Here is a 57,671-nt window from a genome sequence, read left to right as displayed (position 1 = left end):
AACGCATGGCCGTCAGGCCGCCCTGTAAATCGAAGACGGTATGGCAGATATGCTTTGCTGAGTAGGTGAGTCCGGCCTCTTTCATCGCACGTTTATAGCCGGCGACCCGCTCACGGGCATCCTGCTTGTATTTCTGACCTGCCGCACAGACGATCTGCTCGTGGCCCTGTTCGATCAGGTAACGCGTTGCGGCATAGCCACCGTACTCGTTATCAAGCCACATATTGCGATCTTCCAGCTTTTCAAAGTGCTGGTTAATCAGATAAATCGGCAGTTCTTTACTGAGCGCCAGCAGGTCTTCTTCATGCAACCCTTCGGTGAGCAGAATCAAACCATCGACCTTACGGGCTCTGAGATAGTTGATAACCTCACGTTCCTGATCAATATCGCCGTGGCCGGCACCAATAATGACGTGACGATTATGACGACGCAGCTCTTCTTCGACCCCGGACATCACCGGGCCATAAAAGGGACCATCGAGCCATGAAACCACCATCCCCAAGGTGTTGGACCGGTTCCCGGCTAACGACTGGGCGGCGGAGTTGGGTGTATACCCCAGCTCCTCCATGGCGGCTTTTACCCGGGCTTTGGTTTCTGCTCGAACGCGATCACTGCCGTTCATCACACGGGAAACGGTGGCCAGAGAGACTCCGGCCAGTTCTGAGACTTCTTTGATGGTAGGCATGAGGTAGCAGAATTCCTGATAGATGCGCTAGCGTTCAGGAATTCTGCGCTGGGGGTCAGGCCTTGTCAAATGGCACAAAGATATCGATACGTGCCAGCTCACCACTTCGCTCCGTCAGGTGTTGAATCACTGACCCTTCCAGTGTCGGCGCCTCCAGCACCTCATGGCGACCATTGCTCCACAACACCTCGATAGTGACCGCATTACTCTGCTTGGACTGGTGATAAACAAACGGGACCTGAGCCAACGTCATCGCCATGGTGCCGGCGGGTAACGCCAGTGTCTGCCAGCCGGAGCCGACCGACAGATACGTAAACTCAGACTCACCTGCGTTAAACTCGGAAGGCTTTAATAGCGCCGGATCGACAGTCAACGCACCTTGCCGCCACTGCAACCCCAACTCACCCAGGCGGGTAATCAGCTCTTCTTTAACCTGTCCTGTCATCCCAGGTTGCCGTGCTATGCCGGTCTCCGGTGTATGGCTGTACGGATCCGTTGGGAACGCCCCATATTGTGCAGGTGTTTTATTAAACCCGATACCGGCTCGGATATCGTAATAGCACTCGGCCAGTGCGTCAGCGACCGAAGCGCCCTGTGCACGTGCCTGCCACCAGTTCTCCTGTGCAGCCAGTAACAGCTTCGACACCATGTGCCAATAGGTGCTGCCTAGACCTTCATAGGCAAAGAACGACCCGGAACGACCGGTGAAGGAGCGATGATTAAAGGTTGTCTCATAAGCCTGTTCGATGTGTCGGTTCTGCTCCTCAGTAAACTCAAGGCTGTTTAAATCCGCCTGTAAGTCCTTAGCGTTGCGATAGTGCACATTAAAGTGATACTCACCGTCCGCACTCTGATACAGCACGTGTTCTGCCAGTAACCGGGATTTCACATCACGCATCTGCTGGAGAGCCGTGTCCGGAATGTGATTCTTTTCGGTAAATGCCGGAAGCTGCCGGTTCGGGTAAAGCAGATAGGTGTGTTGATCTTCCCGATAAAGATCGCTCTTACGGAGAGCCTCCAGCACAGACAATGCCTGCTCGGGCGACAAGCGATTGGCCGATAACATGGCAACCTGTCCTTCCAGCATCAGTGGCAGATGTTCAATTTCCGCCGTGCCTGCACCCAGATGCAGTACGTTGTAACCATGGAACAACGCATCGGGACGCTGGTTCGCATCCAATGTTTGTCCGATGACCGGAATCACGTCATCCAGAAAGCCCAACAGTTCCTTGACGGAAATTTCAACCGCCGTATCTGCCAGCCCTGTCTGATACAGACCCTCTCGATAGCGATCCGCTGAAATTACCAACGCCTGCAGGTCGTTATAACGCGACTGAGAAGTGACACCGCTCATCGAACGGAACTGCTGATGCACACTGAACAGCCAATCCTTAACCGAAACATTGATTGACACCGCCCCTTTCTGGGTCGACAGCAAGTCTCGCATAAACAGCAGATGCCGGTGCAGATAGGCCACGGTCACAACCGACATCCCCCAGCCTGCCAACGCATTATTGGCATCGTTCCATTCCGGACGCTGCGTGTTCATCCACAGGCCGCCTTCAGGGACGAAGTTGCTCAGTTTGGCCAGCCACAAGGTCAGCAGTTTCTCGATCAGGTTGCTGTGAACCACCGCGCCTTCACTGTCGAGCAGCAACTTACCATCACTGCCCATGGTGGCCACACGTGCTTCGATTTCCTGATTCAGCGCCTCGTCAAAGCGAATGCTGTCGTATGGGTCACGTTCAAGATCGACAAATTTTTTGATGCGATAGGGAACATTCGCGTAACTGAACCGTGGTTCAACCATCGCGGCCTGGAACCAGTCCGGATCAATCTGCGCCTGAAGCTCAAGCAACTTAGACAGATAAATAATCTGGTGATCGCTCCAGTAGCCGATGTTAGCCCAAGCATTGCCAGGCTCCGGTTCTTCCCACTCAATGCCCTGACGGGTCACCCGATAAGGGTTATAACCATCTGCGGTGGTCGCATTTAAAAAGGCTGAGATCATGGCTGGTAGAAACTTAGGATAGCTGTAGGCCAGCGGTTCCCAGTTCTGGAAAATATCCCGCCAGTTCCCCTGATAGTCTTTGATCAGTTCGCCATGCTCGTTTTTCAGGTTGATTGAAAACTTGTTCCAGGGTCGAGACGGGTCGCCATGGCGGCGACTGAAACTGATGGGCAGGTACTCGCGAACCAAGCGTCGCAGATCGACCGAATCACACGCCGCTAATGCCGGTTCCAGCTCCACCAACGACAGGGTTTCCGGAAGTGTCGACCACCAACTGTAATCTTTGAGGGCGTGTTGCCGCGTGATAACAAAATCCATCAGATCCTGTTTGTCGATCTGATAACCGTCTTCAAAAAAGCCACCTCGCATCATGTTAAACAAGGCATTGGCCTGATGGTGCACGCAAGTCGCTTCTTCTGCACCAGTTTGCAAACCGTCGACTTTTGCCAGATGCGCTCGCAGAGTTTCAGAACCGATCTGAATGTCGGCGTCGATTTGCTGACCGATATCCTGGCGGTGAACCAGATGCTTCAATAAAGCAATGTCAGACGCATTCTGATCCACTTCCAATACCTGCATCCATTCAATGGACTCGCCGGGGTTAACTGAAATGTCGGCCGTCAGGAAATAAGCCCCACGTTGCCCTCGCATCCGCGCATCGGTGGTTAACGCCTGTTCCTGAACAAAATGTTCTGGCGCCGACGAATCCATCGTCACCGTCGGTTTGAACGCATCGCCTTTGACATGATGCCAAACGGTGTTGGCCAGCAGACTCTCAGATGGCTCTGCCAGATCCGTCAGTCGCGAACTGAGGTAATAGGCCGCAACGTTCTGATCATGACAATCGGACGACTTATAAGCATCCAATAACACGCTGTTATTGGTCTGCAGGTCGGAATCGATATTGGCCGGCAGCAAGTTCTGCAATCCGTCCAGAATCGACAAGGCACGAACCTGATCACTCTGGTTAGTCAGTGTTACAGTTCGCACCAAGCCATAGCGGTCACTGAAGGACCAGCCGTAATCAAACTGCAGACCATTTTTCTGTTCGCTGAAATAAAGCTGGTCACCCAGTGCTGACTTATACAGTGTTCGGTGCCCCGGCTTATTCAATAAGGACCCGGTTGCAAAGGGTTGCCAAAGTTCACCTTGCTCGCGGATCAGCGTCATTGGCCCGGTGCAATGGGCCATGTCGCTGATCTTGTCCTCGGTATAATACGGAAACAAAGCATGCTGTGCATTGCGACGGCCGGCGGTCAGGCCACCATTGCTGGAAATAAACAACCAGTGATCGTAAGCGCTGACCACCGACATGAAGAAGTTCGACATTTGGTTATAGTTGTCGATTCGGTAAAAACGCTGACCACGGAACGAACAGAACTCTCCGGTCGCTTCGGCTGTCTTTGGCAAGGAGGTCACCTTCGTTAATTGCACAGACATTGAGATTTCCTTGAACAGTTAAATTTTATAAAGGGCAATGCGGATAGCCTTGGCCAGATTTTTGGCCCCCTCTTCAGGTGTCATGCTCGTATCCGCAACAAACTCGTTGACCGCGTCATACACACTTTTCTGCACGCCTTCGGGTGCGGCCATGCCCGCGGCCAGACTTGGTTGTAATGTGTTTGTGGTGTGAGATGAACGAAACTCACGCATCGCTCGCACGGCGCACCGGTCAAAACCATAAGGACTGATATCCAGCCTAGCCGGTATTGAGCCTTCGCGCAGATTCAGATCGGTCAAAACGGTTTCTGTAAACAACAGTTTGGCCATAATGTCTGAGTTCAGTTCATCGGTATCCCTGAACATCACCACACTGTTCAGGTTATACAAAAACTTAGCCGACGCTTCCGGAAACGGGGCGCAGACAAGCTGCTCGGGCAAGTTGCCGTTCGTATCGACGAACATGGGTTTAATCCAGTCTCCGGCAAAAAGGACCTGGCCTTCGCCGTTGGCTAATGCTTTGGCAGCCGACTCCCAATCGGGATATTGATGTTCGTTCAGAAGCGGCCGTAAACGAGCCATCATCCGGAACACATCGACCATGTCGTCACTTTTCAGTTGGCGATAATCAAAATCTTTAAAGGTAGATTGATAAAACGCAGAGCCTTTCAACCCCAAGAGTATCGACTCTAGAATCAGTGTGTATTGAGCCGGGTCATCTACCGTAATCAGATGTCGTTGCCCACTCGCACCGCCATCCATAAAATCAAAAAACGCTTTCCAGGTTTTTGGTGCCGGCATCGTTTTATTGCCGACATTCAAGGCGTTGCCATTCATCCACATCCAGTTGCTGCGATGAATCTGGGTCGGCACAGCAAACAGATTATCCTGAAAAGAAATGTCTTCACGAATGGTTTGTGGCAATCGTGAGGACCATTGATGCTGCCTAGCGGCATCATCAAGATTATTAATAAACCCCAGAGCAGCCCAACGACGAATGGTCGCCCCTGGAATCTGAGCGGCGTTAGGTAAATTAGAGGTCACCGCCTGTTGACGGATTTCATCGACCATCTGTAAATCGGTGCCCTGATACGCCAGGACATTCCATTGATCATTCGTTCGTAAACCGATCGTACTTTGTAAGACGTTCCGGTTTTCTTCATCGGTGGCCATGACTAGGTTCATGGCCTGTGTTGTCGCTGATGAAGCAAACACGAGCACCACGGCGGCGCTTATCAGTTTTGTTTTTATCGTGTTCATCATGGGTACCACACTAGATTACTGCATATTGATAAGAGTGCTCTGGAACTCCAGAGCACTCTTGTTCTTATGTGTTAATCAAACTTAACGTTATCGAGAAGATATTCAGCACCGACACCTGCGCCCCATGTCGGGAACACCATCACCACGTCAATAGCGGTGATATCCAAACCTTGATCAGCAAGATCTGCGATCGGGAAGGTGTAGTGTTGCCAAGTATCTAATGCAGGCACTTCTCCTTCTAAGCTGGTTTGAAGATTAATCTCAACAGCTTCCGCACCGTTATTACTTTCAACTTTAAGCTTCCAGTTGGTAACCCCATTGTCTGGGTGTGAGAGCATCTTCATATCAAACTCAAGGTCCGTATTAGAGCTTGCATCATGGGGTGCTCCTGCAACTGCTCCATGTGACCCGCGTGATGAGAACCCGGCGACTGTGGAGGTATGAGTTTCAAATCGAACGACATTGCCATAAAGAGCGTCACCGGAATCAACTTCAACAGGCTGATAGCCGTCTGCACAGCAATCCCAAGCTGTCCATGCCGGATTGATTCCATCTTCGTAGACCGTCAATGGACCTGTTGTCGGATCGACTTCTGGCCAAACCGGAGCATCTGGATAAAACTTAGTAAACTTCACATTGTCTATCAGGAACTGAGCACCCTGGCCATTACCCCAGGCAGGAGCAACCATAACGATATCAATGGCATGAACATCTAATGTATGCCCCTCGGTTGCAAGAACCTCATCCATACGGAAAGTGTAGTGCTGCCATGTGTTGAGTTCTGGTGAAACACCTTCTTCACTTGTGTTTAGATTTACTTCTACAAATGATGACTCACCGCCGCTTTCTAACTTCAAGATCCATGCTGTATCGGTAACTTCCGGGAGCGCTGTCATTTTCAGATCAAACTCAAGAGTATGGTCCGCACTGGCGTTGTGAGCGACGCCGGCCTCTCGACCATTAAAACCAACAATGGTTCCGCCCCATTCCGGATGATTGGAAATATCAAATTGCAATACGTTTCCGTATTCAGGATCGACGTCGGCAACCAATGCTGGCGTTGTTCCACCACAACAATCCCAAGCAGCCCATTCCTCATCAATCGCCTCTTCAAATAAAACCAAAGAGTCTTCAACAAGTTCTGGAGGTTCATGACCTTCGCTCACTTCAAAGCTATCCGGTTCGCCTTTTGACCCGCAAGCGACCCCTGTTGCATCGTCTTTGCATTGGTAAACACGGACATAGTCGATCTGCATTTCGGCTTCGGTCAGGTCTGGATCAACACCGCCTTCATTCACATTAGCAGCCCAGTCACCACCTATTGCCAAGTTCATGATCAGGTGGAAGGGCTGGTTATAGGGTGCATCCGCTTCACCTTCGACCCAATCTCCATTTTCCTGCTGATAATGGTTGTACCAGCCATCTTGAGTTTGTGTTGCAAAGTGTTCGCCGTCGATAAACCAGCGAATCTCACCCTTTTCCCACTCAATGGTATAAACATGAAAATCATCGGCCGGGTTAATATTGATATCGCCGAAGTCATGTTCAACACCGCTGTAAACATTATTTGGCCAAGTTGCTCCATAATGCAGCGTGCCATGGACGCGATTTTCCGGCACTGTCTCACCATCAATAACACGATCGGCTTTCAGGTTTACCGCTTCCATGATGTCGATCTCACCAGAAGCCGCCCATCCACCATAGGCCCAATCGGTTGGCAGCATCCAAATCGCTGGCCAGGTGCCTTGACCTTCTGGCAATTTTGCTCGAATTTCAAAACGACCGTACTGCCAGTCATTTCTGAAATTGAAACCCTCGCCTTGTGCGTAATCAAGCGGACTGATTGATCTTAACCGGGCTGAACTGAAATCCTGACTCTTAAGTTCATTAGGATCATAATCAGCGCTGTCCGGGTTATGAACAGGTCCTTCAATCGATTCGCGAATAGCTTTTAAGTGAAGCTTCCCTTCTTCGACAAAGGCATTATCCGGCTCATCAACATAGCATTGATGCTCGTTATTACCGCCGCCCCAACAGTTCACCTCAAAGGCCCATTTACTGTCGTCAATGACGTCAGCATCAAACTCGTCGGACCAAACTAACTCCCAACCTTTTTCATCATAAAAGTCGCCATCTGAACCCGGCCCTGTTGGATCGTCATCCGGATTACAGCCGGTGACGACAAGCGCTGCCAGCGAGATGGCAAACAGCGATGTTTTTTTTGTATTTGTATTAATCATCACGTTCTTCCTGGTTTATAACAAGTTAAATTGTAAGCGCTTACATTTTAAGGCGAAAAAAGCGGGTCCGAAGACCCTTAAGGTGACTCCCCCTGATGAAGGACAGTACGGCTTTAAAAACTACGCAGGCTTACGACTCTTTAGTCCCGACCTTTAGGACTCATACAGATAGCAGCGAACAAAATGATCCTCTGCTAACTGCGTGACCGGTGGCATGGCTTCACGACACTGGTCAGTGGCCTTGAGACATCGGCTGGCAAACGGACAACCCTGGCTGTCCGGCTTCCAAACCGGAATGTCTGCTTTTTTGGCCATTTTCTCTTTTGATCGGCGAATGCCCGCTTCCGGAACCGCACTGATCAATAACTGGGTATAGGGGTGCTGTGGGTTCTGTGTTACCGAATCGCTGTTGCCCCACTCCACCATGTGCCCGACATACATCACCGCGGTACGTTCCGCAAAGTATCGCGCAGTGGCAATATCGTGCGTGATGTACATAAACCCGATGCCATCTTTTTTCATGTCTTCCATCAGGTTCAGAATGCCCAACCGAATCGACACGTCGAGCATCGAAATCGGCTCGTCGGCTAAAATGAACTTGGCACCCACGGCCAATGCCCGGGCAATGGCCACACGTTGACGTTGACCGCCGGAGAGTTCGTGCGGATATTTGTCCGCCGTCTGCCGTGCCGGGGACAGCCCGACGCGCTCAATGATTTCAATGACGCGCTGCTCCAACTCGTCACCGGACACGTGCGGATGGTGCAGTTTAATCGGGCGAGCCAAATGGTGGCGGATAGTATGCACCGGGTTCAACGAACCAAAGGGATCCTGAAAAATCATCTGCACTTCTTTAGCGAAGTCCAGTTGCTTCATCTGATTTTTCTTCTCGTTGATGTCGACGTCCTGCAGCCAGATTTTTCCGGCCGACGGTTCAAACAGTCGGCATAGCGCTCGGGCACAGGTGCTTTTTCCACTGCCCGACTCACCAACAATAGCCAGCGCCTGACCGGCTTTTAGGATAAAACTGACATCGTTGACCGCACGCATGTGCTGACGATTGAAAATCGCACTATCCAAAGCGAAGTCGATGGTCAAACCTTCAACATAAATGCTGGGCTTAGCCGAGCCGGTTTCAACGGGTTGGAGTTGTTCGCTCATGCCGATACCTCTTCAGCTTCTACAACATGACAAGCCACCTGACGTAAGGGCGCTTGTTGGACAGTAATGAGTTCGGGATCTCGCGACAGGCAGATGTCCATGCATTCGGAGCATCGAGCCTGAAAGTAACAGCCTTCCGGTGTTTCCAATAAGTTCAATGGGGAACCGGGAATGCCTTCCAGTCGAACCTTGGGTCCATGGATAGTTGGAAAGGATGCCACCAATCCGCGCGTATAAGGATGCTTGGCACGGTAAAGGATGTCCTCTGCGTCACCGAGTTCGACCAACTTACCGGCATACATGATGCCGATACGATCCGCGATTTCACCCATCAACCCAAGATCGTGAGAGATAAACAGAATAGCGAAGCCGTACTCTTCTTTCAGCTCGTACAGTTCATCCATGATTTCCCGTTCAACAACCACATCCAATGCCGTGGTCGGTTCGTCCATGATGATCAGTTTAGGACGCAGAACCAAGGCGATGGCAATCACCACACGCTGTCGCATACCACCGGAGAGTTGGTGCGGATAGGACGTCATACGCGACTTATGAATACCAACGGTTTCCAGCAGTTCTTCGCCGCGCGCCCAGGCTTCCTGCTTGGTCACTTTCTTATGAGCAAGAATCACATCGATCAGCTGACTACCGATAGTGATGACCGGATTCAGCGAGTTCATCGCACTTTGAAACACCATCGCCGCTTCATTCCAGCGAAACTGACGAAGCTGCTCGTCGTTCATTTTCAAAACGTCACGATCTTCAAACAGAATTTCGCCTTCGCTGATCAAGGCCGGGGCGTTATGGAGATTGGAAATTGCAAACGCCAGGGTACTTTTTCCGCAGCCGGACTCGCCGGCCAGACCCAGGGTTTCGCCGGGACGGATTTCCAGTGATACCTGATTGACCGCGCGGGCATTACCCGTGTCCGTGACGTAATCAACACAGACATCGCGAACTTCCAGTAACGGTTTGGTCGCATGATTCATGACGCAGCCCCTTTTCGTCGTGCTTCTACTTCGGCTTTCATACGGCGCCAGATTTTAATGTAGGCACCGGTTTTCAGTTTTGGATTGGAGATCTGGTCAATCGAAATGTTCAGCAGCGCCAAGCCGCCACCCATCAGGGCAATGAAGGTTCCCGGAACCACGAAGTCCCACCACGCGCCAACAATAAAGGCGGCACTGGATTGTGCCCAATAAAGCATGGTGCCCCAGGAAACCACGGTCGGGTCACCCAACCCGAGGAACTCCATGCCGGCTTGCGCACCGATAGCGTAGAGGCAAGTACCCACAAACATACCGGCAACAAGGCTGATGAGGTTAGGAATGATTTCGATGAGGATGATACGCCATTTGCTTTCGCCCATCGTTTCAGCCGCCACGATGAATTCTTTGTTGCGCAGAGCCAACGTCTGGCTGCGCATGACCCGCGCACCCCAGGGCCAGGAGGTGAAGCCGAGAATCATGGCAATAATAAAGGGCCCTACCTGACCCAGGAAGGCCGCGAGAATAATCAACAGCGGTAACTGCGGAAAGACCAATAGAATATTCGTAAACGCCATCAGGGTTTCATCGGTTTTGCCGCCGACATAGCCGGACGTTACACCTACGGCCAAGGCAATAACGGTGGTCATAATAGCCGCAGTGAACGCCACCATTAATGACACCCGACCGCCATAAAGCACCTGACTGAAGATGTCTTTACCGGCACGAGTAGAACCGAAAATCAGATCCGCGCTTGGCGGCTGGTGACCACGGGCCACGCGTCGGTTCGGGTCAACATCGGTTAACAATGGTGCGGCCAGACAGGCAACAATGATGGTCGTTACAATGGTCGTGCCGATGATGGCCGCCGGATTACCTTTAAAATAACGGCCCAGAGCGTGCTTTAATTTCTTTAAGGGCTTCAACATGAGATGTCCGCCTTTGGCTTTATTCGTCAATGCAGTTTTTTCAGTCACAGTCGTCATCACTCATTACTTCCGCAGTCGTGGATCCAAAAGGACATAGAGAACATCGGCGATGAAGTTCGCAGCCAGTACGAACAGAACCAGCAACAGGAAACAGGCCTGCATCATCGGGTAATCGCGTGCACCAACGGACTTGAACATCATCTGTCCAATGCCGGGATAGTTAAAAACGGTTTCGACAAAAATCTGTCCGGCCACGGCAAAGCCCAGTGCCATCGACACCGCGGTAACCACTGGCAGGATCGCGTTGCGCGCGGCGTAATGCGTCATGATACGGCGCGCACTGAGACCTTTGGCTTTCGCCATGGTGATGTAGTCTTCACCCAACACATTCACCATGGCGTTACGCATGGTGAAGATCCAGGTCGCCAGCATCGCAACAAACAGCGTTACCATCGGCAGCACAGCGTGGTGCAAAATGCTGCGGATATATTCCCAGGTAAAGGCCGGATCCAGATCCGGGTCAGCCCCATAGCCCAGCGGGAACCACTTCAACGTCATGGCAAAAATAAAGAAGATAAACAGAGAGGTGACGGCTTGCGGCATCGACGCCATAAACTGCCAGAACACCGGATAAAAGCGATCCACAAAACCGCCTCGGTTGTATGATGCATACAACCCGATAAAACAACCCACGACCACGGAGATAAGTGTCGCGGTACCCGATAACGCAATGGTCCACGGTACCGTGCGCTGCAACAGTTCAGTGACCTGAACCGGGAACATCATGATGGTTGGGCCGAGATCAAACGTCAGTATGCTTTTCAGATATTGCAGGTACTGCACCCACAAAGGACCATCGACAAAGCCGAGCATTTCTTTGTAGGCATCCAGCTGTTCGGGTGGGATTCGACCGCCCGCCGCAGCGAAGAGCGCGTCGACCGGGTCGCCGGGCATCATTCTGGGAATCAAAAAGTTAAACGTAATGGCGACAAAGATAGCGATGATATAAAACGCCAGCCGCCGGAGAATAAAAGCCATAGCGTGGTCCTCTGTGTTGGCCCTGAGCTTTAAAAGGTTTTGGTTTAAGGGTCGTTAAAGCGAAACCTTCTGGGGTGAAATATTGAGGGAGGTTCCGACCGGAGTGCGCCGGTCGGAGCCACCGTCATCACGACGATAGCCCTCCCTCTTTTGCGTTAAATCCGCTTACTTCGCGTGCAGGTTTTCAAAGACCAGCAGCTTGCTTCCACCGTTGTAGAAGTTCGGATGAACGTATGGGTTGTCGTCCGATGGGAAGCCATCAACACGGGTCGTGTTGTACTGGAACCAGGTCGCGTTAGACATGACCGGAACGAATGGCAGGTTCTCAGCTGTGAAGGTCATCAACTCAGCGAGAATTTCTTCACGTCGGTCCTGATCATCGATACGGCTGTACTCATCCACCAGCGCACCGAGTTCTTCCGACGCCATGCCGTGGTTCGCGTGCCAGATTTCACCCACTCGAGCTGGGTGGTAATAGTTCAGGTAAGCCTGGATCGGATCCTGACCATTGGTGACCGACCAGTTGAACGACATGTCATAAGTACCGTCTTTCAACGCAGCGTCATAAACAGACCATTCCAGCGTACGGGTGTTCGCTTTGATGCCCACATCGGCCAGATACTCAGTCACCATCTGTACCGCCTGAACCACGTCGGTCCAACCGTTCACGATATGAATATCGAAGTCGATTTCAGTACCGTCTGGGTTTTCGCGATAGCCGTCGCCATCCACGTCTTTGTAACCGGCTTTATCGAGCAACTTGATCGCTTCGTCCGGGTTGTACTCAGCCAGGTCGGCGTACTTCTTGTTCACTTTGTCATTAAAGTGCGCACCGAAGAACTCACCGATACCAACAACAGATGATTCTGGTGTGGCATAGCCATAAGTCGCCAGATCTACAATGGTTTCACGGTCAATCGCCATGGAGACCGCTTTACGGAACTCAACCCGATCAAATGGTGCTTCACGTGTATTCATGTACAGGTTCCAGAGGTCGTTTGCTGGATACCAGTAACCGTGAGTGTCCGGGCTTGGCTCAACGTAAGTTTTGTCGATGTCGGCAACGAAGTTGGAACCCCAGTCGATTTCATCGGCCATCAACGCTGGCTGGATCTGGGAGTTATCGGAGTACTGACGGAACTTGATGCAGTCCAGATACGGCAGACCCTGATCGGCTTTGTAGTAATGCGGGTTACGGCAGATTTCGATCTGGTTACCACGAACGGTGGTGACTTCGGTAATCGGACCAGAGCCAACCGGATTCGGGTTCTTGTAGTTAATCTTGTCGTCGATGTCCGCCCAGATGTGCTCTGGAATCACCCACAGAGCCGGCATGTACCAATCGATGGTGGTGTTCACTTCAGAGAAGTTGATTTTTACGGCGCGGTCGCTGACTTTTTCGACACTTTCAATCACACCATTGGCCCACTGACCTGTGTGGTCGAGTTTGATGTCATCACCGCCAATGGCCAATGAGAACAGCAGGTCGTCGGCATCCAGTACTTCACCGTCAGACCAGGTCAGATCATCTTTCAGAGTAATGGTCATGGACTTCTTGTCCGCGCCATAGGTAAAGCTTTCCGCCAAACGCCAGTTGATTTCACCAGCCATGGTGTTCTGAACCCACAGCGGCTCGAACATGGTGCCGCTGACGATATCCGCCTGAACGCCATTAAGGGGGTTAAAGTCTTCCAGGAATGTCTGGGTGATGATCGGAACGGTCAATGTGCCGCCCTGTTCCGGGGTTGCAGCCTGTGCCTGCATTGCGACGCCTGCTGCAAGAGCAGATATCGCCAGTACGGAAGTTAACTTCTTCATGGGGTACCTCATTGTTGTTGTTTTGAAATGCGTCGCTTTCGTCAGCCTGGTGTGTTTTCCCCGCACCTGAACCCAAGATGAAAGCGCTTACATTGTCGCCTCAAAAAAACGCTTTCGGGTGAGTGGACGCACCAAATGAAAGCGCTTACACCGCGAACAATAATCCTCATTCAGAATGGGGTCAAGCAATCCAGACGGAGAAAATTTCGCTTTTTTGCACAAAGGCTGTTCGATTTAACGCAACGAAGGCCCTGTTGTTCAGAACCAATGTGACATGAGTGCACAGTCAAAATCGCTGAAAACGCCACCCCGTGCTGCCTGCTAAAGAGCTCTGAAAATGAACCTTTGTTTCATTTAGCTTCAGCGTGCCGGTCGTGACGTGACACCTCCACCAATCCTGCTCACGGTGGAAATTAACGAGGGTTGATTCCGGTCAAGGTCTGCACCCCTTTTTTCAACCGACCCATGGCAACCGACGAAAGAGGTTGGCATTTTATAGACGGTCGGTCCAAAATAGCGATCATGACTGAAAACATCACCCCACCCAGACGGGGACGTCCGCCGAAGCGGCGCGCCGGAACAGACGACACCCGCGCATTGCTGATCCGAAGCGGTTTGGAGCTGCTGACCGAACAGGGCTTCGTCGCCTCCGGTCTGGATCCTATCCTGAAACGCGTCGGCGTCCCTAAAGGCTCGTTCTATTACTATTTCGACAGCAAGGAGGCGTTTGGCCTGGAAGTGCTCGCGGCCTACGATCGCTACTTTGCCGCCAAGCTCGACAAACACCTGAGTTCCGACACATTGCCGCCTCTGCAACGATTGCAGGCTTTTGTGGAGGACGCTAAGCAGGGGATGATCCGACACGATTTTCGTCGCGGTTGCCTGGTCGGCAATCTCGAGCAGGAAGTGGCTTACCTGCCGGAACGTTTTCGCCCCCGGCTGCTGAGCATCTATCAACATTGGCAATCCAAGGTGGCTGCCTGTCTTGTCGCCAGCCAACAGACGGGTGACGTCACGCCAACCATGAACTGCAATGAACTGGCTGAGCAATTCTGGATCGGTTGGGAAGGCGCCATTAACCGCAGCCGATTGATTCGGGATACGCAGCCGTTGGATCGATTCCTGAACCATTTCATTCAATTGATTTCACCCACTCACCAGACTCCGGTCTGACAAGGAGTAAACATGTTTAAAGGTATCCTGATTGAAAAAGATGACGCCGGTTACCGCGCCAATCTCAGTGAGCTCTCAGAAGATCAGTTGCCGGAAGGCGACGTCACCATCGATGTCCAATACAGCACGCTGAACTACAAAGACGCCTTGGCTATTACCGGGAAAAGCCCGGTGGTCCGTCAGTTTCCGATGGTGCCGGGGATCGATCTGATCGGAACGGTCACACACTCAGATAACGACACCTTTGCGGTTGGTGATTCAGTCCTGCTGAATGGCTTTGGTGTCGGTGAAGTGCATTGGGGTGGCCTGGCCGAGAAAGCACGGCTGAAAAGCGACTGGCTGATTCCCCGTCCGGAGTCATTAACGCCCAAACAAACCATGGCCATCGGTACCGCCGGCTACACCGCCATGTTGTGTGTGATCGCTCTGGAAAAAAATGGTGTCTTGCCTGGAAACGGCCCCGTTCTGGTGACCGGCGCGAACGGTGGTGTCGGCAGTTACGCCATCGCCATACTGTCGGCGCTGGGATATGAAGTGGTGGCCGCCACCGGTCGTTTACAAGAGGCTGATCACCTGAAGCAACTGGGCGCGACGGACATCATTGACCGAAATGCCTTATCCGAACCGGGCCGACCGCTGGCAAAAGAGCAATGGGCGGCCGCCATCGATTCGGTCGGCAGTCATACGCTGGCGAATGTCTGTGCCGGCCTTAAATACGGTGGCACGGTTGCTGCCTGCGGACTGGCACAGGGGTTCGATTTCCCGGCCACCGTCATGCCGTTTATTTTGCGGGGCGTAACGCTGGCCGGCATCGACAGTGTGATGCGACCGCTCAATGATCGGATCGAAGCCTGGCAGCGTCTTGGCCAAGTCATAACACCGGCCATGATCGATGCCATTACCAACGAAATCACATTGGACCAGGCGATTGACACCGCCGAACAGCTTTTGAACGGCACGGTGCGGGGTCGGGTCATTGTGAAGGTGTCCGGAGACTGAGGCGTTCACGCCTCAGGTCTTAAACCGGCCGACCATCGTAGCCAGCTCATGACTCAGATCCGTCTGTTGCTGGCACAACCCTTTAACTTCGTCTGACAACGACGACACCCGGGCAGCGGCATCATTGATGTCCACGATGTTCTGATTGATGTCTTTGGTCACCAGATGCTGCTCTTCCGTCGCACTGGCCGTTTGGGTGGTCATGTCGCGAATGTTAAGCACCACCGATTCGATCGCCTCAAACGCCTGCATCGCTTTTTGTGACAGCTCAAGCGTCTGTTCCGATTCGGTTGCGCTGCGCTCCATCGCCTGACTCGCCGATCGCGATTGCTGAATCAGTTTTTCCAAAATGGTACTGACTTCTTCGGTCGAATCGTGTGTCCGCTGGGCCAGATTACGAACTTCGTCAGCGACGACAGCAAACCCTCGTCCCTGTTCCCCGGCCCGGGCGGCTTCGATGGCGGCGTTCAACGCCAGAAGGTTGGTCTGCTCAGCAATGCTTTGGATAGTCGTGAGAATGTTCGTGATGTTTTCGGTTTCTTTTTCAAGTGCCTGAATGACCGAGTTAGAGCTTTGGATGTTGGTAACCAAGCGCTGAACGCTTTCACGGCTGTCGTTCACAATCACTTTACCGTCGTGAGTCGTGCTTAATCCGTTATCCGAAATATTGGCGGTCTCCACACTGTTGTTGGCCACCTCATTCGCCGCGGAAGTCATCTCGGTAATCGCCGTGGCAATCTGATCAATACCACCCTGTTGTTCGGTAGTGGCGGCGGCCATATCACTGGCTGAACTGGCCGTATGACCGGAGACGCGATCCATCTGTTCCGATTGCGCTTTGATTCGCGCGATCATCGTTTGCGTCGATTCCATAAACTGATTAAACCAGGTTGCCAGTTCACCGGTTTCATCCTGGGTGCTGACATGAATACGTTTGGTCAAATCACCTTCGCCTTCGGCCATTTCCTGAAGACTGTCTTTGACTTCATTGATAGGACGAACCACTCGACGAGCCAGGTACGCACCGCCGGCGGTGAAAAGCCCTACCAACACGATACAGACGATCAGTGTTATCCACCCGATGCGTTGTGCGCCGCTTAAAATTTCCTGTTTCTGCATCATGCCGACGAACTTCCATCCGAGCGTCGGGGACTGATAAATGTTCGCCTGATAATCCACACCGTCAATAGAAAACTCAACGATGCCCCGATCCGTTTGGGCAATGGTGTTGAAATGCGCGGACTCGAGTTCGCCCAACGGTTGGAAATTGTTTTCCGGGTTCCCACCGTCCACCAGAATGTTGCCGCTGCCTTCGATCATCATAATGCGGCCGGTATCGCCAAATTGAATGTCCTGCACCATGTCCGTTAAGGCTTTCAGCGAAACATCAATGGCGACAACACCATTAAAGTCACCAGCCGCATCGGTATAGGCTTTTAAGACCGACACATAGACCGCATCGTCCGGCTCCCAGTAATACCCATCACGCCGGACAATCTCAAAATTCGCGTCTCGGCCCATTGCAAACCACGGACGGGTTCTGGGATCCCAATCGCCATAGTCGGCGGTGCCGGGCCATTCAAGATAACCGCCGTCCACATCGCCCATGTAAACGTAACCCAGCATCGGATTGTTCTCTCCAATCGCACTGAAGATATCGAAAATGGCTTTTTCCCGACCGCCATTTTGACGGGCCACTTCAGAGGGTTTCATACCTTCATCAAAGTATGTCGTCAAAGACTGACCATTGGTTTGTTTGACCGCCGGTAAGTCCGCCATGAGCGAAACGTTATAGGAAATGACATCAAAGAAGTTGGTAAAGGTCTGATCGATGATCGACATGTTTAACGAACTGGACGCTTCAAAATCCCGATAGGCTTCATCCACAACCCGATTGATCGTCAATACGGCCACTATCAGCACCGGTACCAGAGTGGTGACAACAAACGCCAGCAGAAGTTTTTTTCGTATGCTCATTTTATTCTGACTCCAACAACCATTAAGACCGCGTCGCTAAGGAGATTGGGGTTGTAATCCGGATGCTGATAAAACGATAACGACGACGGTCGACGACCAGAGCGCACTGCGATGTCGACAGGGGATGCCCACCTATATATAAAAACACACGTCGACGGCTCTGAATTTGCTGACCCTATGTCCGAACGGCTTTTCTCTCAGCTGACCCTTTTAGAATAGCTGCTTCTGTTGGGATTGCGGCTTTTTCTAACTCGCCAATTAGCTTCGATTCAAAATGATCAGAAAAGCAGTTCGCGGACTTATTGCTATACTCATAGAGTCTTCCGTTCTGGATTTTTATTTATGCCGTTTGCAGTAATCCAGTTTGTATTTTTGTTCACACTCTTCGCTTCTGTTGTTCAAGCAGACACGCTGAAACTGACGTCGTTACGTTGGCCGCCCTATTCCGACAGTGAACTTAAAAACTCAGGCGCGTCAGTGGCTGTGGTTCGTGCGGCACTCGAGGTGATGGGTCACGATTTAGAGGTCACTTTTTTTCCCTGGCCACGAGCTGTCCGCACCGCGATGGCCGAGCCGAGCTACCAGGGTTACTTTCCCGAGTACTGGTATGAGACCGAAGACTTTATTTTTTCCAATGCCATTGGCCACGGTCCATTGGGATTTTTAGAAAACCGTCAGCGACCGGTTCCCTGGTTTTCACTCGAGGATCTGCAGGCTTTTCGCCTGGGTGTCGTGCAGGATTATGTGAATACGCCGGAACTGGACGCTCTCATTGCAGCAGGGCAAATCAACACCGAAACAGTCGTCAGTGACAGCATCAACATTCTGATGGTGGCGCATCGCCGGGTGGATCTTGCCGTGATTGATCCGAACGTTTTTCATTTCCTGATGGACCATGATCGTGCACTGACGGAGTTGAAACCAACAGTACAAATGAACCCGAGACTGTTAACGACAAAACAACTGTTTGTTGCCCTACGCAACACTCCGGAAGGACGACGTTGGACCGACATCATTAATCAGGGATTGCTAAAAATCGATGTCGAACGGATCATGGCGGAACATGGTATTCGCTGAAGCCTTGCAGTGTTATGAACTCAGGGAGTAAGCGACCGGCAAAGTTAAGGTTAATGAACGCTCAGCCAGATCCGAAGGCAACCTCGGGAACGGGCTCGCTCGCTGAACCATGTTGATGGCCGCCTGATCGAGACGTTCGTTTCCGGAACTCTCAAGCACTTTTAGTTGGGCAATACGCCCGTTAGACAGAATCACAAACTGAATCGTTGTGATGCCGGTAATGCCCTGTTTTTTCAGACGATACGGGTAGCGTTTATAACGACTCAGGCGCGCAGACACTTCATCCAGGTAGTGCTGTTTCACCGGTGATGTCGCTAGCGGCTCTTGTTGGTTTTCATTTGAGCCTTCATCTGTTTTGACATCTTCGTTCTGAGTGACCACCGCATTATTTTTTGGTTCATCCACGGTTTCTTCGATTGCTTTTTCTGAAGAAACTGAAGTCGATGCCAACGCGGTTTGAACCGATGACGGCAAGGCCGGCACCCTTTCTGGCACTACGTTTTCAACGGGTTCTGGTTCTGGTTCTGGTTCTGGTTCTGGTTCTGGTTCTGGTTCTGGTTCTGGTTCTGGTTCTGGTTCTGGTTCTGGTTCTGAAACAGCTTGTGATACCGCTATTGGCTCGTCAACCGACGTCTCAGAATTTTCAGGGGTGGGTTGCGGAAGTTGTGCCGGTTCCGCTGAAACAATTGTGGACGGTTCGCTATCCTCAACAGGAAGTGAAGTCGACGCCGGTGCAATGCTCACGGCAATCGTCGTCATTGGCTCCGGCAACGTCACCCGTTGTTCCGTTTTCGGCTCCGTCAATAGCAGCCATAAACCAGCGACAAAAAAATGAAAAACAAGCGCCAAAAAAGCCGCGAACACAACCTGCCAATGGCGAATCATCGGGTCGTCTCCGTTGCAATCAAAACACGTTGCAAGCCCGCCTCCCGGCTTGCCCGCAATACCGGATCAAGAACCGATGTCGGCAGTGATCGGTCGACGGCGATAATCAGTTCAATGTCCTTCGGTTCACCTAAATCATGCAGGGCATCAACAACGGATGTTTGCACCGAGCGGCTATCGAGTTGATATTCATTTGGCCCAAGCACATACAGAACATGCTCACTGGGGGTCAGTGAATCCTGCGCACCCGATTCTGGTACCGGGGCTGTTATCGACGGGACACCAAACTGGCCGGCGATCATAAAGAAGATCAATAACAGGAAAACAATGTTAATGGCCGGAACCATGCTTTCATCCAACGTCTGACCGGACGAAGTCGATTCAGGTACCGTCACCAACGGCTTCATTGACTCGACTCCGCCACACTCAACTGAACAACGCCGGCCCGATACGCACGGTCCATCAAATCAATCAGATCCTGCACGCTCGCTTCCGGGTGTGCTGAAACGATCACCGCGGCATCCTGCTGCGCCAGTAGCGCAAGGGTTTTCGACAGAGCCTCAGATAACAGATCATAAACCTGGCCGTCGTATTCAACCTGCCCGTTCGCCTGCACCCGAAACCGCGACGCTTGGTCTGCGTCGACGACAGAGGTCGTCGAGCCTGCTCCGGCCGAGGTCAGTTCAATCTGTGAAAAGGCAGACAGCGAAGATGTCAGCATGAAGAACAACAACAGAATGAACACCACATCAATCAATGGCGTCATGCTGATTCGCGAAGATCGCGGCGGCGGAAGCTCGACCATCATGCCGCTTCAGCGTCCTGATATCGATCAGACACGGTCTTGTGCTCAGACGGTGGCACGGCAACTAACTGAGTAAAGGCATCGTTGAGACGATGGCTGACACGTTCCGCCTTTCGTTCAAACCAACTGTGTGCTGTGGCTACCGGAATGGCGACCACCAACCCCGCCGCCGTCGTCAGCAATGCCTGCCAGATGCCGCCTGAGAGAATCGAAGGATCCACCTGACGTCCGGCGGTTTCCATTTGCTGAAACGCAAGAATCATCCCAGACACGGTACCCAACAGACCTAACAACGGGCTCAAACCGGCAATGACATCGAGCGGGCGCAGATAAGCTCGTAACTGCTGCACAAGCACATTCGCCTGTCGCGACAGCTCATGAGCGAGATAACCTGCGTCAACGCCTTGCTCAAGATTCTGCATCGCAAAGCGCACCATATCTGTGACCGGGCGATCTCCTTGCAAAGAGTTCAATGCCAGGGCTCTCTCACCTTGTCGCCAGTAAGACAGCGCCTGGGTCAAGCCAGCATCGGACTCAGGACGGATCTGCGCCAGCTGCCACAGTTTGATGAACACCAACGTCAGTGAAAACACGGACAGCAGCAAGAGCAGCCACACCACCGGCCCACCGATCTGAACCAACTCCATCAGGCGCGAAATCAAAGACGTGGACGCTTCATCCGGTATCGAAACCAAGCTCACTGGCAACTCCTCTGCTTAATTACAAACAATAATCATTTGCATTTAGAAAAACTGGCCCGCATTATAGCGACCGCCAGCATTAAGAAAACGTTACGCTGGCCACGACTGTCCGAACCTTTGCAATCTGAGTAACCACGATGTCTCACTGCCTGCTGATTGCCGACGACCCGACGCTGGCGACGACCCTGAGTGATCGTCTCGAACGCGATGACATTCTGTGCGATTACGCGCCCACGCGAATCAAAGCACTGGATCTGGTTGCCGAACAACGCTGTCACGTCATCCTGCTCGATCTGGATCCCACGCCAACCGGCGGATTGAACTTGTTAAGAAAGCTGCGCAGGCAAGGCATTGATACCCCGGTGCTCCTGCTGTCGAAACGCGGCTCGTTGAACGACAAAATCACAGGGTTTAATGCCGGTGCCGATGATTTTCTGGTGAAACCGGTCGACATTGAAGAGGTGTTTCTGCGGGTTCGGGCGCTGGCAGCGCGACGCTCGATCATCAGCCATCAGTTGTCTGCAGGGCCTCTCAAACTGGATGCCCAACGCCGTACCTGTGTGCTGAATCGGGCCCCCGTCAGTCTGACACCCATTACCTTCCGGTTGCTGGAAACCCTGTTACGAGACAGCCCGAACCCGGTCTCCCAGCAACAGTTAACACGGGCGGTTTGGGGCGACGATTTGCCGGACAGCAACAAACTCCGGGTTCACATGCACCGCTTGCGGCAGAGCCTGAAACCACAAGGGGGAGAGTCGTTAATTAAAACCGTACCTGGGTTTGGTTTTGCGGTGGATGCCAACCGCCTGGAAACAACACCTGTTGATTCGACCGCAAACTGACATGACCAAACGGTTTTCTGTTTGTACTGAACTCTGGAACTCTGATCGTGCAAAACGACACCCGCTTTAATCGCCTCGACCAGCTGCTGGATTACATTCACCGACATATTCATGAGCCGATGTCGCTTGATACCCTGGCCGCCCAAAGTGCCTGGTCCCGCTGGCAGTTACAACGTGTCTTTGTCGCGTACACCGGTTACACCGTGGCGCAGTATGTACGCGAACTCAAACTCAGCTTGGCTGCCGACTGCTTACTCGAAAACTCAGACCGGGTCCTCGACATTGCCTTGTCGTTCGGTTTCGGCTCGGAAGTCGCCTTCAGCCGCGCCTTCAAGCAGTTTTTTAAGGTCTCTCCGCATCAATACCGCAAACGCGGTCTGCGCAGTGGCATCCGAACGCCGCTGCAACGTGCGGATGTCTCCCGGCTGAACCTGCCGGCCAACACCCTTTATCACGTCCGTCTGGAACATAAGCCGGCTTTTGACTTCTGCGGACTGCCGACGCGGATCAACGGTCTGCTGTCAGGCCAACCGAATTTTGAAGATCGGATTCCAGCCGCCTGGCAACACTTTCAACAACTCACCCACCGCCGTCTGCCAACGGACAGGCCGCGTATCGGACTGATCGACACCTTTTCACAACCCACACTTGGTCAGCTTGTGTATTGGACCGGCATTGAGCAAAGCAAACCGTCGGCGCCGGTGTTTCTGGAAAAACTGTCACTGCCCACCAGCGACTATGCGGTACTGCCGTATCAGGGGCCGATCGACCATTTTAAGCACGCCGTCACCTGGTTGCTGGCCGAATGGCTGCCGAATGCGGATGTTCATCACTCAAACAACCGCTTTGAGTTTGAGCGCTACCTGCCGAGTGAAACCGCAGGTTCAGAGATGGTAAACGCCGAGTACTGGTTACCTATCGACGGTTAAAGGCTGACATGCACCAAATTGTTAATTTTCAACGGGACTTCCTCGTTATGATCCTATATGCAAATGATTCTCATTTAAATCCATTCATAACCGGAAACCCAATCCATGATGTTGACCCAAACCAGGCTGGCAAATACCACCCGACGATACACACCACTCGCACTGACTCTGTCTGCCGTGGTGACCTTATCCCCCACTGCATTGGCTAATGAGGTTCTCGACCTGTTGGAAGTCACTGCCGAGGTATACCGTAATACCGCCACCAAAACCGCACTGGAACCCGAGGAAACCCCACAGGGTATTTCTGTCATCGATGGCGACCAGATTAAGGCGCACGACGCCGACACGCTCAGCCAGGCATTGCGCTATGCCCCGGGTGTCACAACCGAAGTGCGCGGCGGCGCCGTGACGTTGTTTGACACCTTTACCATCCGGGGCTTCGGGGTGAACCGCAGCTACTACGACGGCCTGGTACTGCCTTACCTGAACGGTTGGAACCTGCAGGCGCAGATCGATCCAGTCGCCATCGAGCAGGTGGAAGTGTTCAAAGGTCCGACATCTGTGTTGTACGGCACAATGCCGCCCGGTGGCATGGTCAACATCATCAGCCGCGCGCCGACCCGGACGCCAGAAACCCAAATTGATCTCAGTGCCGGGTCCCACCAACATGTGTCTGCGGCAATCGACACCGCAGGTGCACTCGGCAATACCGACCTGAGCTATCGTTTGATTGCCAAAGGCAGCCATCGGGCTGGTCAGGTCGACACCACCGAAGAACAAACCTATCTGATCGCGCCGTCCGTCGACTGGCAAGTCAGTGAGCGCACACTGATCAACCTGAACGCCTATTATCAAAACGACCCGGCGATGGGCATGAACTCTGCCATCCCCGCCTCCGGCATGTTGTATGACAACCCCAATGGCACAACCGACCCGACCACCTTTGTCGGCGATAAAAACTGGAACAAGCTCAGCCGCGAAGTATTCCGGGTCGGCTACAAACTCAGCCACACCTTGGCCGATGACTGGACGTTTTTGCACAACGGCGCTTACACCGACGCCAGCCTGGCGCAAAAAAATACCTACCATCGCAGCGCAAGCTTTGATGAAAACACCGGCACTCTCGGTCGCAACATTTACAGCACCGATGAAACGCTGACCGGGCTGACGCTTGATAATCAACTCTCCGGTCGTCTGTTTACCGGCCCTGTTGAACACAACCTGCTGCTTGGGTTGGACTATCAGCAACTCAAAGGCAATGCCGACTACCGCGAATTCCAGACCAGCAACAGCGATTTCTATTTGTTTAACATCTTCGAACCGAACAACGACCTGCTCGATCCCGATACACTGACCGAAGTTTATCAGCAGGACGATGATGTAAGCGTTCAACAGCTCGGCGCTTATGCGCAAAACCAACTGCGATGGCAGAATCTGGTTTTGATTGCGGGCGCCCGATACGACGATTATCAGAGCGAAAGCATCGTGACCGCCGCAAGCACAACCAAGACCGAAGCCGATCACCAACAATGGTCGTATCGAGTCGGCGCACTGTATGAACTAGCCTATGGTGCTGCGCCGTTCGCCAGCTTCGCAACCTCGTTTGAGCCGGCTACCGGCCAGGATGACGAAGGCAACGGTTATGACCCTGAACTGGGTCAGCAGATCGAAGCGGGTGTGAAATTCGTGTCCGGCAACGAGGCCGTTAACCTGAGCGGGTCCTACTTTCACATCACCAAATCGGACGCGCTGGTCGCGAACCCTGCTGACCCTTACGGCGCCCAGCTGCAAGTCGGTGAACTAGTGTCGAAAGGCGTGGAACTGGGATCGCGCGTGGCCTTGTCTCCTGACTGGACGGTGCAGGCTGGCTATGCCTACACCGACATGACCATCACCGACGATGCCAATGGCGGACTGGAAGGTAAAACGCCGATCTGGGTTCCCGAACACAGCGCACAACTCTGGACGCAATACCGACTGTCACGCGGCTGGCTTCAAGGGACTCGTCTGGGTGGCGGTGTTCGTTACGTCGGCGACATGCAAATCGATTCGGTGAACTCCGATACCGTGCCGGCGTCGACCGTTTATGATCTCTCCGTTGGTTATGAACTGGCGTATCTGCTGCCGATGCTGGATGGCTCGTCGATCAATCTGATGGTCAACAACGTCACCGATGAAACCACTTATCGCTGCTACGACACCGATAACTGCTGGTACGGTGCCGAACGTACCGTCACCGCCAATCTGAATCTGGCCTTCTGATGTAACAGGGCCTGTGGACACGCTACTCCATGAGTTCCCAGGCCCGCTCCTCGGCTACGTATTCAAGCATCAAAACTTTATCATGCAGTTCGTCCAGGTCGGGGACTCGAATAAACGATAACTTCATTCGGTAGAATTCGCTCTCTGCCAAGGGAAAGTGGGTGATCAGGTTACTGATTTCCAATAGCGCGTCCCGACTGCCCGCATACTGCGCGGCAAGAATGGCCCGGTCGAAACTGTCGACGCTGCCAAAGTCCGATGCGGCAGTCTGCCAGACCGAACGCGCCAATGACGCCAAATCCGGTTGATCATAGATCGCCAGCATCTCAAATACCTCAAGCGGGTGTTCACGTTCCACGACAAAGGATCGGGCGACCTCAAAGCTGCCTTCTTTACCAAACTCCATCGCCGACAGCAAAACGCCTTTGGGGATCTCCGACGGCGACTGCGTTTGCCAGTACTTATAGGCCGCGTCGAAGGCTGACGGATTATTTCGGTGAAGCCCCTTGTTGAAAGCGACATCAGCAAGGGTCTCACTGACCGTCAGGTAAGGAAGCAGACGGTCATAGTCCCGAACCGACAAGGCGTCCCATACCGCAACACCAAGATAAGGATCGTCCGTCTGCACGCTGGCCACTAACGCCAGAAAGCCCTCGATGTCTTCATTCGCTTTTTCGACATAAATCTGCAATCGCTGTTCATCGGGCTCAAAGAACAACGACATGACTTCAGGTGTCGGTTGGTTGGAGTACCAACGCAGCAAATCTGACGGAGGCGTCACCGTGACGGCATCACCGGCCGATGATGCTGGTTGAACACGATCAACAGAAAATTTCGGCGTTGGCGTGTTCGAGGCGGTCAAGTCCGAAATGACATCAGCAGCAGGGTCAGTAGGAAGCCGAGACGTCGGCGCTTCCTCCGGATGAAGGTTACCCCGGAGCCATACGAGTGCAGCGAGTACAAGCACCGGGACCAATGTTAAGCCCATCGCCGCTTTTACAGAGGTGTTCAAGTCAGACTCCTTCCGATCAATAAACAACAGCCAGTCAGTCCAGCCTACCATAAGGGTTGATGACGCACATCGGTTCGCCATGCGCCATCAGCCCTTCAGCAGACTCGTGACAGCCATCATCAATTGAGCGTTTTGAGATGACCTATCGCGACCAAACCACGTTATCTAAAAGAATCACCACACCCTGTTGGTTACCCCAGTCCGGCGACACCACCAACGGCGTGTTCACATTGCTCAGATCCAACGTGGACCCCGGATTCGCCAACAGATCGTCCAACACAAACTCATAATGACGCCATTCACCGACCGGTGCGGTTTCAAACGGCACTTCTCCGGAACTGCACGGATGGAAACAATCGACTTTCATGATCATGCCACCGGACTCGCGCAGATCGCTGACGATCTTCATGTCGAATGACACCGTTGCGAACTCGCTGAAGTCGAAACCGACGGGCGCCTGCCAGTACACCACCGACTCATCGGTGTTGAACTGTACCTGCGTCACCTGTCCGCGATCTTCTTCCGACAGCTCCGTCATTAACACCGAGCCGTTGGCAACGTACTGTCCGAATGCAAACGGCGGCAGTGCCTCGTCACCGTAAATGGTCACGGTGTCCTGCTCGGTTAGCGTCGGATCGAACTCGATTTCAGCATCGCTGATCACCGGTGGCTGATGGCCAAAGACCCGTTCGGCTTTGCGGTTTTTCGTCGCACAGGTAATCAGCGATTCGCGGGCACTCGGGCATTCGTACACACGCACATAGTCGACTTCCATTTCTACCGGCAACTCGGTCGTTTCATCCGGATTGCCCGGCCAGTTACCGCCAATGGCGACGTTCATCAACAGATGAAAGCGCTGATCAAAGGGCGCCGCTCCCGGATAATTGACCACCTCACCATCAGCATTGGGACTTTGTGAGTACCAGCCGGATTCGCGTTGCGTCGCGTAATGCACGTCATCGACATACCAGCGGATTTCACCGTTGGCCCATTCAATAGCGTAGGTGTGGAAGTCCTCCGTCGGGTCGCTGTCTCCGAAGGTATAGCTGGCGCCACTGGAAACATTGTTTGGCCAGTCACTGCCGTAATGCAGAGTGCCGTGTACGGCCATCTCGTCACCGCCCAGGTTCACCGCTTCCATGATGTCGATTTCACCGCTGGATGCCCAACCGCCGTAGACCCAGTCGGTTGGCAACATCCAAATCGCCGGCCAGACACCCTGACCGCCGGGAATGCGGGCGCGGACTTCGATACGACCGTAGGTCCAGTCACCTTTGTTCAACGTGCGCAAGCGCGCCGAGGTGTAAGGCAGTGTTGTCTCACCGGCCTCGCTTTCCCATTCCAGCGGTTCTGCTGGCCCGGTAAAGGATTCTTCCTGAGCTCGGATGACCAGTTTGCCGTCACGGATAAAGGCGTTGTCGGGGCGATCGGTGTAGCACTGCAACTCGTTGTTGCCGCCGCCCCAACAGTTGGTTTCAAAGCCCCACTTCTCGCGATCAATGGTCTGTCCGCTGAACTCGTCATGCCAAACCAGCGACCAGCCGTCGCCGACTTGGGCATCGGGTGCTTGTGGCAAAGTCTGACAACCAGAAATCAGACCAACGGTCAGCAGACCGGCAACCGGGATAATACGTTGATACATGAGTTTTCCTTCTTATTGCTCAATGATGTAAGCGCTTACATTTTATCATACACTCTTTAGCTTTCTCTGGCATGGGTCAAATCCCAACTTGGACTTTTGACTCTGTTTGCCATCACATTTGTGTGATACCAATAGCGTTTTAACACCGTAAAGGAATGACCATGTTTGAATGGATTGCCAGTCCCGAAGCCTGGATCGCACTGAGCACATTGATTGCTCTGGAAATTGTTCTCGGCATCGACAACATCATCTTTATTTCCATTCTCGTCGGCCGACTGCCACCGGCGCAGCGGGACAAAGCTCGCCGACTCGGGCTGGGTCTGGCCATGCTGGCACGCCTGACCCTCCTGTTCAGTATTGTCTGGGTGATGGGTCTGGTTGAACCCTGGTTCCATCTGTTCGGGCACGCGGTCAGCGGACGAGATCTGATTCTGATAGTGGGTGGCCTGTTCCTGATCGCCAAGTCCACACATGAAATTCACGCCAGTCTGGAAATCAGTCCAGAGCATTCACAAAGCACTCAGGCCGCCAGCTTTGGGGCCATCCTCGCTCAGATTGCCTTACTGGATATTGTCTTCTCTCTCGACTCGGTCATCACCGCGGTTGGCTTGGTTGAACATCTCTCGATTATGGTCATTGCTGTTTTGGTTTCGGTCTCGGTGATGCTGTTTTCAGCCAAAGCCATAGGTGATTTTGTCGATGAACACCCAACCATCAAGATGCTGGCACTGTCGTTTTTAATCTTGATTGGCTTCACGCTGATCGCGGAAGGTTTTGAGATTCATGTGCCTAAGGGCTACATCTATTTCGCCATGGCGTTTTCGTTTGGCGTTGAGATGCTCAACATTCGGGTGCGGCGTAAACGAGACGCAAAAACCATTCATCTGGCCCGTAAACTGACCCAATAACATAAAACGCCTGGCGCTCCGGTCGAGCGTCAGGTTACCCCGGTATGGTTGAAAATTCCTCAACCGACCCAACCCCATACAGACAAGTGCCGGCCTTTAGAGGGGTCGTATGCGTTAGGCAACACCCCGGCAGACACCCACAGCAAGGTCAGTTCGCCATTCATCGAATGCAAAGAGGACCACATTATGCTTTCCAAAATGCTACCGTGGAAATACCTGATGCAGCGGGCGGCGCATCACTACGGTTTCATCAATCCAGTCTCTTTTCTTGCGCGTCTGAGAAAATTTTCTCAACCCTCCGAAGTCGCCGAACCTATTGAGTTGCTCCGTGCCGGGGTGACGTTTCATGCTCGCGGCCTGATTAACACCAAAGCCATCCAAACCAATCTCGACTGGGTTTGGCCTTATTGGGTTGAGAAACAATTCAAACCCGGGGATCCGAGTTTTGTGCCGCGCGCGTTCAGTTTCAGTCACGTCAACCTGACACATCGCGACTGGTCTGCCGTTGGTTTGCCCAACATGGCGCTGTACCCAATCGTTGATCCGCGCGGATTGATTACCCCGCTGTATGACGGTTGGTCGCTCGATTTCTGGCTTCAGGACACCCAAGGCACACTGTATTTCCCAAGCCGACATGCTGATTTCCAACAGCGCCTGAACACCGACGGACGCTTGCAGGTCGAATCGATTTTTGACACCGAAGCGGGCACGCTGACCGCGATTACGGAGCTGATTCTCAATGCTCAGGGGCATCCGGAGCTGACGGTGTCATTGCACGGGCAGATGCCTGATGGCGGTCGCATGCTGGTGGCGGCGCGCCCTTACAATCCGGAAGGCATTCAGTTTATCGAACAGATCGCTGTGGACTCGCCACACCAGTTTACGGTCAACAAAGACACGGCCATCGCTTTCGACCAACCCAGCGATGAGGTCTACTTGTCGAACTACCGACACGGCGATGTCGCCACCGATGTCGCACGGAACGTCGCGAGTGAACAACAGAGCATCCGTTGCGATGCCGGGATGGCAACCGCCGCGCTGGCGTTCGACATACCGCGCGAACAGGGACAGCGCGCCCTGTCATTAAGCATCGATCTCAGCCGGGAACAATCCCGCGAGTCGACGCGTGGTGAACGTTCTGCCACCTGGGACGAGGTACTCAAATCGGCCGCGGTACTGAATGTGCCGGATCGACAACTGCAGACGCTGTATGACACCAACCTGAAAACACTGACCCTGCTCAGCGCCGAAGACATCGTTCCCGGGCCTTACACCTATAAGCGGTTCTGGTTCCGGGACGCCTGTCTGATGATGAACGCCTTATTGGCCGTCAATCTCCCGGACCGGGTTGGACGTGCGTTGCCGGACTTTCGCAAACAGCAGAAACACGATGGCTATTTTCAATCTCAGGAAGGTGAATGGGATTCAAACGGTCAGGTGTTGTGGATGTTTAACCGCTACGAAGCGCTGAGCGGACAATCACTCAATGATGATCTGGTACGCGCCGCTCGCAAGGCCGTGCAATGGATTGAGAAAAAACGGGAACAGGCGCCCGGTACCCGCCATCACGGTCTGTTTCCGGCCGGGTTCAGTGCCGAGCATTTCGGCCCGAACGATCACTACTACTGGGACGACTTCTGGGCTATTGGCGGCCTGCGCGGCATTGCGGATCTGTTCCGCCGTCATGGTCTGGAAGACGATGCGGTCGAGGTTGATCGGCTGCGCAACACCCTGGAAACAGACGTTCAGCAGTCCATCGACAGCATTGAACCGCACCGTCGTCAGGGCGGCATTCCGGCATCGCCATACCGACGGATGGATTCCGGGGCCATCGGCTCCATGGTGGCCGATTACCCACTGCAACTGAACGCGGCCAATGATCCGGCGATGGCCGCCACCGCTAATTTTCTGATTGACCACTGTTTCTATAAAGGCGCATTCTTTCAGGACATGATTCACTCAGGGCAGAACATCTACCTGACACTGGCCGTCGCGCAAACGCTGCTGCGACAGGGCGATGACCGCGTTCACGATCTGTTGGACACGGTGGCCAAAGCCGCCTCACCGACCGGACACTGGCCTGAAGCCGTGCACCCGAGTTCCGGCGGCGGCTGCATGGGCGACGGTCAACACGGTTGGGCGGCGGCTGAGTATCTGATGATGATCCGCAATCTGTTCGTCCGGGAAGAGAACGACCAGCTGATCATCGGTTCCGGGTTGCGCGCATCCTGGCTGAACAGCGACGAGCGACTGCACTTCGGTCCGACACTCACGCCCTGGGGGGCCGTAACCGTGACCATCGACGGTCCGGCGGACGATCGACGAATACGCCTGGACACCGACTGGCATGAGTCGCAGCACATCCCTGAACTGCAGGTCGCGATTCCGGGGTATCAACAGTTTCAATACCGGGAGCAGGCCGGCGCCATTCGCCTGCATCCGGTCACTGATCACAAGGAGAGCATGAATGAACATTCTGATGTTCACTAACACCTACTTACCGCACGTTGGCGGCGTCGCCAACTCGGTTTCTCAAACCGCGGAGGTCCTGCGAAACGCCGGGCACCGCGTGATCATTGTGGCCCCGGAATTTGAGGGCAGCGAGGGATCGGTATTTACCCTGCATGAGGACGTGATCCGCGTCCCGGCCATGCAGAACTACAACGGCAGTGATTTTTCCGTGCGTTTGCCGGTGCCATTTGCACTGACGGCGCTGCTGGATGAACTCTCGTTCGATCTGGTGCACAGCCATCATCCGTTTTTACTGGGCGATACGGCGGTGCGCATGGCACGCCGCTATCAGGTACCACTGGTGTTCACGCACCACACCCGCTATGAACAGTACACCCATTACGTCAGTGAACAATCGTCTTTGATGCCGCAGTTTGCAGCCGAGCTGGCCACCGAGTACGCCAACCTCTGCGATGCCATCGTCGCACCCAGCACCAGCATCCAGACACTCATTCGCGAACGCGGTGTCGAAAGCCCCATCGATGTCATCCCCACCGGGGTGGTCATGAGCCGATTCAAAGACGCCGATCAAAAAACCGCTCGTGAGCGTCTGAACCTACCGGAAGACGCACCGATCGTCGGCCACGTTGGCCGCCTGGCGAAAGAGAAGAACCTTGAGTACCTGAGCGAGGCGATGTTCCGTCTACTCAAAGACGATCCGCAGCGTCGATGGATCATTGCCGGTTCCGGACCGAGCGAAAACCACATTCGCGAAACCGCAACAAAAGAGGGCGTCGCGGATCAGATCATCTGGCTCGGCCGGCTCAGCGGTCAGGACCTGGTCGACGCCTACGCCGCGATGGATCTGTTTGTGTTTTCTTCACAATCCGAAACCCAGGGCATGGTGGTCAGTGAAGCGATGGCCGCCGGCACCCCTGTGGTCGCGCTGTCGGCACCGGGTGTCGACGATGTCGTCAACAACGATAACGGCTTGTTGCTCTCCGACAGCACCCCACCTGAAACTTTTGCCGACAAGTGCGCGGAGCTGCTGAATGACCGCGACGCGCTATCACAAAGACAACAGCCCGCGCTGGACACGGCCGAACGGTTCTCCGATCGTCGCAGCGGTGAACTGTTACTGAACTGGTACCAGCAGACGATCGATTGGTACGAACCCGATACCCTGCGCAATGAAGAGTTTCCGGTGCTGGATAATCTGACTACGAAACTGCAGGCCGAATGGCAACTGCTGCAACAGAAACTCTCGGCGGTCAGCCAGACGCTGATCGATGATAAGGATGTCTCCTGATGACTGAATCCCGCTCGCGGCGATCCCGCGCCTCTCTCTGGCTGGCACTGACGTTGGTGGCCATGGTGGTGGTTGCCATGGTGCTGACTTTTGCCAATGACATTGGCCAGATGCTTGGGCAGATCAAAGATTTTGTGCTGAACCCCAATGCGCAGACGGAATGGTATTTATTGGCACTGGTGTTCCTGCCGGTACTCGGTATTCCGGTCAGCTTGTTTTGCATCATGGCCGGCGCAAAATTCGGTTTCGGCTGGGGCATGCTGGTCATCGGCATTGCCATGGCCGGCCACATGCTGATGTGCTTTGCCGCCATGCATTCGTACATCAAACCACTGGTGAAACGCTTTCTGGATCGTCGTGGGTATCAGGCCCCGGCGATGAATGAATCGTCTCAGGTGAATTGGGCGGTGGGTCTGGTCGCACTGCCGGTCTTGCCTTACATGGTCAAAAATATTCTGGTCGCCAGCGGCACCTTACCTTTGCGCACCTACATGATGATCAACTGGCCACTGCAACTGCTGCATGCGGTTCCGTATGTCATGTTTTCCGGTGCGGTGAAAAGCCAGAACCTGACGCTGATGTGGGTGGCCATTGGCATGTTCCTGATTTTCTGGATCGGCGCACGCGTACTTCAGAAGCGTCAGAATTCAACAGAGTCCGCAACAAACCAGAAGAACGATGCACCAACGTCGGATGATCAGACCGGATAAGAAATGATGCCTTTCTCGGTCAACGTGTCACGCAACAGCTGAATCATCGAACGGCTTTTCTCCGACAGATACGGGAGCGACGCGTAGACCAGCTTTACCTGCAGGTCTTCAAAGCGTTGTTGCTCTAACACCGGTACCAGCTGCTGCGTGTCGAGACAGTTTTCCAACATCACCGCAGGCAACAGCGTAATACCCTGGCCATCACGCGCCAGGTTGCGCAGCAAATGAAGATCTTCACTGTAGACGTGCATGTTCATCTGGTCGGGCAGTTGCGTACGGGCATACCGGTTGCCTAACAGCCGGTGATCGGCCAGCGATTCCAGAGAGTCAGGGCAACCAAACCGTTCCAGATATTCGGGCGCGGCCACCATCTGACAGGGCAGATGCACCAGGTGTTGTTGAATATAATCATCGTCTACCGGCCGGCGGTACACCGGTAGCACCTGAATGTCGGTGTTGGTCCGTCGCAGGTCCACCGCCTGCGTGTGGTGGCGAATGTCCAGCATGACATCCGGGTACTGGCGGGCATAACGTTCGATCACCTGAGTAAAAAAGTCAGTCACCCCAAGCACCGGAGGAATGGCCAGCCGCAAGCGCCCGTGGGGCCGCTCACGCTGATCCGCTAAAACATCCATCACCTCAGTCAGCGTGATCAATGGCGTACGAACCTGCTCATACAACCACTGCCCCTGCTCAGTCAGTTCGATGCTGCGCGTGGTTCGAATCAGCAACTGATATCCCAGCTTTTCCTCTAACACCTGCAACCGACGACTGAGTTTAGAGCGCTGCAATCCACAGGCACGGGCCGCAGCACTGATGCCTTTATGGCGCACGGTCAACGCAAACAGATTCAGATCATCGTAAGTCGGCATGCCGGCTCCTTCATTGTCCTGTTTTCAGGTCAGGCGCGGCCTGTTTTCGGATCTACAGCGCCAGATATGATCTTTTTATACTCCTAATGATCAATTCAACCATTGATGCAGCGCAGCCTCACGGTGCGCCCATAACAACAATAAACGCGGGTCTTCAGACCCGAGGAGAACGTCTATGTTTTTGTTCGAACCCATTCCCTGGTATTCCGCTGTCGCCTGGTTTGTCGTCCTGGGCGCTCTGATTCTGCTGAATGAAATTTCCCGGCGCTCAATGTGGGCGGCGCTGTTTTTCTTTGTCGTTCTGCCCATCATATTGCCGTTCACCTTATGGCAACATGAAGGCGATGCCGGCAGCAGTGTCGGCACCTGGTTCCACTGGGTCAAAGTCTATTCAGCGCTGGCCGGTTGCCTTGGCTTTATGCTGATTCGTTACACCGATCTGGCCAAAAAGTACAAAGCCCTGTTGTTCTTCCCGGCGTTCATTCTCGGATTGAACATTCTGGAAGCGGTGATTCGCGAGTTTCAGGTGTCCTCATTTTCTGGCCTGCACGATGGCATGATGATCACCGGTGGGCACTGGAACATCGTCAATGGCGTGGCGGGTTTACTGAATATCATCACCATCTGCGGTTGGGCGGGTATCGTCATCAGCCGTAAAAGCAGCAAAGACATGCTCTGGCCAGACATGCTCTGGTTCTGGATCATCGCTTATGACCTGTGGAACTTTGCCTATGTGTACAACTGCGTACCGGACCATTCCTTCTACGCCGGCGCAGCACTGTTGATTGCCTGCACCATTCCATCCTTCACTCTGTGCAAAGGTGCCTGGCTGCAACACCGGGCCCATACACTCGCGTTCTGGATGATGTTTGTCATGGCGTTCCCGAACTTTGTCGACAACTCAATGTTTGCCGTCAAAGCGTCGCAGGATACTAACGCAATGTGGTTTGTTTCCCTGTTAAGTATTGCAGCGAACGTTGGCGTCCTGGTGTATCAGGTGTATCGCATCCGCAGCCGTCGACTGAACCCGTTGAAAGACGAACTCTATACTGACCTGGCCGCTTACCAAGAGGTCAAGGCCAACGACAGTGCCTTACCAAAAGGCACCGCCAATCCGGCCCTCGCCTGATTGTCAGCTCCGGTGACCCTGAGTCCATCTCAGGGTGACCGCCCTTCCGACACGACGCACCCAAACGCGTTCCAGTTGTCTATTCCGTTCAGGCATCCTCAGCATTCCAAGATTTGATTGGTCGTCATCCACCCTGCGGAGTAGGATCGTTTCCTTTTTACTGGGTACGCATCATGGTTTGGGTAGCCTTTACGATCTTGGCGGCGCTGATGCAGTCGATCCGCACCGCGGGTCAGAAACACATGACCGGCTCGCTGAGTACACTGCAGGCTACCTGGTCTCGGTACGGATTCGGATTGCCATTGGCGATCGTCTATTTATTGCTGCTTTGGGTAAACGAACGGCCAACGAGCCTGAAGCTGGCTGGCCAATTCTGGGGCTACCTGATTCTCGCCTCCGTCGCACAGTTATTAGCAACAGGGTTACTCGTGAAGTTGCTCAGTTTGGGGAACTTTGCCGTCGGCACGACCTATGCAAAAACCGAGGCGCTGATGGCCGCCATCTTGGCTGCTGTGTTTTTCGGTGCCTGGTTTACCGTTTGGACATGGCTTGCCATGGTGCTGGGCTTTGCCGGCATCGCGCTGGTCAGCCTGCAAAAATCGTCGGTGACCAAGAAGCGACTGATTCAACCCGAATCGTTGTTGCTTGGCCTGGGTGCCGGTTTGTGCTTTGGCATCACATCGGTATTCATTCGTGCCGGCAGTCAGCTCATGCCGACATCCGCACTGTTTTCCGCGGCCTTCATGCTGACACTCTCGCTGGCGATTCAGGGCGGGCTTTGCACCTTGTTACTGCAATGGCGCCAGCCCGACGGCTGGCGAGCATTATGGCAACAGCAACGCCTGGGTTGGTTCATTGGTATCACCGGCGTGCTCGGCAGCATTGGCTGGTTCACGGCTTTTTCATTACAGGAAGCGGCGATTGTGAAAACACTCGGTCAGATTGAGTTTCTGTTTACCGTGTTAATAACGTACCGGTTTTTTAACGAACGCATACGCCCTGTTGAGTGGATCGGAATGACCCTGGTGCTGCTGTCTATTGTGCTGTTGTTTCAGGGTAATGCTGGGTAGACCCCTAATCTGCAAGCCAGACCGCGGCACCAGACGCCCGGTCTGATGAAGAACGCAAAATCATCAAACTAAAACTGAGGGACAGTCGACAGCGATTTAACCTCCTGATCCGCAATCGCGATAAAAATTAAATGTCTTCGCGGCCAACATAAAACATCAAATAGTCTGGAATCTTCCGCGACCAATAGGTTGATGTATGCCCGCCTTCGGTTAAGGAAAGCAGGCAGTCAATGCCGTTTTGTTTCAGGCTTTCCGCCAGCGTCTTTGTTGCCGGAATAAAACCCCACTGATCTTGTAACCCAATGTCCAGATACACATTAAGCGCACTTAGATCCTCAGACTGTGCCAGCCGCAAAGGGTTACGGTTCAGCCACGTCTCGTGGTCGGGATACAACCAGTCAAAACTTTCATCCGTGACCAACGCAGGACTGTGCCCGCCTACTTTTGAGAACAGTTCTGGATGCCGGAACGCTAAATGCAATGCTGCAAAGCCGCCCATCGAAATACCCCCAACGTAACGACCACCAGCGTGGGTCTGCGCGGGATAATGTGACTCAATAAACGGAACCACTTCGTTGACAAGATAATCTTCATAAAAGCCGCCATCATAATGAATGAAGGGCCCGTTTGGGATTTGCACATCGGCCGATTCGAGGGTATTGACACCAAAACTGTTTTGAATATCGACCGCAACAATAATGACGGGTTTAATCTCATTATTGAGAATCATTTGCTCAGCTTTTCGGAACAAACCCAAGCGTTTAAACATGGCCGGTGACTCACTCTGACCATGGAACAAATACAAAACAGGGAAGGTTTCGGAAGGTTCAGCCTCAGGGGGTTGGTAAACCAAGATTTCCATCGGCTGTTGCAGGATGTCACTCTGCAAGCTGATTTTGTCGAGGTTTTCTGCTCGAACCATTGAGCCTGCCCCCAACACTAAAAAACACAGAACGATAATTATAATTTGAGTATGCGTGCGGTTCATATCAAACCCTTATCTCTATAAATTTCATTCTGATGAACAGACAGCTGGACGCATTCACCCGTTACAAAAAACCTTGAATGGATACATTTAACCTGTCATTAGAAACCTGTCAATTTGAAACCAGGATAAGCACTTGTCATGTTTTTAAAAAAGTGCCGGCAGCGGTTATGCCAATGGCAGACAATCCTCGGTTGTTACCAACGATAAAGCATCAAACACGATGGCAACGAACCGTCAGGCAAACTCTGCTTGCCGACGCTGAACACGCCATGAGTCCGATATCGGGTGTCGATCATTTCGAGGCAGTGGCGATGTGCCCGGCCATTGTTGAAGCTGACAGCTTGTTATACGTCGGCGAAGATCGGTGGTTCCGAGGTTGCTTTTCAAACGGCTCAATAATCTTGCGCCATCCGTTCAATCAGGAAGTCCCAAACCAGTCGCAGTCGACGGCTGGTCTTTACGTCCCGATGTGCAACAATCCACAACTCCGACGTGGGCAGACGAATGTCCGGTAAAACGTTAGCTACCCGTGGCTCCTGATCCCCCACTTCGGATAACATCAATCCAATGCCGGCACCCTGCTTGGTCAGCTCCCAATGGGCTGGATGCTCATTGGAAGCGATCGCGAAATTATCCAATGAAACATTCAGCCCCTGGGACTGCAGCAAGTCGACGATTCGATGCGCCTGATCAAAACCAATGAAAGTCAGTTCCTGGCTGTGTTTCGCGTTTAATCGCCCCGCCATGCGTTCGACATAGTCATGACTGGCATAAAACCGATAGGTATCATCGCGTAACTTGCGAGCGATCAGATCCGGTTGGTCTGGACGATAGGCTCGCAGCGCGATGTCGGCTTCTCGCCGCCGTAAGTCACTGCTTTGGTTCGTCGCCATCAGGTCCACACTCAAGCCGGGGTTTTTACGCACCAGCTCCATCACTAATGGCGGCAGCAGATAGGTTGCGGCCAGCTGGGTGGCGGATATCGCTATGTGCCCTTCCAGGGTTTCAGACGCTTCGGTCGCGGCAAGATAAAACTCATTCGCCGCACTCCCCATACCCCTGAGCCTTTCAAGTAACCGAAGTCCGGTGGGGGTAATGTTCAAGCCGGTCGCGCTGCGTTCAAACAGAGCGACCCCCAACTCGGCTTCAAACGCGGACACCTGACGCCCAACGGTCGACTGGGTCAATCCCAGTGCTTTCCCCGCGGCCGACAATGACCCGGTTTCCGCCGTCAGTAGAAAAGCCCGCGCGCGATTCCAATCGAATCGAAGGGTCTGCCATTTTTTAAAATCTTCAGTCTGCATATTTGCATATCCCGATTGAAAATATTGTCAATTCTCAAGCGAATTCGCACACATACAATGCCTGCAGAACTTGACGACGTCGAGTCATTTACTCGGAGACCCTTATGACACTGAACCTATTTCAACCAATACTGCCTCTGGCGCTACTCACCGTCGCCTTGCTGCTGACAGGTTGCTCCACGGTAACCATCGCCCCCGGTGGGCAGAAAACGGCTCACACCGAACCGCACTATGAAGCGCAAAAACCGTCCTATCTGCTCGGTTTGATGGGCGACAACCGCGTGGATGTGTCAGCGATTTGCTCGCCGTATTCTGTGCGCCAGATGCAAGCCCAACGCACGATTCACAATGCCCTGGCCGCTGCTTTCTCGGCAGGTATCTACACCCCTCACACCGTCAAAGTTTGGTGTGACACGCCGGAGGAAAACTGAATGAAACCGACTTTGCTGATTCTGTCCCTGACCGTTGCCCTATCAGGTTGCGCGTCCATCACCTTCGACAACGGAACGCCCAAAACAACCGCCACAACCACCGAAAGACAATGGCACCACAACGCCGCTTATGACCTGCTGGAGCTGGGAAGCCCCATTGATCCAGTCGCCGTATGCGAAGAACGAACCTGGCTGTCCGTACGCACTCAACACCCGTTCAGCGGAGCCGTTGCCACCGGCATCGCCACCTACGTTTTCGGTCCCGGTGCGCTGCTGACCACCAACCTTTGGGCACCGCAGAACGTGGCGGTGGACTGTCAGGAGCAAGGCTAATGGCCACGTTCTTGCGTACTCAACGACGACCGTGGGGCTGGGGCTGGCTGGTCTTTGGGTTTCTACTGTGTCTGATTCCGATGCTGGCGGGCCTGATCCGGCTGGAGTCACTGGCGAGCGGTGCCGCTCGAACGGTCGACAACGCGCGGTTTGTGGACCAGCCATTGCCGGTTGTTATCCACATTCTGAGCGTACTGATTTACGCTCCCGGTGTGCTGCTGCAATTATCACCGTGGCGCGTTCGCTGGCCCGGCTTGCATGCCGCAGTTGGCAAACTGACATTGCCAGCCGGTTACCTGTGTGCGCTGAGTGGAGTGTGGATGACGCTCACCTACCCCTGGCCGGAGTTAGACGGTGTCGTGTTATATCTGGTTCGTCTTGTGGTTGGTACCCTCATGCTGCTTCAATTGGGTCTTGGCACGCGCGCGCTGTGGTGTCGACAGTTTCCGGAACATGGGCGATGGATGTTGCGAGCGTATGCACTCGGTATGGGAGCCGGCACACAGGTGTTCACACACATTCCTTTTTTTCTGTTGCCGGACGTTCAAACCGAAACCGGACGGGCGATCTGTATGACGGCAGGTTGGATCCTGAATGCAGGATTGTGCGAGCTGTATCTGGTTCGGAAACGCGCGCGATCGCGCGATTTGAACTCGGTATCTTAAGCGCAGCACTGAAGGCATGGCGTTCTTATCAATTAACGACAGGGTTACCCCGACAAGCTGTCGGACTAACCCTGCTGTTCACAACACTAAGCGCGAATAAACGACAGCGTTTCAATCACCAGGCCAGGTTTAACGAAGTCGATGTCCATCTCGTAACAACCGGCACCCAGGCGAATCTCTAAGCCGTCGACATCGACAACCTTACCGTCGGTTCCGTTGATCGACAGTGACTGACTGAACTCATTGTTCAGATGCAAACTGCACGTTGACTGTGCCTGACCATTGCGGTCATAGCGCAGTTTACCGTGCACGCGATACACGCCGTCCTCCGGCACGTCGATCACCATCGTCGCGTGATTTGACAGGTTGAGTTCCAGCGGATGTGCAATGCTGATGGTGTCGTCTTTAGATAGTGAGGCATCGGGTGCAAAGGTTTTTACCGGTTCGTATGCCTTCAACGGACGCTCCATCACCGGCGCATTCATGATGAATCGGCAGATGTTCATCGCACTGCGTTGCAGTTCGCCGATGCTCAGCGTTCCGGCGTCTAAAGCGGCCAGCGTGTCATCGTCCATCGCATTGCGACCGGCACCGTCGTTTTCCACCACCATGTACAGATCGTTCTGCGAGCGCACCATGAAGGAAGTAAAGTTGCGGGCTTCGGTGCCGCCCAACACCGGATCATTCATCTTCGCCCACCAGTCGGTCATCAGGATGCCAGTGAACGCCCACTCACCGCGAACGATAGTGGTGTTGAGATCGTAACTCGATGCGGTCCAGTGACCGTTCACCGGGTTGTAGGCCGTCATGATGCTTTTGGCATTGCCTTCTTTCACCGCCAGTTCAAACGGTTTCAGATGCACTTCACGTAACGCCCGTTGCGAGACGACGCTGTCGACATCGACACGGGCGGTTTCCTGATCGTTTGCAACCAGATGTTTGAGTGTGGCAAAGACACCGGCCTGACCCAGCCCACGGGTTTGCGCAGCCGCCATCGCACCCGTCATCAGCGGATCTTCTGAAAAATACTCAAAGTTCCGACCGTTCAACGGGTGACGGTGAATATTAATTCCCGGGCCCAACAGCGTATCAATGTCGTTGGCACGAAGTTCGTCACCAACGCCAGCAAACAGTTTCTCGTTCAACTCGGCGTTCCAGGTACAGGCCAGCAAGGTGCCGATGGGAACCTGAGTCGCTTTGTGACCACTGTCCATTCGAATTCCGGACGGGCCATCGGCTGCCGCGGCGATAGGAATGCCCAGCGCAAAGAGATCATCGGTCACGCCACCAAACGCCGCCGCCGTCCCCGGCGTCACCTTCGGGCTGCACATGCCTTCTCCGCGCACAATGGTGGCCAGCTGTTCAACGCTCATCTGGGCGACAAAGTCTTCCAGGCTTGCATCACCATTCTTCACATCGATCAGGCGAATACCCTGATCGCCGGTGATGGCAAGATCCGCCGGCCGATTGGATCGCATACGCTCGGCGAGAGAAATTTTTCGCTGGGGCGCCGCTTCGTAAGTCAGTTCATAGGTGCCATCGTCGAGCTGCGCACCCGGTTTCATGCGCGCAAACGGACGAATCGGGGCCAGCGCTTCAGTGAGCTGCTCAATCACCAGCAACTCGGTCTGAGACCAGTCAGCGTCAATTCGCTGCGCCGTCCGGACATCACCACCGGAATAGAAGCGATAGTCACCTGCCTCAAGCACATAAGCATTCGGATAACCGGTGACGCCGCTGTCGTCGTAAGACGCCAGAACCGACAGTGGTACAGTGATGACCACGTTGGTGGTTGCGCCGGGTGCCAGCGTTTCGGTTTTGGTAAACCCGGCAAGAGCCCGCGCTGGCTTACCGAGCTGACCCTGAGGGGCTTCAACATAAAGTTGCACCACCTCTTTGCCAGCCTGATCACCCAAATTGGTGACTGAGAACTCAAACTTCAGCTGAGCGCTCGCACCTTCGCCCTGCAGACTGTATCGCTGCAGGGCCTGTTCAAACCGGGTGTACGACAACCCGGCACCGAAGGGGTACTGCACGGCATCGGGCTTGAAGGTTTCAAAATAGCGATAACCGACATAGATGTCTTCGGCATAGCAGTTGTAATCACGTCGGCCAAAGTTGGCCGATGACGGATAGTCTTCGAGTCGCCAGGCGATGGTGTCGGTCAAACGACCACTGGGAGATTCGAGTCCGGCAAGTACGTCTGCAAGCGCATGTCCACCTTCCATTCCCGCGGCCCAGCTATACAAGACAGCCTTAATGGAATCACGTCCCTGCAATGTACTCAGCCAGGACATATCAATGATGTTGGTCACGTTTAACACCACGATGACACGATCAAAGCGGGCACAGACCAGCTCCATCATCGCGAGCTCGGTGTCGGTTAAGCGATAACTGCCAGGAGCATCGGCGTTGTCCTGATCCTCGCCGGCAGTACGGCCAATGACGACCAAGGCCACATGGCTCGCCTCTGCGGCTTCGGCTACCAGGGCCTCCGTCAGTGGCATCTCCTGCTGGAACCAGGGCTCCGCGGCCCAACCGCCACCGCCGTCGTCGAAAGGGTTCTGACCAATCCACTGCTCGTAAACACCCGCCAACGTTTCATTCACGGTCACCTGTTCAGACTCGCGCAACCCCTGAAGAATACTGATCGCATAAGGCACATTCACCGCGCCACCGGAACCGGTCCCGCTGCGATAGGTATCAATCTGGCAACGGCCAAAAACCGAGAGCGTTTCGCCTTCTGTCAACGGCAGGGTTTGCTCAAGGTTTTCCAAAAGTACAATGCCTTCGGTCGCGGCCTGGCGACTGATCGGAATCAGATTCTGCTGGGCGAAAGTGGGCGTCATTGGGGTCATAATTACTACTTCCATACTGAATTTGGGCTGGGGTTCCTAAGATGACAAGGAGCCTCAGGTAACCGGTTACAACGTAATGGGGATTCTAATGGAGAATCCAATGAAAAGTGATCCTAGCGCGCCCCTTTCTGATACTATTCAGTCATCATGCTGCTTCACTGTGATCAAAATGGCATGAGTAGGTCGCCGCCTGCTATACGGGATAAAAAACGGTCACAGGTTAGTTCGTGTCGGGTTCAAAGAAGTGAATGCCACCAACCCCGCCGCGCTTGGCGTGATACATGGCCTGGTCAGAGAAGTGCAGCAGTTCGGTTCGGCTGTGAACTTCTTGGTTGTATCGCACCACACCGATACTCGCCGAGACATGCAACAGCCGTTGCTCAATAGAAATGGGTTGCCGGATACTGTCGAGAATCCGCTGCAGAGCGGACGTCAGGTCGTCCTGCTTGGTTTCCTGAAACAGAATCAACACAAACTCATCTCCGCCGATGCGAGCGGCAAAGTCCGATTGGCGCAGTACATGCCGAAGTCGCTGACTGACCACCTTGAGTACAGCATCGCCGACTGCATGACCATGCTGATCGTTAATCGGCTTAAAACCATCCAGGTCGACATAAGCAAAAGCAAAGGGCTCTGGCGAGTCCATCAGCAGATCCAATCGCTCATCCAGCGCGCGTCGATTGGGCAGATCGGTCAACATGTCGTGGTTAGCCAGATGTTCAATCTGCTTACGCGCCTGCTCAATGGTGGTTTTTTCTTCGCGTAACTGCTGATTCAGCTCATACACGTGCTCATGACTGCGCGCATTGTCGACCGCCAACGTCAAAAATGGCGCAATCGCCAGAATCAGCTCAAGGTCGTCGCCCTGAAAATGTCCGACCTGACTGCTCTGACAAGACAACACCGCAACCAACTCATCATTGAGTTTCAGCGGCAAAAAGAGCTGTGACAAAGGAACCAGAGTGGGATCACCGTAGCCAATCAGAGGGTCGTCATCGTGAAACACCAGCGGTTCACCCTGCCGTACCGTTTGAACCATCCGGCTGTCTTCCAGATCATAAGACAAACAATACAACGGCAATGCCTGGTTTCGTTCAATAATGGCCCGATACGTCAGGCATCGGTTAGGCTCATCGTTACTCGCCAGTGCAATCACGTGGGCATCAAAGTGCTTTTTCATCAGTGCGTAAATGGCGTACCCCAGTTGCAGGGTATCTCGCGTGGAGGCCAGTTCCCGGGCAAACTCGTTCACCACTTCCAATCGTCGCTGTGAGGCTTTGAGCAGTTCATTTTCCCGCTCGGTCAGGTGGCGCTCGGCTTGCAAGCGCGTCTGCTCCCGCTGATGGCGCTCAATCGCCAACGAGTGCTTCACCTGATCACTGTTCACCGATTGTCGTAGCCGAGATGCTTCCTGGGAAGCCAGATAGGCCTTTTCGTAGCCGCCGGAATGCGCGGCACTGGCGGCCGTCAGTTCGAGAATCTGATACTGAAACTTACTGTTGTACTGACGATCCAGAATCTTCTGAGCCTGCGCGATAAAAGTCGCCGCGCGCTCATACCAACCCAGACTCATCAGCGCCTTGATTAACTCAACATAGGCAGTCACGCCGAGTACGCCTTCGAGCTCAAACCCTGGGTCACCAATAACGTCTTCCAGAATCGCCACGGCCGACTCGAGCGCACCCTGAAGGCGGTGGACCCGGCCCAGAAGGGTTAGAGCGTTCACGCGAAGATGGTGGTAGGCCAGTTTCTCGGCGACCGATAAGGCGTTTTTAATGGAGTCCTGAGCGTCACCAAAATCAAAACGGCCAATGGCAATGCGCGCTTTCAGAAACTCCAGTTCACCGGCCCACTCATCGCTGATCTGAGCCATCGGCAAACCGAAAATCAGGTTCAGCTGCCACTGTGCCGTTACCTGATCTTCCAGTTCGAGAAAGAGGTTTGCCAGGTTCAAACGAACTGGTATTTCCGCTTCCGGCATTTTCAGAACCTGACACAGTTCGGCCGACGCCTCCAATGCCTGTGCGGCTTCGTCAAAACGTCCCAGACTTTTCAGTACCATGCCGCGGGAGTTCTGAACCCGACGCTGCTGATGCTGATCACCGACGTTGAAGGCCTTGTCGAGTAACAGGTCTAGAGCCTCCAGCGCTTCCTGCAACTGACCTAAATACAGAAAGCAACAGGCGCGGTAAAACTCCAGATGCGGATAACGCTCATGGGTTACGGGCGTACTGACTAACATCGCTTCCACACCGACCAGCGTGGTGGCCGGATCGGTCAGCATCTGATCCCAGTAGAAATCCAGCGCCTCATCGACGGTTTTGAACTCAACAGTCATTTGACCAAATTGACAACAGTTTAGAGAAGAGTATATGCATGACTTGTCGATTCTGCCGCTGTTTTATCGAAGTTGCGTCAAGTATAGACGCCTTAATTGATCGGTTACGAAAACATCAGCGTGCCAGATGACGTTTTTACGTGCAGAAATGGCAAAACAACGGTTTTGCTTTTTAGGCGTGAGCCTCAAGCAGCTTATACATCACCAACGCATCCACCATCCCAAGCGTCGGGTGTTCAAACGCTTCAGGTAATCGCCCAACCACATCAAAACCCAGCTTCTGCCAAAGCCGAACGGCGCCTTCGTTACTCGACGCAACAAAGTTAAATTGCATGGCGCGATAACCCAGCTCAACCGCCACCTGTTGCGAATGCTCGCACATCGCACTGGCGAGGCCGCGACCGCGCGCATCGGGTGCGACCATGTAACCACAATTACAAACGTGCGAACCGGGCCCCTGCTGATTGGTTTTTACATAGTACGTGCCCAGTGTTCGGCCGTTCGCTTCAACAACATAGGTTTTCCTCGGCAGTGTCATCCACAACGTTCGTCCCGCATCGTAATCGGTGTCCGGATCGAACCCGTAAGTGTCTGCGGCGGCAACGATGTTGTGAAATATCGGCCAGATGTGTTCCCAGTCAGAATCGCGGGCTTCACGAATGGTAAAGTTTGGCATCGTACGGTCTCCTGGATAAATAAAAAAGCGGGCCAAGCCCGCTTTCTTATTAGTACATCAGTTCAGATATTCGTTGATCTCATCGGCTCGGTCGTAAAGATCTTCTTCATCGACATAGAGCGATTCCAGAAAGGCTTCCAACTGTTTTTTCTTGTATTTTCCTGGATAAAAGCCTTCGATCAAAAAATCGCCTTCGAAGTCGATGTAATAACGTGTCGAAACCGCGCCCTGATTCAGCTCATTGATCAGTTCCAGATAGGCCGCCATGTTGGTGTGACCGTAATCGCCGGTAATGAAGTAGCTGGTGAACAGCATACCGTCGTAAAACGCTTCAATGGTCAGGTCGAGATGGTCTTCATGGGTGGCTTCAATGTATTCCTCACCCACGGTCACTTCATAACCATAATCTTCCAGCACGTTCACCACCCGATTGGTTTTTTCAGGTAGGTCAGCGGTCGCAGGCAAAGCAAACAACGCCAAGGAAAACAGGGTGGCAAGTGAGATAGTCAGTTTTTTCACGAAAAGCTCCTTTTAAACAAGCCCGTTAGCTTACTCATTTTCAGCCGAACTATCAGCTTAGTCGTTTCGATTCAGTGAGATTACTGAAACGGGCTCAGCAGTACACGCTGCCAAACACAGTCAGGCGCGAGGCCATTGGTGCCAATCTCTCTGGCTGGCTGTGCTTTTAACTCGGGGACGATTACAGTCTGGTCCGTGGTCAAACCGTAGCCCACAGCAAAGGCGGCACGTCGGGTGCTCCGAGGTAAACCTTCGCAATCATCGGCCGGCCAGTTGAAGGGCAGCCGCCCGGTAAAAGGATGTTCCCCAAACAAAAGGTCAGCTATACCGGCGCCTTGAGTGCCCGGCAACCAGCCCATCACAAAGGCATCCGATACGTTAATTTGTGGATTCATCCACAGCGGCCGTCCAGCGATCACAATGGTGACGATGGGCAGTTCCGGATAACGTTGTTGAATGGCCGACAACTGCGCAATGCCATCAAATCCCGTCTGCTTTTCGGCTGCAGACGATTGCCAGGCGGTTAAGTCGCCCTCGCCTTCCGCGTAACTGCGCTCACTGAGCACCACGATGGCCGCATCGGCGTCGAGCTTTTCGTTGACGCCCGGCAAGCCCACCTGCAGTGAACCATTGTTTGCCCCTGTCCATTCCCTGAGTCCATCCAACAACGTCGCCGACGGTCCAAAATAGTCATTGTCGTAAGCGCCGCCTTGCCAGTTCAGCGACCAGCCACCGGCTTGAATCGCGATTCGATGGGCAAGACCGGTAACCAAATATCGACCCGCTGGATTCAACGGCAACACCTGATCATTGTTTTTCAATAACACGGTCGACTGCCGAACCGCTTGTCGCGCCAGCGCATTCAACTCTGGAGAGTTTACCGCCGACTCGTCTCCGGCACCGATGCGTTCAGAAGGCCGGGGCTGTTCAAACAGACCGCTGCGCAGCTTCACGCGCAGAATGCGACGGACGGCGTCATCGATTCGGCTCATGGGTATGTCCCCGGCTTCAACCGAAGCAACGGTGTTATCGATAAAGGCTTTCCACGCCGTGGGCACCATCACCATATCGATGCCGGCATTGATGGCTTGCGGACACGAATTTGGCAGGCATTGGTAAACATCGTTAATGCCATTCCAATCGGAAATCACAAAGCCATCGAAACCCATTTGTTTTTTGAGTACATCGGTTAGCAGATACTCATGACCGTGTAATCGTTTCGTCCACCAGCTGTTGAACGAGGCCATGATCACCTGGACATCAGCGTCCAACGCACCATAAAAACCCTGAGCATGCCGTTCACGCAGTATCGCTTCCGACACCCAGGCATCGCCCTGATCGACGCCATTGCGCGTCGCGCCATCACCAATAAAGTGCTTGGCGGTTGCCAGAATACCCGGCGCGTTTTGACCCTGCTGGTAACCTTCGACAACTGCTTTGGCAAAGTGAAACACGGCATCGGCATCCTGCGAAAAACTTTCATAGCTTCGACCCCAGGCCGGGTTATCGGCAATGGCAACCGTCGGTGCAAAGGTCCAATCCACACCACTGGCGCGAACCTGGTCGGCCGTCACCGCCGCAATCGAACGCACCAGTTCCAAGTCACCGGTTGCACCCAAAGCGATGTTGTGTGGAAACAACGTAGCACCCTGCAGGTTGTTGTGTCCGTGCACGGCATCGGTCCCCCATAACAATGGAATCCCAGTCGCGGATTCGGTTGAAGCGAGCCAATAGGCATCGGCCAGTTCCAACCAATCCTCCAACACATGAAAGGGTGTTTTACCGGGCCAGCTGCCACCGCCATTCAACACCGAACCCAAACCATATTCTTTCGCCTGCGACGGTCTGACGTGTTGAATTTCGCCCTGAGTCATCTGACCGACTTTCTGACGCAACGTCATGGTCTGAAGAATGTCGTCGATTCTCGCTTCAAGCGCTGCGTCGACGGGACGCTCAAACTCAGGCCAGGTCGATACCGTTTGATAAGGACTATTAGGCAGACCCAATGACATCGTCGACGGCCAGTGAGAGACAACAACCGTCAGCGTTAACAAGAGCAGCGCGCTTAAGGCAATCCAGTAACGAGGTTTTATCAACTTTGGTAACCTTTTCTTGTGAAGTTTAACTTGCTAAACAGAGCACTCATTGCGCCAGCTCGGTCAGTAGCTGACGTGCAACCTGGCCGATATTAAAATGGTTGCCCGCTGTCACCGTTAACGTAACCAAAACGTGACGTTGAGATTGCTGATCAACAAAGTTCTGAACACGTTCAACAGGTTCGGAATGATCATCGACGGCATGAAACAACCTGATGGGTTTCAATCCCGCATAGTTTGCAACTAACCGTGCATTGATGATGGTCGCACTGGCAACAGGGGTATCCGGATAAGTGTTCAGATACCGATAGACAGCCGTTCCACCACGGCTGTAGCCCATCAAATGAATACTACGGTCCGGATACTGGCGAGCAATAAGATGAAGAACATCATTTAACTCTGCCAGGTTCCAGTGCTCTCCCGACTGCGCATGAAGCACAACAAACGGACAAGCCGGCTGATACGTTCCATCCCGGAGCAGTCGCGGAAAATCCTCATACTCGTAAAGCCCGGCCGTGTTTCCAAAGCCACCTTTGCCATGCAAATAAACAGAAACCGGACCCGGACGCGTTCCGCCAAACGTGAATGTAGAAATGTTCGGCTTCATGGAATTCGTAAGTACATGCCCGACGATTTAGGCAACGACGCTTTGGTAAAGCCAAAGCGCTCATAAAAATCCGGCGTACCATGGTCGGCCATCAAACTGACATAGGCCGTCGATGGCGCGTTTGTTTTTAACCAGTCCACCAAAGCCGTCATGATCTGGCGACCGATGCCCTGTCCCTGATAATCGGGCAACACCGCCATGTCGGTGATTTCAAAAAAGCAGCCGCCATCGCCAATCACCCGACCAATGCCAATGGGTTTGTCATCGTCATAAACCGTGACGGCAAAGAGCGAATTTGGTAAGGCGAGTCGAGCGGCCTCTTCGGATTTCCGTGACAGGCCAGCGGCCAGTCGCACCTTGATGTAGGTGTCGACGGTTGGAACTTCAGTCCTGAGTTTAATCATTCTGTTTCCTTATTGGGCGTTAAAAACGAGCGCCGGACGTCTTATCAAATCACAGTCGTTCCACAAACGGTCACCCAATATGGATAATCCAACGACCAAAATGGACAATAAGACTGTCGAATCAAAACCCCTGAAGTGTTCGTTATCTCTAAAATTCTTACATAGTTCACACTTTCGCATAAAAGTCCCGGAAAACCACCGACCTACCCCACAAAACAGCCGTTTTCCTCAGCTGAATGTCGCCTTTTTTGGTATTTCTTTTCAAAACCAATTTTACGAATGACACCACAGGGACACATCATGACATTCCGAACCATCGTCGCATTGAGCGCTCTGCTCGCCTTTGCCGGGTGCGACTTTCAAATTGATCTCGGCGAAAACGTTTCCGATTTACCGCAACTGGAAGAGCCTGTCGATAACGATGCTGACATCAACAGCGGCAATGATAACGGCGGCGACAACGACAATGATCAGGGAGATGACGAAGGAACCGATGACGACAACAGCGACCCAACAACGTTTCTTATCCTTCAGGAAAACCATTCCGGGTTTTGTCAGGTTGACGGCGTCATCGAGCAGGAGCATCTCGGCTTTACCGGGTTGGGGTATGCCAACACCGACAATGCAATGGGCAGCGAGATTCGCTGGTCAATCAACGCGCAAGACGCCGGCACCTATCTCATTCGCGTACGCTACGCCAATGGCGACGATTCATCCCGTCCGGGGCACTATCTGGTGAACGGTACCGAGCAGGTTATCTTCGAGGGAAACAGCACGGGCGACTGGGCACAGTATAAGCTTTCCACTGAGGTACCCGTCTTTCTGAATGCCGGTCTAAACCAAGTGACGCTCAAATCAACCTCAGACGGAGGTCTGGCGAACATCGATTACCTGCACATCGCTGGCCAGAACCTGAACCCTGGCAACTGTTCGGACGATGGTGAGGACGACGGGGGCGCAGGCGATGATGGCGGAAACACTGGTGGCGATAACGGTTCCGGGGATGGAGATGACTCCGGTTCCGGCAATGCCGATACGCCCGCTCAAGTGTGCCTCGACCTGGTTCAGAACGATGACATCAACTGGCGCGAATCGTCACTTTCATCCGATCAGGCGATCGTCGAATGTCTGGCGGAGACGCTGGGTCGCCCGATCGGTTTTGGCGAAAACACCACCGGCGGCTATGCAGCTGACGGCGGCAGCCAGCTTGTCGTCATCCGCAACGACGCGTCCGCCTCCGTCGCAGAACAACTGCTGGCGGCCATCAGTGACCCATCGCCTAACTGGATTGTATTTGATAAAGCCGATTTCGCCGACGAAACCGCCATTCGAATGCACAGCCTGTACTGCAACGATGGCGATGTGCTCTCCGCACTGAACAACGCCACACCGGAACAGTGCCGAAATCCTGAGCAATGGTGTGAGGCCAATGGCGTTTCCGCCAGTAGCTGCCTGAACACCTTTTACAACGATAAGCTCAACGACAAGTCGTTACCGATTCGTACGTTGCTGGTCGACTCGAACACCACCATCGACGGCCGCGGCACACAGGCGTTCATGCAGTTTTTAGGGTTTTCAATCGGCAAAGACAGCAGCGGGCAGTCCACCCACGAAAGCAATAACGTGATCATCACCAACATGGAGTTCCGCGGTGCCGGGCACGTTGAAGATCACAACCTGGACCCGGACATGATCCGTTCGACCGGCGAATCGCACAACATCTGGATACACCAGAACACCTTTGACACCACCGGCGACTCGGCCTGGGATATTAAAGTCGGGGCGTACGATGTGACGTTATCGTTCAACAAGCTGATTAACGTGAAACGCGCCGGACTGATGGGCTCATCGGATAGCCGAACGATCAATGAACAGATTACGGCCACCATGCACAACAACCTGTTCATCACCGAAGACCCATACTACGCAAACAAAAGCTATGACACCCTGCGTCGGGTTCCATTGATGCGTCGCGGTCAACTGCATGCGTTTAACAACGTGTTTTACGGCTATCGCAAGGATATCCTGAGCGTGCGCGTCGGCGGTCGTATTCTGTTTGAAAACAACATCGTGCTGAATAATCTGGACGAAGCCAATGACAAAGGCGACGACATGCCTTACTTCCTGGAGAAACTGTTCCGTGACTTCCGAGAAGGCGGTTTGGAAATCCGCAACAGCCTGGTGTCATTTTCCGACTCAAACTGCACCATGATCGGCCAGCCCGGTGATCCCTCGGCGTCACATGGCAGCACCCCGGAAATGTCGATCGCTTACTTGAACCGTTCCAACAGTCAGATTCAGAATCATCGATTTGAGGCCGGACAAGACCTGGTGTCGTATGTCTCAGCCACCGCAGGCAAAGGTGGGGAAACGCCTTACTTGTCAGCAATGGCACAAGAGGCGCTGACTGTTATCGATGCCGCACCTGAGACCTGCCAGGCAACAAGTCAGGTGCCCCACTGAGTTTGAGATTCCACGCCCCGGGTCGCGCGCGACCCCGGGCGTTTTCAGCATGGTCGCTCCGGCGGCTCACGTAAAAACCGGCGCGCGTCGTTCACCATCAGCCAGGTCTGGTGCATTCGCAACTGACCCTGTTGGTAAAGCTGGTCAACGTCTTCCCAGCTGAATAACCGCACTTCAGCAATTTCATCCGGCAACGCAGATTTAGGTTCTGCGTTTACAGGCAAAGTCGCTAACCAAACGTGGCGCAGTACCAGAGCACCGTCGTCAAAACAGCCAACGTACGTTTTCAGGAAATGATCAAAGGAGAGCCGCAAACCGGTCTCTTCAAACACTTCACGTTGTGCGGCCTGTTCAGGAAACTCGCCCGCTTCGAGCCGGCCGGAAGGAATGTGCCAGAGATTTTTCTTCGTCCCCTCGCGCTCGCGAACCAGCAAAACCCGGTTATCAGTATCAACAATGACAGCACCCGCCGCTTGCGCAGAAACTTCAAGATGATGGCGTTCAGTGTATTGCATCGATGCCGGCCTCCGGCTGTGTCTCAGTCAGCCGATGCGGCGTGACGGTATCGGTCAGAATGTCATTGCGAATGGAAACAAAGGCAGTATTGGACAGATGCTCGCGACCACCGCGTTCGGCGAACCATTGTCGAATCCGATCACCATGTTCGGTATCGGCACGGACACTTTGCTCGATGCGCTCATAAGCCGCTTCAGAGTCATATTCCCAGATGGCAAAGACTTCCACGTCGCCGTTGTCGAGTGGCATCATCCATCGACCGATCAGACGGGCGCCATGTTTCAACTGGTTCGGCAAATTGATGTCAGTGAACAACCGGTTAAAATCATCGACGAAATGATCCCGAATGACATAGTGCTTACGGCGATAAAACATGGCGTATTCCTGACCGGGGTTTTTGGTTACCTTAACCGAATCGACTACGCCTGTCCTGAACATTGAGCACGAATGATCAGGTATCTTCTCTCACAGCCGGTAAACTGCTCAGCACACTCAAACGGATACAGCCATTGAACCTGAATGACCGCTTACAAGATGTTCTGGCCAACATTGAATCCTCTCTCGAGGAGGACCTCAGTGTGGACCAGCTGGCGCAGCTGACGCACGTTTCCCGGTTTCATTTTCACCGGTTATTCAGCGCGACCTTCGGCCTCGGCGTGATGACGTTGATCCGGCGTTTACGACTGAAAAGGGCGGCGTTCCGGTTGGCGTATCGGGCCGGCGATTCGATTACCAACATCGGTTATGACTGTGGCTACGACAGCCCAGAGGCGTTTAATCGAGCGTTTCGCAAGCACTTTGGCCTGGCACCAAGCGACTTTCGTCGTTCACCGGACTTTTCCGTTTGGGCACAACACTACGATCCCATTCAAACTCTGAGGAACCAGCACATGCCAGCACCGTTACCGGACGTCACTGTCATTGAAATGCCTGCCATTCCACTGGCCGTCATGCCGCATCGAGGAAATCCAGCGCGACTGAGCCACACCTTGCAGGCGTTTATTGCCTGGCGCAAACGAAACGGCTTGTCGCCAAGCCATAGCCGGACATTCAATCTGGTATACGACGACCCGAATGAGGTGACCGATGACGATTACCGATTCGATCTGGCCTGCGAAATCCAAGGCGAGTTGCCAGCCGATTTCGAAGGCATGGAAAGCCGAACGATTCCGGCCGGACGTTACGCCCGGGCGCGGTTACAGGGCAGCGACGATGCACTGGAGCGTTTAGTTCACTCGCTTTATGCCGAATGGCTGCCAAGCTCCGGATACGACCTGGCCGACTTCCCACTTCTGTTTGAACGGGTTCGCTTTTTTCCGGACGTGTCCGAGCACGAGATGATCACTGACGTCTATCTGCCGCTGGCCAGCGAGCGTTAAGCTCGCCGCGCCTGTAAGCAGCCTCCCACAAGAAACACTCGCGGGCTTGTCATCACTCCCGCGGTTTCAGATTTAATACATGAATCAGTCGCTCCGGGACACCTTTATGCACCTGCGGGCGAACATAGGGGTTATCTTCCGTTACCCAGCCGACAAACTCTTTGTCGCTGTACTCGTACCAGATCGGGTTCGCAAACAACGACAAGACCGGCACCTGTTCGGCCACAACAGTTTGAATCTGCGTAATCAATCGTCGCTGTTCCGTCGGATCGTTGGTCTGGGTAAACGCCTGCAGCCAACGTTCGATGTCTTCTGAGCGATACTGATGCATGGCCTGGTTTTCAAGTTGTCCCGGAGTCATCGAGTTCGGATCGAACAGCTCATTGTATATTTTCCACGGAGTAATGCCGGGGTTCGTCCACATCATGTAGAGGTCAAAATCCCCCGTCGGAATGCGCTCAAACCATTTCTGTTCGTCCATGCCTTCAACGTGTGCGTTAATGCCAATGGCTCGGAAGTTATCCACCATGGTCAACACCACATTGAACCAATCGGTCCAACCACTGGGCACGGCAACACCGATGTTAATCTCGGTGCCATCGGGCAGTTCGCGCCAACCATTCGAATTGGTGTCCCGATAACCCGCCTGGTCCAAAAGGGCGGCGGCCTCACCGGGATTGTATTGCATCAATCGTGCATAAGGTTCCAGCGTTTGCGCATCATACCAGGCGGTATAACCCGGCCCGGTGGCCACCGGCCAGGGCGTTGGACTGGTCAGCCCGAAGGTGTCTTCGCTGAGCATTTCGTCGCGGTTCAATGCCATGCTCAACGCCTGACGGAAGCGGGCATCGTTTAACGGCGCGCGTGTCGTATTAATCTGCACATTGGTATTAGCCCCCGGTGCGAGCCAGACTTTGTTTGACGGCAAATAGGAGGTGTATTGTTCTTCGGGTTGATTGATACCCTGGCCCATCCAATCAATTTTGCCGCGCCGGGCGGCGGCCCAGAGTTGCTCGTTGCCGGAATAATGTGGAAAACGCAGACAATCGATCTGCACCTGTTCCGCCTGATAGTAATTAGGGTTCTGACACAGTTTAAAATAGGTGGTGCGGAAGGTATCGACTTCCGTAAAAGGTCCGGTACCCACCGGCGTCAGGTTCGCATGGTTCACCGGATCATCAATCTTGGAAAAGATATGTTCAGGCAATGGGTATAAGCCACCGATCGATTGATGCGCCAACGCATTGGGTTGCACCAGCGTAAACCGCACAGTGAAGTCGTCGAGCTTTTCGACATCGTTGACCAGTCCGTTATCGGTCGCCGGATCGAACAGGTCGATGTTGACCGGATAATCCGGATGCTTACGCGCATAGTTTACGGTAAACACCACATCGTCGGCATCAAAACGCTCACCGTCGGACCAGCGTACGTTGTCGCGCAAGGTGTAGGTGACGCTGCGATAGTCGGAGGCAACACTGACCGACCTCGCCAACCTTGGAAAATCGTTCTCCGGGTGCCAAACGTTAAAAATCCACAACGGTTCGTAGATAAAGTCGGTGGCGTAAAACGAACCGACCGTCGGGTCAAACGGGTTAAAGTTTCGTTCAAACCCGTTGGTCTGCGTCGGGATGATAGAGAGATCGTTACTGGCTATCGCACAGGAGGCGAGCAGCGACAGGCTGATCAGACAGGTTTTTATTTTCATCAGGGATTCCACGTTATCGTTAGTACGGTTGTCGGACGGAGTCTCTCGGCCTCCGAGCGGAACATCCCTGTCTGTTATTCCCCTTTTCGGGTGTTATTGTCAGGTCCATGGCACCACTTGCCTGTGGTGCCTGAGTTTTCTGATTAAAAGGCGTTGACCAACAGTGCCAGATAACTGCTCCAGGCGGCCTGCCAGTTAATCGCCACTTCATTGGTCGCCCAGCTCTCCTGGTGATCGACATACACCTGCATCGGCGCCTTGTTCGACACGGACGCGGCCACCTGATCGCCTTTCAATGCGACCGAATTCGGACCACCGGCCAGCAGACCATAAGGCTGCGGTGCCGCCTGCGAGACCAGCGGCCGGAAATGCGGATGTCGGACATTGAAGCGTGAGGCTCCGGTGGTGAAGTTCAGTCCGTGCGGGTTCAAACCGAAAAACCAGTGGCTCATGCGGTAGGCCGCGTCACGGTAATCCTGCTCGCCCGTTAAAGAATGCAACCACATCAACTGCGTACCCATGGTGGCAATAACGCCGTTACTGCCCCAGTCAAACTCGTCTTCGGTACCGGCAATCATCAACCCATAAGGGTCTTGTTGCTGAACGTTCAGCAACCGGGAAAACTCCTGCTCAACCACCTTTAACAACGTTGACGATTGTTCTGGTGATTCGCTGGCCATCAACGCATTAAATACGGCCAGGAAGTTCACGTTCATCCAGTCGGGTGTTTGATCGCCAAAGCGGGGCTCATCGGCACGCTGCAGCAAGGACTGGTAAGTCGACACGTCCAAGGGTTCTCCCCGCCACATACGGGACACCGCATACAGTAAGCGTTCATCCGAGTCGTCACTGTCGGTGTAAGGCCCGCCGTACTCGGCGCCGTCATAACGATCCGCAACCATGATGCGCTCAGGATGGTTGGCAAGAAAATCCCCAGCACGGTCAGCGGCCTGAGCAAATCGTTCCGCCCATTCGGCATCGGCATCACGCCCGGTTTGGGCGAACAGATAAGCCGCCAGATTCATCACTGCACCGACATCCGCCGTTGCCGTACTGCTGATGGGCATGACAAAACGAGCGTCCTGATCCTGCTGGGGCGAGGTCGTCAGTAATGGCCAGTCCCGGGAGGACACCTTGTGATAAACGGCACCATCATCGCGCTGCATTTTCAGCAAAAACTCAAGTTCCGGCAGCACCAGATCGAGTAAGGCGGGGCGCTCAGCATCCGTTCGCGTCAGCGGTGTTATTTCAGCCGGAAATGCGTCTTCAGCCGCGACATACGACATCAGCATCACCATGACACTCCAGGCACCATTGACGCTGTAACGACCGTAGTCACCGGCATCGTACCAGCCACCATACACATCGAGGGTCTTATCATGGCCGTACAGCGTCGCCTGCCGATCCTGCTCGTGCGCGCCCGGATAGGTACGCATATCGAACCAATGAAACGCGCCCAGCGCCAGGTCCCGCTGTTTCTCATACTCATCAAGCGAAGTTCGGGTTCTGACCAGCGCGCTGGTGTGTTCGGTACGCTTTACCGTCTCGGGGATGATCAGCGTGTTGTAATCCGGCTCGCTCAGCTCCAGCTCTATAGGCGTAATGGCAAGGCCAGCGTCAGCCGAAACCAGGGTACGGCTTACGGTTTCAACGCGTTCGCCATGTGAGGCTTGCCGAATGGTCAGCGGTAACTCTTGTGCATTCAGGTCTTCCTGCCACTCCAGGATGACCGGCTGTGGCTGATTGGTCAGGTAGCCCAGGCGGTTATAGCGAATCAGGTAAGGGCGCGGGCGCAGATCTTCTTCTGGCCAGACGTCAAAACGGACGTTGTGCACCGTCATATCGTAGTTTTCAGCGCCGGCCGTCATAAACGACAGAAACTGAACATCGGTGATCTCTTTCGGCACTTCAAAGCGGTAAGTCCCGCTTTTGGCGGGCACAAAACCCTTGCCATCATCCCCAAACTCCTTTTCGAAATCGGGGTCACCGCTGTCATCTTTGGCCGCATCCAGCTCTTGTCCGTTCAGCTGAAACTGCATCAGACGATTGCCCCACAAGGGTGCAA

The 57,671-nt window shown here is 53.6% G+C and carries 48 protein-coding genes (1 of these 48 running past the window's edge); 17 read left to right on the top strand and 31 right to left on the bottom strand.

What is annotated here, in order from left to right; translation table 11 throughout:
- The 9 genes from MED297_RS00460 to MED297_RS00420 all read right to left on the bottom strand — a co-directional run.
- Positions 1 to 685, bottom strand: partial view of a LacI family DNA-binding transcriptional regulator gene (locus MED297_RS00460; RefSeq protein WP_008041328.1) — the 5' portion only. The gene continues 317 nt to the left of window position 1, outside the view; 685 of the gene's 1,002 nt are visible here — the first part of the coding sequence; its start codon is at positions 683 to 685; its stop codon lies beyond the left edge, outside the window.
- Between the two features lie 55 nt (positions 686 to 740).
- Positions 741 to 4,136: a hypothetical protein gene (locus tag MED297_RS00455; protein ID WP_008041327.1), complete on the bottom strand. Its 3,396-nt coding sequence runs from the start codon at positions 4,134 to 4,136 to the stop codon at positions 741 to 743.
- An 18-nt stretch (positions 4,137 to 4,154) separates the two neighbouring features.
- Positions 4,155 to 5,399 (bottom strand): ABC transporter substrate-binding protein, encoded by a 1,245-nt coding sequence (locus MED297_RS00450; protein WP_008041326.1) that lies wholly within the window; start codon positions 5,397 to 5,399, stop codon positions 4,155 to 4,157.
- 71 nt (positions 5,400 to 5,470) lie between these two features.
- On the bottom strand, positions 5,471 to 7,639 hold the full coding sequence (locus tag MED297_RS00445) for a glycoside hydrolase family 16 protein (RefSeq protein WP_008041325.1): 2,169 nt from the start codon (positions 7,637 to 7,639) through the stop codon (positions 5,471 to 5,473).
- A gap of 153 nt (positions 7,640 to 7,792) precedes the next feature.
- Positions 7,793 to 8,800 (bottom strand): ABC transporter ATP-binding protein, encoded by a 1,008-nt coding sequence (locus MED297_RS00440; protein WP_008041324.1) that lies wholly within the window; start codon positions 8,798 to 8,800, stop codon positions 7,793 to 7,795.
- On the bottom strand, positions 8,797 to 9,789 hold the full coding sequence (locus tag MED297_RS00435) for an ABC transporter ATP-binding protein (protein WP_008041323.1): 993 nt from the start codon (positions 9,787 to 9,789) through the stop codon (positions 8,797 to 8,799). Before MED297_RS00435 ends, MED297_RS00440 begins: the two co-directional genes overlap by 4 nt.
- Positions 9,786 to 10,715, bottom strand: a complete 930-nt coding sequence (locus MED297_RS00430; RefSeq protein WP_202594500.1) for an ABC transporter permease — start codon at positions 10,713 to 10,715, stop codon at positions 9,786 to 9,788. The genes MED297_RS00435 and MED297_RS00430 overlap by 4 nt, the downstream gene beginning before the upstream one ends.
- A gap of 63 nt (positions 10,716 to 10,778) precedes the next feature.
- Positions 10,779 to 11,753 (bottom strand): ABC transporter permease, encoded by a 975-nt coding sequence (locus MED297_RS00425; RefSeq protein WP_008041315.1) that lies wholly within the window; start codon positions 11,751 to 11,753, stop codon positions 10,779 to 10,781.
- 165 nt (positions 11,754 to 11,918) lie between these two features.
- Entirely contained in the window at positions 11,919 to 13,571 is a 1,653-nt protein-coding gene (locus tag MED297_RS00420) for an ABC transporter substrate-binding protein (RefSeq protein WP_040556356.1), read from the bottom strand.
- Between the two features lie 522 nt (positions 13,572 to 14,093).
- Here MED297_RS00420 and acuR point away from each other — a divergent pair.
- Positions 14,094 to 14,744 carry an acrylate utilization transcriptional regulator AcuR gene (gene acuR / locus MED297_RS00415; RefSeq protein WP_040556473.1) on the top strand — a complete coding sequence of 217 codons (651 nt, stop codon included), beginning with the start codon at positions 14,094 to 14,096 and terminating at the stop codon, positions 14,742 to 14,744.
- Positions 14,745 to 14,756: 12 nt separating this feature from the next.
- Positions 14,757 to 15,743 (top strand): acrylyl-CoA reductase (NADPH), encoded by a 987-nt coding sequence (acuI, locus tag MED297_RS00410; protein WP_008041309.1) that lies wholly within the window; start codon positions 14,757 to 14,759, stop codon positions 15,741 to 15,743.
- Between the two features lie 12 nt (positions 15,744 to 15,755).
- On the opposite strand, the gene MED297_RS00405 is transcribed toward acuI, so the two are convergent.
- Positions 15,756 to 17,720: a methyl-accepting chemotaxis protein gene (locus tag MED297_RS00405; RefSeq protein ID WP_008041308.1), complete on the bottom strand. Its 1,965-nt coding sequence runs from the start codon at positions 17,718 to 17,720 to the stop codon at positions 15,756 to 15,758.
- A gap of 342 nt (positions 17,721 to 18,062) precedes the next feature.
- On the opposite strand from MED297_RS00405, the gene MED297_RS00400 reads away from it, so the two are divergent.
- Positions 18,063 to 18,797 carry a substrate-binding periplasmic protein gene (locus MED297_RS00400; protein ID WP_008041306.1) on the top strand — a complete coding sequence of 245 codons (735 nt, stop codon included), beginning with the start codon at positions 18,063 to 18,065 and terminating at the stop codon, positions 18,795 to 18,797.
- 12 nt (positions 18,798 to 18,809) lie between these two features.
- Here the strand turns inward: MED297_RS00400 and MED297_RS00395 are convergent, their stop codons facing one another.
- From MED297_RS00395 to MED297_RS00380, 4 genes are read right to left on the bottom strand one after another with little or no spacing between them, the layout of a single operon-like run.
- The gene (locus MED297_RS00395) at positions 18,810 to 19,682 is read right to left on the bottom strand and encodes an energy transducer TonB (protein ID WP_008041304.1); all 873 of its coding nucleotides are present in this window, start codon (positions 19,680 to 19,682) and stop codon (positions 18,810 to 18,812) included.
- Entirely contained in the window at positions 19,679 to 20,089 is a 411-nt protein-coding gene (locus MED297_RS00390; protein ID WP_008041302.1) for an ExbD/TolR family protein, read from the bottom strand. Before MED297_RS00390 ends, MED297_RS00395 begins: the two co-directional genes overlap by 4 nt.
- Positions 20,086 to 20,490 (bottom strand): ExbD/TolR family protein, encoded by a 405-nt coding sequence (locus MED297_RS20915; protein WP_008041301.1) that lies wholly within the window; start codon positions 20,488 to 20,490, stop codon positions 20,086 to 20,088. The genes MED297_RS00390 and MED297_RS20915 overlap by 4 nt, the downstream gene beginning before the upstream one ends.
- A complete protein-coding gene (locus MED297_RS00380) occupies positions 20,487 to 21,188 on the bottom strand; it encodes a MotA/TolQ/ExbB proton channel family protein (RefSeq protein WP_008041299.1) in 702 nt (233 codons plus the stop codon). The genes MED297_RS20915 and MED297_RS00380 overlap by 4 nt, the downstream gene beginning before the upstream one ends.
- Positions 21,189 to 21,325: 137 nt before the next feature.
- Between MED297_RS00380 and MED297_RS00375 the strand changes: the two genes are divergently transcribed.
- The 3 genes from MED297_RS00375 to MED297_RS00365 all read left to right on the top strand — a co-directional run bounded on the left by MED297_RS00375 (position 21,326) and on the right by MED297_RS00365 (position 25,221).
- Positions 21,326 to 22,030 (top strand): response regulator transcription factor, encoded by a 705-nt coding sequence (locus MED297_RS00375; RefSeq protein ID WP_008041298.1) that lies wholly within the window; start codon positions 21,326 to 21,328, stop codon positions 22,028 to 22,030.
- Between the two features lie 47 nt (positions 22,031 to 22,077).
- Positions 22,078 to 22,959: a helix-turn-helix domain-containing protein gene (locus MED297_RS00370; protein WP_008041296.1), complete on the top strand. Its 882-nt coding sequence runs from the start codon at positions 22,078 to 22,080 to the stop codon at positions 22,957 to 22,959.
- 105 nt (positions 22,960 to 23,064) lie between these two features.
- Positions 23,065 to 25,221: a TonB-dependent siderophore receptor gene (locus MED297_RS00365; protein WP_008041294.1), complete on the top strand. Its 2,157-nt coding sequence runs from the start codon at positions 23,065 to 23,067 to the stop codon at positions 25,219 to 25,221.
- Between the two features lie 22 nt (positions 25,222 to 25,243).
- On the opposite strand, the gene MED297_RS00360 is transcribed toward MED297_RS00365, so the two are convergent.
- A complete protein-coding gene (locus MED297_RS00360) occupies positions 25,244 to 26,233 on the bottom strand; it encodes a hypothetical protein (protein ID WP_154650796.1) in 990 nt (329 codons plus the stop codon).
- A gap of 142 nt (positions 26,234 to 26,375) precedes the next feature.
- Positions 26,376 to 27,875, bottom strand: coding sequence for a glycoside hydrolase family 16 protein (locus tag MED297_RS00355; RefSeq protein ID WP_008041290.1), 1,500 nt, complete (start codon positions 27,873 to 27,875; stop codon positions 26,376 to 26,378).
- Positions 27,876 to 28,036: 161 nt separating this feature from the next.
- On the opposite strand from MED297_RS00355, the gene MED297_RS00350 reads away from it, so the two are divergent.
- A complete protein-coding gene (locus tag MED297_RS00350) occupies positions 28,037 to 28,783 on the top strand; it encodes a TerC family protein (protein WP_040556353.1) in 747 nt (248 codons plus the stop codon).
- A gap of 59 nt (positions 28,784 to 28,842) precedes the next feature.
- Here MED297_RS00350 and MED297_RS22585 read toward each other — a convergent pair whose 3' ends face one another.
- Positions 28,843 to 28,968: a hypothetical protein gene (locus MED297_RS22585; protein WP_272912035.1), complete on the bottom strand. Its 126-nt coding sequence runs from the start codon at positions 28,966 to 28,968 to the stop codon at positions 28,843 to 28,845.
- A gap of 1 nt (position 28,969) precedes the next feature.
- Between MED297_RS22585 and MED297_RS00345 the strand changes: the two genes are divergently transcribed.
- Genes MED297_RS00345 through MED297_RS00335 form a run of 3 tightly spaced genes read left to right on the top strand, consistent with a single transcriptional unit; the run spans position 28,970 to position 33,253 of the window.
- The gene (locus MED297_RS00345) at positions 28,970 to 31,273 is read left to right on the top strand and encodes a hypothetical protein (protein WP_040556351.1); all 2,304 of its coding nucleotides are present in this window, start codon (positions 28,970 to 28,972) and stop codon (positions 31,271 to 31,273) included.
- Positions 31,251 to 32,543: a glycosyltransferase gene (locus MED297_RS00340; RefSeq protein WP_008041285.1), complete on the top strand. Its 1,293-nt coding sequence runs from the start codon at positions 31,251 to 31,253 to the stop codon at positions 32,541 to 32,543. Before MED297_RS00345 ends, MED297_RS00340 begins: the two co-directional genes overlap by 23 nt.
- A complete protein-coding gene (locus MED297_RS00335) occupies positions 32,543 to 33,253 on the top strand; it encodes a TVP38/TMEM64 family protein (RefSeq protein ID WP_008041284.1) in 711 nt (236 codons plus the stop codon). Before MED297_RS00340 ends, MED297_RS00335 begins: the two co-directional genes overlap by 1 nt.
- Here MED297_RS00335 and MED297_RS00330 read toward each other — a convergent pair.
- Positions 33,241 to 34,125: a LysR family transcriptional regulator gene (locus tag MED297_RS00330; protein ID WP_008041283.1), complete on the bottom strand. Its 885-nt coding sequence runs from the start codon at positions 34,123 to 34,125 to the stop codon at positions 33,241 to 33,243. The two genes, MED297_RS00335 and MED297_RS00330, sit on opposite strands and share 13 nt — an antisense overlap.
- A gap of 175 nt (positions 34,126 to 34,300) precedes the next feature.
- Between MED297_RS00330 and MED297_RS00325 the strand changes: the two genes are divergently transcribed.
- Positions 34,301 to 35,254, top strand: coding sequence for a DUF5692 family protein (locus MED297_RS00325; RefSeq protein WP_008041282.1), 954 nt, complete (start codon positions 34,301 to 34,303; stop codon positions 35,252 to 35,254).
- Positions 35,255 to 35,427: 173 nt separating this feature from the next.
- Complete coding sequence (locus MED297_RS00320; RefSeq protein ID WP_008041281.1) at positions 35,428 to 36,324, top strand: DMT family transporter; 897 nt, start codon at positions 35,428 to 35,430, stop codon at positions 36,322 to 36,324.
- Between the two features lie 127 nt (positions 36,325 to 36,451).
- Here the strand turns inward: MED297_RS00320 and MED297_RS00315 are convergent, their stop codons facing one another.
- A complete protein-coding gene (locus tag MED297_RS00315; RefSeq protein WP_161599249.1) occupies positions 36,452 to 37,246 on the bottom strand; it encodes an alpha/beta hydrolase in 795 nt (264 codons plus the stop codon).
- 458 nt (positions 37,247 to 37,704) lie between these two features.
- Entirely contained in the window at positions 37,705 to 38,616 is a 912-nt protein-coding gene (locus MED297_RS00310; protein WP_008041279.1) for a LysR family transcriptional regulator, read from the bottom strand.
- Between the two features lie 104 nt (positions 38,617 to 38,720).
- Here MED297_RS00310 and MED297_RS00305 point away from each other — a divergent pair, with 104 nt between their 5' ends.
- The 3 genes from MED297_RS00305 to MED297_RS00295 are packed head-to-tail and all read left to right on the top strand — an operon-like array spanning position 38,721 to position 40,045.
- On the top strand, positions 38,721 to 39,047 hold the full coding sequence (locus MED297_RS00305) for a Bor family protein (protein WP_008041278.1): 327 nt from the start codon (positions 38,721 to 38,723) through the stop codon (positions 39,045 to 39,047).
- Positions 39,048 to 39,380 carry a hypothetical protein gene (locus tag MED297_RS22260; protein ID WP_008041277.1) on the top strand — a complete coding sequence of 111 codons (333 nt, stop codon included), beginning with the start codon at positions 39,048 to 39,050 and terminating at the stop codon, positions 39,378 to 39,380.
- Positions 39,380 to 40,045 carry a DUF2306 domain-containing protein gene (locus tag MED297_RS00295; protein WP_008041276.1) on the top strand — a complete coding sequence of 222 codons (666 nt, stop codon included), beginning with the start codon at positions 39,380 to 39,382 and terminating at the stop codon, positions 40,043 to 40,045. The genes MED297_RS22260 and MED297_RS00295 overlap by 1 nt, the downstream gene beginning before the upstream one ends.
- An 86-nt stretch (positions 40,046 to 40,131) precedes the next feature.
- Here the strand turns inward: MED297_RS00295 and MED297_RS00290 are convergent, their stop codons facing one another.
- The 7 genes from MED297_RS00290 to MED297_RS00260 form a co-directional block, all read right to left on the bottom strand.
- On the bottom strand, positions 40,132 to 42,903 hold the full coding sequence (locus MED297_RS00290; protein ID WP_040556349.1) for a glycoside hydrolase family 3 protein: 2,772 nt from the start codon (positions 42,901 to 42,903) through the stop codon (positions 40,132 to 40,134).
- Between the two features lie 220 nt (positions 42,904 to 43,123).
- Positions 43,124 to 45,241: a diguanylate cyclase domain-containing protein gene (locus MED297_RS20910; protein ID WP_008041271.1), complete on the bottom strand. Its 2,118-nt coding sequence runs from the start codon at positions 45,239 to 45,241 to the stop codon at positions 43,124 to 43,126.
- A gap of 172 nt (positions 45,242 to 45,413) precedes the next feature.
- Positions 45,414 to 45,917, bottom strand: coding sequence for a GNAT family N-acetyltransferase (locus tag MED297_RS00280; RefSeq protein WP_008041269.1), 504 nt, complete (start codon positions 45,915 to 45,917; stop codon positions 45,414 to 45,416).
- Between the two features lie 57 nt (positions 45,918 to 45,974).
- Positions 45,975 to 46,436, bottom strand: coding sequence for a hypothetical protein (locus MED297_RS00275; protein WP_008041267.1), 462 nt, complete (start codon positions 46,434 to 46,436; stop codon positions 45,975 to 45,977).
- 80 nt (positions 46,437 to 46,516) lie between these two features.
- Entirely contained in the window at positions 46,517 to 48,532 is a 2,016-nt protein-coding gene (locus MED297_RS00270; protein ID WP_008041265.1) for a glycoside hydrolase family 3 protein, read from the bottom strand.
- Positions 48,533 to 48,578: 46 nt separating this feature from the next.
- Positions 48,579 to 49,139, bottom strand: coding sequence for a hypothetical protein (locus MED297_RS00265; protein WP_008041263.1), 561 nt, complete (start codon positions 49,137 to 49,139; stop codon positions 48,579 to 48,581).
- On the bottom strand, positions 49,136 to 49,543 hold the full coding sequence (locus tag MED297_RS00260) for a GNAT family N-acetyltransferase (RefSeq protein WP_008041262.1): 408 nt from the start codon (positions 49,541 to 49,543) through the stop codon (positions 49,136 to 49,138). The genes MED297_RS00265 and MED297_RS00260 overlap by 4 nt, the downstream gene beginning before the upstream one ends.
- A 300-nt stretch (positions 49,544 to 49,843) precedes the next feature.
- On the opposite strand from MED297_RS00260, the gene MED297_RS00255 reads away from it, so the two are divergent.
- Complete coding sequence (locus tag MED297_RS00255) at positions 49,844 to 52,006, top strand: pectate lyase family protein (protein ID WP_050762836.1); 2,163 nt, start codon at positions 49,844 to 49,846, stop codon at positions 52,004 to 52,006.
- Positions 52,007 to 52,050: 44 nt separating this feature from the next.
- Here MED297_RS00255 and MED297_RS00250 read toward each other — a convergent pair whose 3' ends face one another.
- Positions 52,051 to 52,521 (bottom strand): NUDIX domain-containing protein, encoded by a 471-nt coding sequence (locus MED297_RS00250; RefSeq protein WP_008041260.1) that lies wholly within the window; start codon positions 52,519 to 52,521, stop codon positions 52,051 to 52,053.
- Entirely contained in the window at positions 52,508 to 52,897 is a 390-nt protein-coding gene (locus tag MED297_RS00245; protein WP_050762835.1) for an NIPSNAP family protein, read from the bottom strand. Before MED297_RS00245 ends, MED297_RS00250 begins: the two co-directional genes overlap by 14 nt.
- A 134-nt stretch (positions 52,898 to 53,031) precedes the next feature.
- Here MED297_RS00245 and MED297_RS00240 point away from each other — a divergent pair, with 134 nt between their 5' ends.
- Entirely contained in the window at positions 53,032 to 53,901 is an 870-nt protein-coding gene (locus tag MED297_RS00240; protein WP_040556461.1) for an AraC family transcriptional regulator, read from the top strand.
- A 52-nt stretch (positions 53,902 to 53,953) separates the two neighbouring features.
- On the opposite strand, the gene MED297_RS00235 is transcribed toward MED297_RS00240, so the two are convergent.
- Both MED297_RS00235 and MED297_RS00230 read right to left on the bottom strand, forming a co-directional pair.
- On the bottom strand, positions 53,954 to 55,606 hold the full coding sequence (locus tag MED297_RS00235; protein WP_008041255.1) for an ABC transporter substrate-binding protein: 1,653 nt from the start codon (positions 55,604 to 55,606) through the stop codon (positions 53,954 to 53,956).
- A gap of 143 nt (positions 55,607 to 55,749) precedes the next feature.
- Positions 55,750 to 57,671: glycoside hydrolase family 9 protein (locus tag MED297_RS00230; protein ID WP_008041254.1), on the bottom strand; the 1,922-nt coding region annotated here is incomplete at its 5' end.

This window comes from Reinekea blandensis MED297 (assembly GCF_000153185.1).
Lineage (GTDB): Bacteria > Pseudomonadota > Gammaproteobacteria > Pseudomonadales > Natronospirillaceae > Reinekea > Reinekea blandensis.
The sequence above is the reverse complement of the archived record's forward strand: the minus strand, read 5'-3'. Positions and strand labels throughout refer to the sequence as shown.

Excerpts from the sequence above, each read along its gene's own strand:
- MED297_RS00455 (WP_008041327.1), bottom strand. The coding sequence starts at position 4,136 with ATGTCTGTGCAATTAACGAAGGTGACCTCCTTGCCAAAGACAGCCGAA.
- MED297_RS00450 (WP_008041326.1), bottom strand. The coding sequence starts at position 5,399 with ATGATGAACACGATAAAAACAAAACTGATAAGCGCCGCCGTGGTGCTC.
- MED297_RS00445 (WP_008041325.1), bottom strand. The coding sequence starts at position 7,639 with ATGATTAATACAAATACAAAAAAAACATCGCTGTTTGCCATCTCGCTG.
- MED297_RS00440 (WP_008041324.1), bottom strand. The coding sequence starts at position 8,800 with ATGAGCGAACAACTCCAACCCGTTGAAACCGGCTCGGCTAAGCCCAGC.
- MED297_RS00435 (WP_008041323.1), bottom strand. The coding sequence starts at position 9,789 with ATGAATCATGCGACCAAACCGTTACTGGAAGTTCGCGATGTCTGTGTT.
- MED297_RS00430 (WP_202594500.1), bottom strand. The coding sequence starts at position 10,715 with ATGTTGAAGCCCTTAAAGAAATTAAAGCACGCTCTGGGCCGTTATTTT.
- MED297_RS00425 (WP_008041315.1), bottom strand. The coding sequence starts at position 11,753 with ATGGCTTTTATTCTCCGGCGGCTGGCGTTTTATATCATCGCTATCTTT.
- MED297_RS00420 (WP_040556356.1), bottom strand. The coding sequence starts at position 13,571 with ATGAAGAAGTTAACTTCCGTACTGGCGATATCTGCTCTTGCAGCAGGC.
- acuR (WP_040556473.1), top strand. The coding sequence starts at position 14,094 with ATGACTGAAAACATCACCCCACCCAGACGGGGACGTCCGCCGAAGCGG.
- acuI (WP_008041309.1), top strand. The coding sequence starts at position 14,757 with ATGTTTAAAGGTATCCTGATTGAAAAAGATGACGCCGGTTACCGCGCC.
- MED297_RS00405 (WP_008041308.1), bottom strand. The coding sequence starts at position 17,720 with ATGAGCATACGAAAAAAACTTCTGCTGGCGTTTGTTGTCACCACTCTG.
- MED297_RS00400 (WP_008041306.1), top strand. The coding sequence starts at position 18,063 with ATGCCGTTTGCAGTAATCCAGTTTGTATTTTTGTTCACACTCTTCGCT.
- MED297_RS00395 (WP_008041304.1), bottom strand. The coding sequence starts at position 19,682 with ATGATTCGCCATTGGCAGGTTGTGTTCGCGGCTTTTTTGGCGCTTGTT.
- MED297_RS00390 (WP_008041302.1), bottom strand. The coding sequence starts at position 20,089 with ATGAAGCCGTTGGTGACGGTACCTGAATCGACTTCGTCCGGTCAGACG.
- MED297_RS20915 (WP_008041301.1), bottom strand. The coding sequence starts at position 20,490 with ATGATGGTCGAGCTTCCGCCGCCGCGATCTTCGCGAATCAGCATGACG.
- MED297_RS00375 (WP_008041298.1), top strand. The coding sequence starts at position 21,326 with ATGTCTCACTGCCTGCTGATTGCCGACGACCCGACGCTGGCGACGACC.
- MED297_RS00365 (WP_008041294.1), top strand. The coding sequence starts at position 23,065 with ATGATGTTGACCCAAACCAGGCTGGCAAATACCACCCGACGATACACA.
- MED297_RS00355 (WP_008041290.1), bottom strand. The coding sequence starts at position 27,875 with ATGTATCAACGTATTATCCCGGTTGCCGGTCTGCTGACCGTTGGTCTG.
- MED297_RS00350 (WP_040556353.1), top strand. The coding sequence starts at position 28,037 with ATGTTTGAATGGATTGCCAGTCCCGAAGCCTGGATCGCACTGAGCACA.
- MED297_RS22585 (WP_272912035.1), bottom strand. The coding sequence starts at position 28,968 with ATGTGGTCCTCTTTGCATTCGATGAATGGCGAACTGACCTTGCTGTGG.
- MED297_RS00345 (WP_040556351.1), top strand. The coding sequence starts at position 28,970 with ATGCTTTCCAAAATGCTACCGTGGAAATACCTGATGCAGCGGGCGGCG.
- MED297_RS00340 (WP_008041285.1), top strand. The coding sequence starts at position 31,251 with ATGAACATTCTGATGTTCACTAACACCTACTTACCGCACGTTGGCGGC.
- MED297_RS00335 (WP_008041284.1), top strand. The coding sequence starts at position 32,543 with ATGACTGAATCCCGCTCGCGGCGATCCCGCGCCTCTCTCTGGCTGGCA.
- MED297_RS00330 (WP_008041283.1), bottom strand. The coding sequence starts at position 34,125 with ATGCCGACTTACGATGATCTGAATCTGTTTGCGTTGACCGTGCGCCAT.
- MED297_RS00325 (WP_008041282.1), top strand. The coding sequence starts at position 34,301 with ATGTTTTTGTTCGAACCCATTCCCTGGTATTCCGCTGTCGCCTGGTTT.
- MED297_RS00320 (WP_008041281.1), top strand. The coding sequence starts at position 35,428 with ATGGTTTGGGTAGCCTTTACGATCTTGGCGGCGCTGATGCAGTCGATC.
- MED297_RS00315 (WP_161599249.1), bottom strand. The coding sequence starts at position 37,246 with ATGGTTCGAGCAGAAAACCTCGACAAAATCAGCTTGCAGAGTGACATC.
- MED297_RS00310 (WP_008041279.1), bottom strand. The coding sequence starts at position 38,616 with ATGCAGACTGAAGATTTTAAAAAATGGCAGACCCTTCGATTCGATTGG.
- MED297_RS00305 (WP_008041278.1), top strand. The coding sequence starts at position 38,721 with ATGACACTGAACCTATTTCAACCAATACTGCCTCTGGCGCTACTCACC.
- MED297_RS22260 (WP_008041277.1), top strand. The coding sequence starts at position 39,048 with ATGAAACCGACTTTGCTGATTCTGTCCCTGACCGTTGCCCTATCAGGT.
- MED297_RS00295 (WP_008041276.1), top strand. The coding sequence starts at position 39,380 with ATGGCCACGTTCTTGCGTACTCAACGACGACCGTGGGGCTGGGGCTGG.
- MED297_RS00290 (WP_040556349.1), bottom strand. The coding sequence starts at position 42,903 with ATGACCCCAATGACGCCCACTTTCGCCCAGCAGAATCTGATTCCGATC.
- MED297_RS20910 (WP_008041271.1), bottom strand. The coding sequence starts at position 45,241 with ATGACTGTTGAGTTCAAAACCGTCGATGAGGCGCTGGATTTCTACTGG.
- MED297_RS00280 (WP_008041269.1), bottom strand. The coding sequence starts at position 45,917 with ATGCCAAACTTTACCATTCGTGAAGCCCGCGATTCTGACTGGGAACAC.
- MED297_RS00265 (WP_008041263.1), bottom strand. The coding sequence starts at position 49,139 with ATGAAGCCGAACATTTCTACATTCACGTTTGGCGGAACGCGTCCGGGT.
- MED297_RS00260 (WP_008041262.1), bottom strand. The coding sequence starts at position 49,543 with ATGATTAAACTCAGGACTGAAGTTCCAACCGTCGACACCTACATCAAG.
- MED297_RS00255 (WP_050762836.1), top strand. The coding sequence starts at position 49,844 with ATGACATTCCGAACCATCGTCGCATTGAGCGCTCTGCTCGCCTTTGCC.
- MED297_RS00250 (WP_008041260.1), bottom strand. The coding sequence starts at position 52,521 with ATGCAATACACTGAACGCCATCATCTTGAAGTTTCTGCGCAAGCGGCG.
- MED297_RS00245 (WP_050762835.1), bottom strand. The coding sequence starts at position 52,897 with ATGTTTTATCGCCGTAAGCACTATGTCATTCGGGATCATTTCGTCGAT.
- MED297_RS00235 (WP_008041255.1), bottom strand. The coding sequence starts at position 55,606 with ATGAAAATAAAAACCTGTCTGATCAGCCTGTCGCTGCTCGCCTCCTGT.